Annotated in this window: 45 protein-coding genes and 3 tRNA genes (1 of these 48 only partly in view); 29 read left to right on the top strand and 19 right to left on the bottom strand. The window is 52.9% G+C overall.

The window, feature by feature from the left end:
* The 7 genes in view from QEH52_RS01825 to QEH52_RS01855 are tightly spaced (at most 33 nt apart) and all read left to right on the top strand, a layout consistent with a single transcriptional unit that may run on beyond the window.
* Positions 1-132, top strand: partial view of a hypothetical protein gene (locus QEH52_RS01825; protein WP_308948248.1) — the end only. It extends 1,299 nt beyond the left edge of the window; only the last 132 of its 1,431 coding nucleotides appear in the window; its start codon lies off the left edge, out of view; it ends in the stop codon at positions 130-132.
* Between the two features lie 33 nt (positions 133-165).
* Entirely contained in the window at positions 166-1,107 is a 942-nt protein-coding gene (locus QEH52_RS01830; protein ID WP_308948249.1) for a sialate O-acetylesterase, read from the top strand.
* A gap of 21 nt (positions 1,108-1,128) precedes the next feature.
* Complete coding sequence (locus QEH52_RS01835; RefSeq protein WP_308948250.1) at positions 1,129-1,461, top strand: hypothetical protein; 333 nt, start codon at positions 1,129-1,131, stop codon at positions 1,459-1,461.
* 11 nt (positions 1,462-1,472) lie between these two features.
* On the top strand, positions 1,473-1,910 hold the full coding sequence (locus QEH52_RS01840; protein ID WP_308948252.1) for a hypothetical protein: 438 nt from the start codon (positions 1,473-1,475) through the stop codon (positions 1,908-1,910).
* The gene (locus QEH52_RS01845; RefSeq protein WP_308948253.1) at positions 1,892-2,038 is read left to right on the top strand and encodes a hypothetical protein; all 147 of its coding nucleotides are present in this window, start codon (positions 1,892-1,894) and stop codon (positions 2,036-2,038) included. The genes QEH52_RS01840 and QEH52_RS01845 overlap by 19 nt, the downstream gene beginning before the upstream one ends.
* Before the next feature lies 1 nt (position 2,039).
* On the top strand, positions 2,040-2,441 hold the full coding sequence (locus QEH52_RS01850) for a hypothetical protein (RefSeq protein WP_308948254.1): 402 nt from the start codon (positions 2,040-2,042) through the stop codon (positions 2,439-2,441).
* Between the two features lie 3 nt (positions 2,442-2,444).
* Positions 2,445-3,038 (top strand): hypothetical protein, encoded by a 594-nt coding sequence (locus QEH52_RS01855; RefSeq protein WP_308948256.1) that lies wholly within the window; start codon positions 2,445-2,447, stop codon positions 3,036-3,038.
* On the opposite strand, the gene QEH52_RS01860 is transcribed toward QEH52_RS01855, so the two are convergent.
* The 4 genes from QEH52_RS01860 to QEH52_RS01875 all read right to left on the bottom strand — a co-directional run bounded on the left by QEH52_RS01860 (position 3,031) and on the right by QEH52_RS01875 (position 6,541).
* Complete coding sequence (locus tag QEH52_RS01860) at positions 3,031-4,086, bottom strand: hypothetical protein (protein ID WP_308948257.1); 1,056 nt, start codon at positions 4,084-4,086, stop codon at positions 3,031-3,033. The genes QEH52_RS01855 and QEH52_RS01860 overlap by 8 nt on opposite strands.
* Before the next feature lie 237 nt (positions 4,087-4,323).
* Positions 4,324-4,400 (bottom strand) — tRNA-Pro (locus QEH52_RS01865).
* A gap of 54 nt (positions 4,401-4,454) precedes the next feature.
* Positions 4,455-5,744: a hypothetical protein gene (locus QEH52_RS01870; RefSeq protein ID WP_308948258.1), complete on the bottom strand. Its 1,290-nt coding sequence runs from the start codon at positions 5,742-5,744 to the stop codon at positions 4,455-4,457.
* 131 nt (positions 5,745-5,875) lie between these two features.
* The gene (locus QEH52_RS01875; protein WP_308948259.1) at positions 5,876-6,541 is read right to left on the bottom strand and encodes a zinc metallopeptidase; all 666 of its coding nucleotides are present in this window, start codon (positions 6,539-6,541) and stop codon (positions 5,876-5,878) included.
* A 179-nt stretch (positions 6,542-6,720) separates the two neighbouring features.
* Between QEH52_RS01875 and QEH52_RS01880 the strand changes: the two genes are divergently transcribed.
* The 14 genes from QEH52_RS01880 to QEH52_RS01945 all read left to right on the top strand — a co-directional run bounded on the left by QEH52_RS01880 (position 6,721) and on the right by QEH52_RS01945 (position 19,345).
* A complete protein-coding gene (locus QEH52_RS01880) occupies positions 6,721-7,167 on the top strand; it encodes a thioredoxin family protein (RefSeq protein WP_308948261.1) in 447 nt (148 codons plus the stop codon).
* Positions 7,168-7,418: 251 nt separating this feature from the next.
* Positions 7,419-8,063 (top strand): 50S ribosomal protein L25, encoded by a 645-nt coding sequence (locus QEH52_RS01885; RefSeq protein ID WP_308948262.1) that lies wholly within the window; start codon positions 7,419-7,421, stop codon positions 8,061-8,063.
* A 60-nt stretch (positions 8,064-8,123) separates the two neighbouring features.
* On the top strand, positions 8,124-8,729 hold the full coding sequence (pth, locus tag QEH52_RS01890; protein WP_308948263.1) for an aminoacyl-tRNA hydrolase: 606 nt from the start codon (positions 8,124-8,126) through the stop codon (positions 8,727-8,729).
* Entirely contained in the window at positions 8,707-9,006 is a 300-nt protein-coding gene (locus QEH52_RS01895; protein ID WP_308948265.1) for a 30S ribosomal protein S6, read from the top strand. Before pth ends, QEH52_RS01895 begins: the two co-directional genes overlap by 23 nt.
* A 21-nt stretch (positions 9,007-9,027) precedes the next feature.
* Positions 9,028-9,519, top strand: a complete 492-nt coding sequence (gene ssb, locus QEH52_RS01900) for a single-stranded DNA-binding protein (protein ID WP_308948266.1) — start codon at positions 9,028-9,030, stop codon at positions 9,517-9,519.
* A 133-nt stretch (positions 9,520-9,652) separates the two neighbouring features.
* The gene (gene rplI, locus QEH52_RS01905) at positions 9,653-10,156 is read left to right on the top strand and encodes a 50S ribosomal protein L9 (protein WP_308948267.1); all 504 of its coding nucleotides are present in this window, start codon (positions 9,653-9,655) and stop codon (positions 10,154-10,156) included.
* Between the two features lie 37 nt (positions 10,157-10,193).
* Positions 10,194-11,636: a replicative DNA helicase gene (gene dnaB / locus QEH52_RS01910; protein WP_308948268.1), complete on the top strand. Its 1,443-nt coding sequence runs from the start codon at positions 10,194-10,196 to the stop codon at positions 11,634-11,636.
* A gap of 34 nt (positions 11,637-11,670) precedes the next feature.
* A complete protein-coding gene (gene bamA, locus QEH52_RS01915; RefSeq protein WP_308948269.1) occupies positions 11,671-14,061 on the top strand; it encodes an outer membrane protein assembly factor BamA in 2,391 nt (796 codons plus the stop codon).
* Between the two features lie 42 nt (positions 14,062-14,103).
* Complete coding sequence (locus QEH52_RS01920; RefSeq protein WP_308948270.1) at positions 14,104-14,646, top strand: OmpH/Skp family outer membrane protein; 543 nt, start codon at positions 14,104-14,106, stop codon at positions 14,644-14,646.
* 70 nt (positions 14,647-14,716) lie between these two features.
* On the top strand, positions 14,717-15,766 hold the full coding sequence (gene lpxD / locus QEH52_RS01925) for a UDP-3-O-(3-hydroxymyristoyl)glucosamine N-acyltransferase (RefSeq protein WP_308948271.1): 1,050 nt from the start codon (positions 14,717-14,719) through the stop codon (positions 15,764-15,766).
* A gap of 17 nt (positions 15,767-15,783) precedes the next feature.
* Positions 15,784-16,737 carry a ribose-phosphate diphosphokinase gene (locus QEH52_RS01930; protein WP_345785436.1) on the top strand — a complete coding sequence of 318 codons (954 nt, stop codon included), beginning with the start codon at positions 15,784-15,786 and terminating at the stop codon, positions 16,735-16,737.
* Between the two features lie 24 nt (positions 16,738-16,761).
* A complete protein-coding gene (locus QEH52_RS01935) occupies positions 16,762-16,980 on the top strand; it encodes a hypothetical protein (protein ID WP_308948273.1) in 219 nt (72 codons plus the stop codon).
* 49 nt (positions 16,981-17,029) lie between these two features.
* Positions 17,030-18,577, top strand: a complete 1,548-nt coding sequence (guaA, locus tag QEH52_RS01940) for a glutamine-hydrolyzing GMP synthase (RefSeq protein WP_308948274.1) — start codon at positions 17,030-17,032, stop codon at positions 18,575-18,577.
* Between the two features lie 39 nt (positions 18,578-18,616).
* Positions 18,617-19,345, top strand: a complete 729-nt coding sequence (locus tag QEH52_RS01945; RefSeq protein WP_308948275.1) for a hypothetical protein — start codon at positions 18,617-18,619, stop codon at positions 19,343-19,345.
* Between the two features lie 51 nt (positions 19,346-19,396).
* Here QEH52_RS01945 and QEH52_RS01950 read toward each other — a convergent pair whose 3' ends face one another.
* From QEH52_RS01950 to QEH52_RS01985, 8 genes are all read right to left on the bottom strand, one after another.
* Positions 19,397-19,699 (bottom strand): DUF2470 domain-containing protein, encoded by a 303-nt coding sequence (locus QEH52_RS01950; protein WP_308948276.1) that lies wholly within the window; start codon positions 19,697-19,699, stop codon positions 19,397-19,399.
* A gap of 6 nt (positions 19,700-19,705) precedes the next feature.
* A complete protein-coding gene (locus QEH52_RS01955) occupies positions 19,706-20,257 on the bottom strand; it encodes a HugZ family pyridoxamine 5'-phosphate oxidase (protein WP_308948278.1) in 552 nt (183 codons plus the stop codon).
* A complete protein-coding gene (locus tag QEH52_RS01960) occupies positions 20,254-21,069 on the bottom strand; it encodes a heme ABC transporter ATP-binding protein (protein ID WP_308948280.1) in 816 nt (271 codons plus the stop codon). Before QEH52_RS01960 ends, QEH52_RS01955 begins: the two co-directional genes overlap by 4 nt.
* 1 nt (position 21,070) lies before the next feature.
* Entirely contained in the window at positions 21,071-22,126 is a 1,056-nt protein-coding gene (locus QEH52_RS01965) for a FecCD family ABC transporter permease (protein WP_308948281.1), read from the bottom strand.
* Positions 22,127-22,990, bottom strand: coding sequence for a heme/hemin ABC transporter substrate-binding protein (locus QEH52_RS01970; RefSeq protein WP_308948282.1), 864 nt, complete (start codon positions 22,988-22,990; stop codon positions 22,127-22,129).
* A 24-nt stretch (positions 22,991-23,014) separates the two neighbouring features.
* Complete coding sequence (locus QEH52_RS01975; RefSeq protein ID WP_308948283.1) at positions 23,015-25,228, bottom strand: TonB-dependent hemoglobin/transferrin/lactoferrin family receptor; 2,214 nt, start codon at positions 25,226-25,228, stop codon at positions 23,015-23,017.
* Positions 25,229-25,250: 22 nt separating this feature from the next.
* On the bottom strand, positions 25,251-26,084 hold the full coding sequence (locus tag QEH52_RS01980; RefSeq protein ID WP_308948284.1) for a hypothetical protein: 834 nt from the start codon (positions 26,082-26,084) through the stop codon (positions 25,251-25,253).
* 122 nt (positions 26,085-26,206) lie between these two features.
* Complete coding sequence (locus QEH52_RS01985) at positions 26,207-26,962, bottom strand: hypothetical protein (protein WP_308948286.1); 756 nt, start codon at positions 26,960-26,962, stop codon at positions 26,207-26,209.
* 252 nt (positions 26,963-27,214) lie between these two features.
* Between QEH52_RS01985 and hisD the strand changes: the two genes are divergently transcribed.
* Entirely contained in the window at positions 27,215-28,510 is a 1,296-nt protein-coding gene (hisD, locus tag QEH52_RS01990) for a histidinol dehydrogenase (RefSeq protein WP_308948287.1), read from the top strand.
* Positions 28,511-28,986: 476 nt separating this feature from the next.
* On the opposite strand, the gene QEH52_RS01995 is transcribed toward hisD, so the two are convergent.
* Positions 28,987-29,874: a nucleotidyltransferase family protein gene (locus tag QEH52_RS01995; protein WP_308948288.1), complete on the bottom strand. Its 888-nt coding sequence runs from the start codon at positions 29,872-29,874 to the stop codon at positions 28,987-28,989.
* A 142-nt stretch (positions 29,875-30,016) separates the two neighbouring features.
* Here QEH52_RS01995 and hisC point away from each other — a divergent pair, with 142 nt between their 5' ends.
* Positions 30,017-31,108, top strand: a complete 1,092-nt coding sequence (gene hisC, locus QEH52_RS02000) for a histidinol-phosphate transaminase (protein WP_308948290.1) — start codon at positions 30,017-30,019, stop codon at positions 31,106-31,108.
* Positions 31,090-31,692 carry an imidazoleglycerol-phosphate dehydratase HisB gene (gene hisB, locus QEH52_RS02005; protein WP_308948291.1) on the top strand — a complete coding sequence of 201 codons (603 nt, stop codon included), beginning with the start codon at positions 31,090-31,092 and terminating at the stop codon, positions 31,690-31,692. The genes hisC and hisB overlap by 19 nt, the downstream gene beginning before the upstream one ends.
* A gap of 256 nt (positions 31,693-31,948) precedes the next feature.
* Here the strand turns inward: hisB and QEH52_RS02010 are convergent.
* The 5 genes from QEH52_RS02010 to QEH52_RS02030 all read right to left on the bottom strand — a co-directional run bounded on the left by QEH52_RS02010 (position 31,949) and on the right by QEH52_RS02030 (position 33,827).
* Positions 31,949-32,024, bottom strand: a tRNA-Thr gene (locus QEH52_RS02010).
* Between the two features lie 20 nt (positions 32,025-32,044).
* Positions 32,045-32,117 (bottom strand) — tRNA-Lys (locus QEH52_RS02015).
* An 89-nt stretch (positions 32,118-32,206) separates the two neighbouring features.
* Positions 32,207-32,755, bottom strand: coding sequence for a DUF3106 domain-containing protein (locus QEH52_RS02020; RefSeq protein ID WP_308948293.1), 549 nt, complete (start codon positions 32,753-32,755; stop codon positions 32,207-32,209).
* Between the two features lie 3 nt (positions 32,756-32,758).
* On the bottom strand, positions 32,759-33,193 hold the full coding sequence (locus QEH52_RS02025) for a hypothetical protein (RefSeq protein WP_308948294.1): 435 nt from the start codon (positions 33,191-33,193) through the stop codon (positions 32,759-32,761).
* Positions 33,194-33,257: 64 nt separating this feature from the next.
* Complete coding sequence (locus QEH52_RS02030) at positions 33,258-33,827, bottom strand: RNA polymerase sigma factor (RefSeq protein WP_308948295.1); 570 nt, start codon at positions 33,825-33,827, stop codon at positions 33,258-33,260.
* A gap of 512 nt (positions 33,828-34,339) precedes the next feature.
* On the opposite strand from QEH52_RS02030, the gene QEH52_RS02035 reads away from it, so the two are divergent.
* The 5 genes from QEH52_RS02035 to QEH52_RS02055 all read left to right on the top strand — a co-directional run bounded on the left by QEH52_RS02035 (position 34,340) and on the right by QEH52_RS02055 (position 41,933).
* Positions 34,340-35,422 (top strand): ribonucleotide-diphosphate reductase subunit beta, encoded by a 1,083-nt coding sequence (locus QEH52_RS02035; protein WP_308948296.1) that lies wholly within the window; start codon positions 34,340-34,342, stop codon positions 35,420-35,422.
* Between the two features lie 127 nt (positions 35,423-35,549).
* Complete coding sequence (locus tag QEH52_RS02040) at positions 35,550-38,822, top strand: ribonucleoside-diphosphate reductase subunit alpha (protein WP_308948297.1); 3,273 nt, start codon at positions 35,550-35,552, stop codon at positions 38,820-38,822.
* A gap of 86 nt (positions 38,823-38,908) precedes the next feature.
* A complete protein-coding gene (locus QEH52_RS02045; RefSeq protein WP_308948298.1) occupies positions 38,909-40,105 on the top strand; it encodes an nSTAND1 domain-containing NTPase in 1,197 nt (398 codons plus the stop codon).
* A 779-nt stretch (positions 40,106-40,884) separates the two neighbouring features.
* Positions 40,885-41,715, top strand: a complete 831-nt coding sequence (locus tag QEH52_RS02050; protein WP_308948299.1) for a GAF domain-containing protein — start codon at positions 40,885-40,887, stop codon at positions 41,713-41,715.
* 14 nt (positions 41,716-41,729) lie between these two features.
* Positions 41,730-41,933, top strand: coding sequence for a hypothetical protein (locus QEH52_RS02055; protein WP_308948300.1), 204 nt, complete (start codon positions 41,730-41,732; stop codon positions 41,931-41,933).
* A 138-nt stretch (positions 41,934-42,071) separates the two neighbouring features.
* Here the strand turns inward: QEH52_RS02055 and QEH52_RS02060 are convergent, their stop codons facing one another.
* The gene (locus tag QEH52_RS02060) at positions 42,072-42,590 is read right to left on the bottom strand and encodes a transposase (RefSeq protein ID WP_308948301.1); all 519 of its coding nucleotides are present in this window, start codon (positions 42,588-42,590) and stop codon (positions 42,072-42,074) included.
* Positions 42,591-42,815: the final 225 nt, after the last annotated feature.

The following is a 42,815-nucleotide window of genomic DNA, read 5'->3' on the forward strand; positions in this document are numbered from 1 at the left end:
AAAATTGTGCAAAAAACCGGCACCTATGATCTACGGTTAGAGGGCGATGTCCTCTACGGCAATCTAGCCGCCATCGGCGACGGCACACTCGATGGCCTAGCCTATGATGGTGATGCTAATCGCACCTGGTAGCATCAATGGATAACTCAACTCTCGCACAAAAAAATGAATACTATTAAAATCCTACTAATCTCCACATTGTTTGCAGCGGCCAGCGCCGCCGGAATGACGTTTAAATTTGCTCCCGAGCCTCGTTATGCTGAGGTGTTTATCCGCCTCGGGCAGTCTAATGAGGTGGGCCGGTCGCCGGGCACTATTTACAAGGCCTCGACCTTGCTAGGTCGCAGCAATGACCCGTATATCCGCATCAACTCATCCTCTGGCGGCTGGTTGAAACCTGCGTCCGCGGACCTAGAGGAGGGTAATAGCGTGCTGACTGATGGCTGGGAGTCGCTGCTCGCCTACGAGCAACGCAGCAGCTACTACTATAGCGGGCTGCAGGGATTTGCCCGCGAGCTAGCCGTCAACCAGGGCATGCGTGATGTCCACATCATCCAATATGCGCGTAATGCATCGCGACTCAATCGCGACTGGCGGGAGGTCGATGATCTGCTCTATCCTGATTGTATCGCATTTATCAATACGGCAATCTCGGACCTCACAGCCGCCGGTTGGGTGGTGCGGGTGAATGCTATTAGTTGGGTGCAGGGCAATGGTGATGCATTTGATCCGCTCTACGGGAGCGCCGATCTCTATGGGGCTAATCTCACGCAACTACTCGCCGACCTGCGATCGGATATTACTGGCGCCAGCGCAGCTCCGGTGCTGGTCGTGCGCAGTCCTGATTTTTGGCGACTCCCATTCGAGCCTGGCGCTGTCGATGCCAACTCGGCGCGGATCGACGAGATCGAGACTGTGCAGGCGGCCCAGGCCGCAGTCGTCTCGGCCGATCTAATTGGTGCGACATTGACCACGACCACATCGTTTGAGGATTATATCGAAAATTGGGATGATGAGGTGTCCGGCGGGCCGTATCCCACTCATTACGATGAGGACTCTAAGCAGCAGATTGGTATACTACAGGCCCAATCGTATATGTCGCTCTAGCAGCAACCAACCATCACCACCATGCCAAAACTCACCGCCATCAACCTAGTATCCATCATGCTGTGGCTATTGCTCGTGATCGGCGGCCTCGGTCGCTACTACGTCGTCAACGAGATCGAGCGCGAGATCGACACTAAACTCAGCGCCAAACTCACAGCCATCAGCGCATCGCTCGATAACATCAGCGTGCGCCTGGATGATGATAACGGCACCGGCTGGCCCATCATCGACCAGCGCAACTATTGGCAGCTCGGCAAACTCGCATGGGAGGCGTCCGACCGCCTCTCCGATGTGCCATTTCCGATGCCGGACCCGCTCAAAATCCGCGAGCTACGCGTGAGCGGCAACCTCTAACCCACGCCCAAATGCAGATCACAAACACAGAGCTCACAGTCAGTCTCATGCGTCGCTATCCAAACGCCCGCCGCCAGATATTTGACGCCGAATTTGATGCATGGGAGCCCGGCGCGCTCAGCAGCATCTATAGCCAGTTCATTTGGCAAATGCGCCTACTCGGCCTCACAATCTGGCTGCGCAATAAATTAGATTGCGATAAATGGGCGTGGCTGCTCAAGGCCTATGTGATCCTGCGCAACGCCCTCAGCAGCAACACCAACATGCGGGCAATCGGGCTCATCTGCTACATGATCGATGGCGACCCAAAACGCCCGCACTGCATCATCAGCGCCGCCATCCGAGAGGGCGACAGCTATCGAATAACCGAGCTAGAGCCCCAGCCCCGGGGCGGCCTACTCACACTCACCACAGCGGAGCTCGCAACAGTATGGTTTGTCGCCTATTAGCCCCCATATTTACCGCCGCCGCGCTCACACTCTCAGGCTGTATCCATCAGGTAGATACCGCCGATGCGGGCAATCGCCCAGAGCCATTGCCCGCACTCCCGCCGATAAACATCGAACCCATAGATTAAAATGAAAACAATCCTCACAATCCTACTCGCCCTCATGCTCACCATCGCAACCGGCTGCCAAACCGTAAGCGACCTAGCCGAGGACAATCCCATGGCCTACTCAGCCCTAAAGGTCGCCAGCAAAATCATCCTACTCAACCAAGTGCACGCCATCACCAGCGATGCCACCATACAGACCGCCCTTAGCGACGCCATTGAGGCCGCATTCGCCAACGACACACCCACCGCCGTGGCCAGCGCACTCGATGCCGGCATAGCCGCTATCTACCCAGATGATTCCGCCCTGCAGATCCTCATCCGCGAGGAGTTCGCCGACATCCTCACCGCCAGCGACGGAACACCGCAGGGTGGCCCCGACCTCGAATACCGCCTAGCACTCGGCGATGCCCTCTACCAACTCTGAGCCATGCAAACCGATCCACTACAGACACTCACAGGCATCTGGCTAACAGATCCCACAGTGCCCGCCGCGCGGCCCATCTGGGCCGTGCGGCGTGGTCGTTTCGGCACCAAAGTCCTGCCAGCCTGGCGGCCAACAGAGGATACGCTCTGGTATGATCAAAAGAGCCAGACCATCTACGCCGCCACCGAGAGCGAAGTTACCGATTTCAGCAGCACCCCCGCCGGCGATGGCCATCGCGGCCCCCTCCGTGGCGCAGGGCGCCTACATGATCTCATGAGTGAGCGCACGCCAGTGTTGCGGCCCCTCACTCCCGCCGCCGTTACCTACCTCCACCAAAAACTCACCAGTCACTCCCCGGGCGAGTGGATCGACGAAATCTGGCTGCTCGATAACGGCTGGCACCGCGACATCCAGCCCCTCAGTATATGGGCTGCCGGTGGACTATTTAGCCGCATGCTCACCAGCGCAGGCTTTCCCCGCTGGCGCGCCGCCCTCATGCGATTCGGCCTCCGCGGCCTCCAGCTGCACCGCCTCTACCGATGGCTGTGGGCCGACAGTAGCCCCGAATACCTACGCGACCGCGAAGGGCTCATTTAGCCGGGCGAATCGCCGCATACTTTTTGGCCGACGATTTAATCGCATCCCCCTTATAGTGAGCAAAAAAAGTATGCGGCTCGCTCATGTGGCCCGTGTTATGGATCGTCACCTCCAGCCCGTAGCGGTGATACGAGTATGTCGCAAACGAGTGCCGCATAATGTCCCGCGGGTAGGGTCGATCAATCCCCGCCGCGTCCGCAGTCTTGCGGCGTGCCACCCGATAGTTGCGCGCATTAATCGTCACAATCGGCCCCTTGCGCTGCCGCTGAGGAGTCAGCCGCAACCAATCCCACAAGCAATCAAAGCACTTATGTATCAAGCGCGGCCGCCGCGTTTTAGAGACCGCCGCACTAATACTGATCGTCTTGGCCGCCATATCGATCGCCTCCCAGGTGAGCCCCGCTTTAACCTGAGTCTTAGGCAAAACCTCCTCCGGCCGAATGCCCGCAAACCACTGCAGCGCAAACGCCGCCCGCAGGCCCGCCGGAGCCGCCGCCATAAAGTCCGCCACCTGTTGAGGCGTCGCGATCGCAGGCGAGGGCGAGTCCACATTACCAATCCTAGTCTGGATTTTCTGGTGCCACTCAGGAGGCGCCCATTTACGCTCCGGAGCCGCACACCAGCGAAAAAAAGCGATCACCACCGCCATATAGCTCCGGATACTCTCCCGATTACTATAGCGCGATAGAGCCGCCTCCTTAAGATCCAGCGGAGATATTTGCCAGGTCAAAACCTCCACCCCCATACGAGCCACCAAAAACGAGCCAAAGCGCTCAATATTATCCACCGAAGCCTCCCGCGCGCCGTGGCTCTCCATATATCCCACATACGCCTCCAACGCCGCCGGCAGCGTAGGGCAATCCAGCCGCCGCGCCCGCGCCGCCTCGATGCCCAGATCGACCAGCGCCTCCGTCGAGATCCCTGCAGCCATAGCGGCCACCCGCGCGCGGCCGATCAAGATCCGCTCTGCGGCCGACACAGCCAGATCCGAGTCCATAGCCTCCCATCCCAGCTGAGCCGCAAAAGTCTCCGCATCGATCTTACGCAAAAAATGTTTCGTCCGTCGCTGGCCCTCCTCACGGAACGCGACCCGCCAAGGTTTTTTCCGCCCATCGATATAAGTTACAGAGACCCCATGCATTTGGTAGCAGCGGTAGCAGATTTTATCCTCAGATCAAAGAAATTTAACAAAAAAGCCTAAAAAACGCAAAAACGCACCGCAGTAATAACGCAGGTCCAAACACTAAAAAGCCCGCTCTATCAGTGATAAAGCGGGCATTTCTCATGGTCGGGCCGACAGGATTTGAACCTGCGACCCCTTCACCCCCAGCGAAGTGCGCTACCAGACTGCGCTACGGCCCGACTTATGAAAGATTGCGAACGATGCCCTTACTGAGTCCGGCGTCAAGTCTTTATCTAATTTTCGATCACTTCTATTCGTATGAAAGCTTGATCGGACTCTGTAACAGCTTGGCTGCGGCGGTAGATGAGGGTTTCGGTGCCGTCTCCGTTGTCGCCGGGCGTGGGGGAGGCGTCGACGATGCCGCTAGAGTCGCTGGGCCAGTTGTTCAGGTCGCTACTGGTTTGCGGTAGGTAGCTGATTCCTGTCAGGCCTGTGGGGCGGGTGAGGCTGATTTCGAGATATTGCTTGCCGTTTTCTTCGACCAGTGTCGAGCGGGGCAGGATGCTGATGTCGTTGACATTGGGGTCGCCGCCGAGGGCGTATTCTAATAATTGGCCGATGCCGTCGCCGTCGGTGTCGGCGTCGTTGTCGGCATCGGTGCCGTAGAGGCTGTGATCGGTCTTCCATCCGGAGAGTGTGTTGAGGTCGGGGATTGCGGCCTCGATTTCGGAAGCGTAGCTGCTGATGCGGACGAAGAAGTTGTTGTCTTGCCCTGAGGAACTGAAGGTAGAACTGCCATCCGTTGTGACTAAGGTGGCGATGCCTGCGAGGCGCCAAATGCCGTCGTTTTCGACGAAGATGCCAGACCCGGAGTCGTGCACTGCGAGTCCGGCTTCGTCGGTGCCGGCGTCGCTGTCTAAATCAATACTTAAGCCAGTATAGCTATAATCATAGTCGTCGATATCACTGATGGTTGTCGAGGAATCTATCCGGTTGGTGCCCCATCGTTTGGAGTAGGTGTTGGCCCAGGTCCACGTTTGATCGTCTCCTTCGACGAAGCCGCTGCCGTTTTCGGAGCTTCCCCGGCCCCAGCCGACCAGAGTGCCCGTGACCTCTGTGGAAATTAAGTTGAAGGGAGGGCGTCCTCCGCTGAAGCCTGAGCTTACATCGTCGCCGGCGTCACTGCTGTGTAGTTCGATTTCGGTGATGCCGGGATCTTCGATTAATTTAAAGAGTTTGAGGTCTACATCATCGAAAGTGATCGGTGTGAATGCGGTATCGCGTGCCCAGAAGGTGCTGCCATCGAAGGTGACGTGGCTGTTGGTCGAGACGTGCCTTGCTGTGAGCATGTATTTGCCGCGTATGCGAACGGCGCTGCCGTTTCGACTGCTGCCGCTTGAGTTGCAGACGGAGGCGACGGCATCGAAAATGGCTTCGCGCTCGCTGTCGGGAGCACTGAGATTTTCCGAGTTGAGACCGCTGTAGAGTATGAGTGCATGTAGGGGCGCGGTGGTGAGACAGCTGATGGCCAGTTGGGCCAGTAGGGGCAGGCCGCGGAGACCGAGTGTTGGGAGCTTTTGCATTTTTGATCGATAATATGTCTGTAGTTCTAATCGGCAACAGCTTATAAGTGAATCATTTGTAAAATAAAACAGCCCGATTCGTGGGAATCGGGCTGTGTCGAAATGGAGCGAGGCGGTGCTGGTGTCTGGGCTTATCTGCGCGAGGCAAGCAAGTAGAGTAGCCATCCGAGGCTGCTGACAAATGCGGCTACGTAGGTGTAGGCGGCCGCGTCGAGTGTCTTGTTGACCCCCACCAATTCGTCTTGGTCAACGATGCCGAGGCCGACGAGTTGCGCTTTGGCCCGCTTGCTGGCGTCGAATTCAACTGGCAGCGTAACAAGTTGAAAGACCGTCAACACTATGTAGATCGCAATGCCGAGGTTGATGAAGAGCGGGCTGTGAAATAAGAAGAAGCCGCCAAACATGGCAATCGGGAGCATTTGCGAGGCAAAGTTGGTGATCGGCACCAGCGACATGCGCAGGTTGAGCGGTGCGTATTCCTGCTTGTGTTGAATGGCGTGGCCGGCTTCGTGCGCGGCAACGCCCAGCGCAGCAAGGCTGTGGCCGTTGTAGTTGTCTTGGCTGAGCGCCAGGCGCTTGTTGCTCGGGTCGTAGTGATCCGTGAGCGTGCCGTGGCATGCGACGATTTCGACATCGTGGATGCCTGCGCTGGCCATGACCGCTTGAGCCGCTTCGCGTCCGGTGATACGGCCGCGGGAGGGAACCTGGCTATATTTGCCGTAGGCGCTTTTAACTTTCATTTGAGCCCATAGGCCGATGGCCATGGGGATCAGTATATATATTATGAGTGGTGGCATGGTAGTTGTCTTTCTTTTTGGAACCTCAATAGCAATCTCAGTTCCATAGATTCTCAAGTATTGATGAGCGATTTTGTTGAGGCGGAGAATTAAAAAGAGAATTTATCGGGAATAGTTTTTGATTCCCTGTCATCTTACAAACCGAATCCAATATACGAACCATTATTAGAGATTACATTATGAGAAAAATACTGACCACAGCGCTTTTCGCACTCCTGGGCCTGCAAGCATCGCTAAGTGCGGGCGAGGGCTGGATGACAGACTTTAAGGCTGCAAAAGCGAAAGCAGCTGCTGAGAACAAGCCGATCTTGGTGGACTTCACTGGCTCTGATTGGTGCGGCTGGTGCATTAAACTGGATAAAGAGGTTTTCAGCCAAGCGGCCTTTCAGGAATATGCAGAGGAGGAGTTGGTGCTGGTGGAACTTGATTTTCCGCGCGCCAAAAAGCAGTCCGCAGAGTTGAAGGCCCAGAACGAGGCACTGGCCCAGCACTACGGCATTCGTGGCTTTCCGACGATTTTGGTGCTCTCGCCAGAGGGCAAGTTGATTGAAAAGACGGGCTACCGCCGCGGTGGTGCGGAGCAATATGTCGATCACATCCAAGAGATTGTGGCTTCGGTGCAGTAGTCGTCGCATAAGTTTTTTTGTGAATTTCGAATCGTGCAGCCGCTAGGCTGCGCGATTCTTTTTTTTAGTGGATGCAGAGGGGGCCGCGGGGCCTCGCATTCGCTTTTGTAGAGAGGTCGAAAAGTCAAATTTACGCTTGATATCGAAAAATCCACAAAGTTAGGGTTGCTTTTCGTTTTCTCTCTTTTACTCTGCGCGGTTTTCTCAGATTCAAGCCGTTTCCCAATACAGCATTTTCAACAGATTTAGACATGCAACAGTACACACTTAATATTACCAATCGTGAAGGCACCGGTCGCGGTGTTGCTCGCCGCCTGCGTGCGGAGGGCCGAATTCCTGCCTCTTTGTATGGTCAGGGCAATGCTCGTTCGATCTCCGTTTCTGCGGTTGATTTTCGCACGCTGAACCGTGAAATCGGCGGTGGTGCGGCTCTCGTCGAGCTGACTGATGAAAAGGGTGAGTCTGCGCTTTGCTTGGTGCAAGATGTACAATACCATGCAGTTAAGAGCACTGTTGATCATATCGACTTTCAGGAAGTTGAGCGTGGCCATGCATTCACAACTAAGATTCCTGTGCACCTGACTGGTGAAGATGACTGTGTCGGTGTTCGTAATGGTGGTGGCATTATTGACCACAAGTCGCACGAAGTTGAAATCCGTTGCCGTCCTTCCAAGCTTCCTGATCACGTCAATGCCGACGTAACGAATCTCGAAATCGGTGAAGCAATCCACATTTCCGACCTTCCTGTTCTTGAGGATGTCGAGTATCTCGGTGAGCCCGCTCAAGTGGTCGTATCCTGCCAAGCACCTACAGTCGCTGCTGAGGCCGACGACGACGCAGTTGCTGCGGACGAAGTGCCTGCCACTAAGGTTAGCGACGCAGACGCTGCGGAGTAATTCTTTTATCTTATTAACCGGGTGAGCTGTCTGGCTTGCCCGTAACTGTTCTTTTACAAAATGTCCATCGCGGTCATTGCTGGTCTGGGAAATCCGGGCACTAAATACCGCAACACTCGGCACAACATAGGTTTCGACCTTGTTGACCTGTTGGCTGCAAAGTACAGTGCTACGTGGAAACATGAAGCTCGCTTTGAGGCTGAAGTCGCAGTTGTCGTGCATCAGGGGCGCAAGCTCATGTTGCTCAAGCCGCAGACTTTCATGAATGCCAGCGGGCGCTCGCTTGGTGCAGCTTTGCGCTATCGCAAGCTGCCTGCGGAGGCGATGCTCGTTATTTACGACGATTTGACCTTGGAGCTGGCGCGCACGAAGCTCAGCGTTAACGGGAGTGCTGGCGGTCACAACGGTATTTCGGATCTGTTGACGCAGGTCGGGCCTGGCTTTGCACGTTATCGTGTCGGGATCGGTGCCAAGCCGCATAAAGCGATGGACCTCGCAGATTATGTCCTGAGTCAGTTTTCTAAGGACGAACAAACCATTTTGGCAGATCGCGCTTCAATCTATCTGGATCAGATACACCTGATCTTGAACGAGGGGCTCGCAGCTGCCATGAACATCATCAACCAACGCAAAGCAATATCGCATGAGCGCAACGACCAAAAATAACTACAAAGCCACTTTCATCCTCGACCTACGCGAATCAGAAGACGATTCCGCTAAGGTGATGGCTGATCTTAACGAAATCTTGAAGTCCATCGGGGCTGAGCCTTCTGAAAGCGAAGACCTCGGTATGCGTGAGTTTGCACGTGCTGCAGACCGTCGCTACACTCAAGGGCATTACATCGAGATTTATTTCGCAGCTTCTGGCGAAGTTCCTGCCACTCTTAACGAAAAATTGAAGCTCGATAAGCGCGTTAATCGTATCTTTACTCAGTCTGTCTAATTCTTCTTTTCGTCAATATCCATGGCCTCATTTAACAAAGTTATTTTGATGGGAAACCTGACACGCGATCCGGAAACTCGCGTGACGGTCAATGGGTTGACGATTTGTAAGCTAGGCTTAGCTGTTTCTCGGGTATTTTCGACTAAGGATGGCGAGCGACGTGAAGAGACCACATTCGTGGATATCGACGCATTTGGCAAACAGGCCGAAGTCATCACTAAGTATTTCCGTAAAGGGAAGCCTATCCTAGTCGAAGGGCGCTTAAAGCTGGATCAGTGGGAAACCAATGAGGGGCAAAAGCGTAGCAAGCTCGGTGTCGTGTTGGAAAATTTCCAATTCGTCGGCGGTCGCGATGATAACGACTCGAGCGGTGGCTCCGGAAGTGGGGGCAGCGCTGCCAGCTCTGGTGGTTATGAGCAAAGCTCTCCGCCTAAGCGCGAGTCTAAGCCTGCCGCCAGTAAGGACGACTTTTCTGCTGAAGGGGACACCCTTGACGAAGACGTTCCGTTCTAGCTTTCCTCTAGCTCTAGCTTTCCTCTAGCTCTAGTGCCTCGCATTTAGGCTTTTATTAGCACCTCAGCGATTTAGTGGCAATACGCCGCAATTTCTCTTACTCATTTAATCACACATTTAATCAAGACGTATCATGGCCAACAATCAGGTTCTCCTCCTACAACCCATCTCTGGACTCGGCGCCGAAGGCGACACAGTCACCGTAAAAGCAGGCTACGCCCGCAATTTTCTGCTTCCTCGCAAGTTAGCTTTGCCGATCACGCAAGCGAACAAGAAGCATGTTGAGTCATTGCTCAAGGCACGCGAAGCACGCGAGCAAAAGGAATTCGAAGATGCACGCACATTGAGCGAACGCGTCGAGAAGACCAGCATTGCGATCGCTGTGAAGACAGGTGAGGGCGGTAAGATGTTTGGCGCTGTCACTGCCAACGATTTGCTTGGCCGCCTAAAAGAAGAGGGTATCGAGCTCAGCAAGAAGCAACTACAACTCGCTGCGCCGATCAAGGAACTTGGTTCGCACACAGCTGCTGTTAAGTTGCACGCTGACATCGAGACAGAGCTCAAGTTTGAAGTCGTCTCTGAGAATCCGATCGAAGACGGTGCGGATGCTGAAGATGCCGCTGAAGACGACGAGTAATTAGCAGGCACTTGTCGTATAGACAAATTCCAATACGATGCCGCCTGATTCTAACTCTAAGTTTGATCGTAATCGCTCGGATCGAAACTTTAAGGGGAAGCGCAAGTCATTGTCTAAGGACGATGCCGTGCGCGTGCCACCTCACAGTATCGAAGCCGAGGAGGGGCTGATCGCTGCCTGTCTGCTGGACGGTGGCCGCGAGATCTTGACCGAATGTATCGAGTCCAAGATTGCTCCTGAGTTTTTTTACAAGACAGCGCACGAAGAGCTCTTTCGTGCGCTGCTTGCGCTTTATGCGACCGGGGACCCGATCGATGAGATCCTCCTGCTCGACTATTTGCGCAAAAATGGCCTCGAAGAAGAGGTCGGTGGTATCGCCACCATTTATGCGATCCAAGATCGTATCGAAACGGCAGCTCACGCGCGCTATTTCGCGAAGATCGTGCATGAGAAATATCTCTTGCGCCGCTTGATTCGAACCTCACGCGAGGCGATCGAGGCCTGCTATGAGCAGCAGGATGACATGACGACCTTCGTGGAGAAGATCGAGCAAGACATTTTTGAAATCAGTCGCGACCGCATTACAGACGCGGCAATCCCCATCCGTCAGTCGCTCGACGAGGCCGTGGCCGATATTCACGCGCTGTTAAATGGGCGCGATGATGCCGATGGCGTACTTTCCGGCTTCCGTGATCTCGATGGGATGACCTATGGTTTCCACCCCGGGCAGATGATCGTGCTCGCTGCGCGTCCTTCTGTCGGTAAGACCAGTTTGGCCATGAACTTTGCCGAGCACGCGATGATTCCTGATGGAGGTCGCAAACCCGCTGGCGTTATTGTATTTAGTTTGGAAATGACGGCTGCGCAGCTTGCGATGCGTTTGATTTGCAGCCGTGCGCGCGTGGATATGAAGCGCATTCGTGACCGGGTGATTTCCAAGCAAGACTCTGCCGATATCGCTACTACCGTGAAGGAGCTGAAAGAGGCTCCACTCTGGATCGACGACGGCTCGACCTCCACCATTCTTGATATTCGCGCCAAGGCGCGTCGTTTGCATACAAAGAATCCGCTGGGCCTAGTCGTGGTTGATTACCTGCAGCTAATTAAAGGCACTGATAGTCGTATGCAGCGTGAGCAGCAGATTGCTGATATTTCGCGCGGAATGAAGGGCATGGCCAAAGAGCTGAATGTGCCCGTAGTTGTTTTGAGTCAGCTGAATCGTGAGTCGGAAAAAGAAAATCGTGACCCACGTCTGTCTGACTTGCGTGAGTCTGGTTCGATCGAGCAAGACGCCGACGTTGTGATGCTGCTCCATCGCCCGAAAAAGAGTGACGATGATGAGACTGTCGAAGGGGGCGGACTCTATAATGAGCACGAGCATATTAAATTAATCGTTGCCAAACAGCGTAATGGCCCCGTAGGTGAAATAGACCTGACATTTGTCCGTCGTTATACACGCTACGAGAACTTTCACCAATAAAGGCGTTTAGCCATCAAGCCGTCACTCTTTACAGATGCGAATTATCCAGACTCTTCTCTTTGCTGTCACCAGCTTGCTCGTGCTCGGTATGCCGATTCAATCCATTGTGGCGCAGGAGGCTGAAAGCTATCCCGTCATTAACAAGGTTATGACCGAGTTTAATGGTTTTCGTGCTGCCAGCGATCAGTTCATCTTTAGTAACGTGCAACTGCGCCCCGGGATGAATTACAACCCGGCTCTACTGGACCAGTCGATTCGCACTCTGTATGGCACTGGGCGCTTTGAGTTCGTGGAGGCACGTGTGGACAAGGCTGAGAATGAGACGATTAACTTAGTCTTCCAGTTGGTCTCAAAATATACCATCGAGCGCATCCGTTTCGTGGGCAATGAGGCTTATTCGGATTCACGTTTGGCCTCCAAGGCTGAGATTGAGAGCGGCTCGCCGCTCGATGAGTATACGGTGAGTGTTGGTGCTGATGCGATTGCCACCTATTATGTCGAAAAAGGCTTTCCTGATGTAGAGGTGGATTACCGTATCGAACGTGACGAGCAGACAGGTTACGCAGTGGTGTTTTACGACATCGACGAGGGCGGTAAAGTCCGCATTGAAGAGATTAATTTCGTGGGCAACGAAGCGATCAGTTCTAAAACGCTGCGTAAACAACTCGAAACTGCCCAGCATAACTGGCTCTCCTGGCTGCTTGGCTCTGGTAAGTTCGATGAGAAGAAATTTAAAGAAGACCTAAAGACACTACGCGAATTTTATCGCGATGCCGGCTATCTTGACTGTGAGATCAATGAAGATCAGGTTGAAATCGACTTTATCAAGGACGACGAAATTGTGATCACGATCCCTGTGGTTGAGGGCCAGCTTTATTATCTTGGTGAGTTTACTGTTGAAGGTGCCACCATTTACACGCCCACAGAACTCTTGAGCGCGGTGCGTTTAGAGACTAGCAGCCCATTCTCGCCGAAAGAGGTGGATGAGGCGGCCACTGCGATTCGCGAGTATTATACCTCCAACGGCTACCTCGACACTCGCGTGCGCGCTGAGCGTGTGCCTAACATGCAGACACGTCAGATTGATGTGGTCTTCCGTATTAGTGAGAGCGAGAAGTTTTACGTCGAGTCGATTAAGATCGAAGGTAATACCAAGACGAAGGCGCGCGTCATCGTGCGTGAGTTAGCGCTCAGCCCCGGCGATGTATTTGACCGCAGACGAATGGAAGTGAGCCAGCGCCGTTTGGAGAACACCAGTTACTTCGAAGATGTTCGCTTGAATCCTGAACCGACGAATGTTCCAGGACGAAAGGATCTTGGCATCACACTGCGCGAAGGTCGTACGGGGAATTTTACCTTTGGTGCGGGCTTTGGCTCTGTCGAAAGTGCAGTGGTTTACTTTGAAATGTCGCAGGGTAATTTTGATCTGTTCAATTGGCGCGATGGCTTTCAGGGCGATGGCCAAAAGTTCCGTTTCCGTGCCTCCTTGGGCACGAGTAGTAATCAGATCCTGATCGCATTTGAGGAGCCATGGCTCTTCGAGCAGCGTCTCGCTTTTGGTGTGGAGCTTTACCGTACTGAATCCGATTATAATAGTGCGGATTACAATGAGTTGCGCACTGGCTTCGAACTATACCTGCGTCGCCGTCTCTTCGAGTTGGTGGAAGCACGACTGTCCTATCGTCTTGAACTGGTGGAGATCTTTGATGTCGACCGCAACCCTGACTCAACATTGGGAGGCTCTGATATTAACGATGATGGTAGCGTAGAGAATGATGGCATCGCCGATGTCTTTCAGAGTGCGGAGGGTGAAGACCTGGTCTCCAAGGTCGGTTTGACCTTCCTGCGTGATAATCGCGAGACGCTGGTGTTCACGCGTAAGGGCAACCGCTCCAGCCTGAGCTTTGAATATGCAGGAATCGGTGGTGATGTGAACTATTACAAGATGGAAGGGCGCACTGCGCACTTTATCCCGACCTTCGACACCTTCAAGCAGTCTTTGTCAATTCTCGCTCGTGCCGGTAGTGTCACGCCTTTGGGGGATAATGATATCGTTCCTTTCTACGATCGTTTCTATTTGGGAGGGCCCGATACCTTGCGTGGCTTCGACTACCGTGAGGTGGGCCCACGTGACCCCGACGATGATGATGAATCTGTCGGGGGGAACTCCTATTCAATGGTTTCTTTTGAATATGCTTTCAGAATTGCGGAACCTTTAGGGCTGGTTGTTTTCTATGACTGGGGATTTGTTAATGAAAATGACCTTGATTTTAGTATGTCAGACTACGCCGATAACTGGGGCGTGGGTGCGCGCATTATGCTCATGGGCTCGCCGCTCAAGTTGGATCTCGGTATTCCCATTACATCCCCCGAAGGTGCCGGTGGTGGCACACAGTTTAATTTTTCCTTTGGCACACGCTTCTAGTGCTGCTTCACTCTAACGTCTCAAACCCATAATACATATTATATGAAAAAAATCACTACTCTTATTCTTGCTTCGCTTGTAGTTGCTACAGGTCTATTCGCGCAAAAGACTCCCGTAGTCGGCGTCGTCGATGTGCAACGCGTGCTTGCTGATTACTCTGCGTTCCAAGCAGCTGTTGAAAAAGTAAAGGGCTCCGTCGCTCCTGTTGAAGAAGAAATGAAGAAGATGCAGGCTAATATCGAAGCGATTGTTTCTGAAGGCCGCACCATCGAAACTAAAGCCAAGAACCCAGCTGCTAGCGCCGAAGCGCGCGCTGAAGCGCAAGGCCAAGTCAATGAGCTGCAACAGAAGCTGCAACAAGCTCAAGGCGAACTGCAACAGTTCCGCCAGCAGGCACAGCAACTTGCTCAAAAGGGCCAGCAAGAAGAGCTCGCTCCTTTGCAAGCTAAGGCGGTGGAAGCAGTGAAGACTGTTTCTGAAGATAAGGGCATCGATTTGGTCGTTCCTAAGAACACCGTGATCTATTCCTCTGATGCGCTCGAAATTTCCGATGCAGTGATCGCCGTGCTCAACGCTGGCAACTAATCGTATAAATTTTTAAATTTTCAAAAACCCTGTTCTCGCTTAGGACAGGGTTTTTTGTTTTCTACGCATCATGGCATTAGCTTATACCACAACACGTATCCTTGAAATCCTCGGTGACGACTGCGCAGCGGTTGGTGCCTATGAGGGCACTATTCAAGGCATTGCATCTCTTTCCGAAGCACAGGCAGGCGACCTTTCATTTCTCGGTAATCCGAAATATCGCGCTTCGGTGGCGGATTCCCAGGCCTCTGTGCTACTGGTGCCGCAGGATTACGATGCGGCGCCCAAGAGTGGTCAGTTGTTTCTTAAATTGGAAAATCCCTCCTTTGCACTGGCCTTGATCTGCCGTGATATTGAGCTCAGTTTATTACCTAAGCCTGCTGCAGGCATACACCCGACGGCCGTGATTGAGCCGGATGCAGAAGTTTCGTCCGAGGCGAGCATTGGTGCATTTTGTTACATCGGCCCCGGTGCGAAGATAGGCGCTGCGACCTTGAGCAGCCACGTATCAGTAGGGCGCAGTGCACAAATTAAGGACGGTGCTTTGATTGCATCGCGTGTCTCTGTGGGGGACTATTGCGTGATTGGCGAGCGCAACCGACTCTTGCCAGGCTGTGTAATCGGTTCCGATGGCTACGGTTACGAGTATTTTGACGGGGCACACCAACGCGTGCCGCAAATCGGTAACGTGGTGACCGCGGCTGATGTGGACGTGGGCGCGAATACCACGATTGATCGCGCACGTTTCGGATCCACTCAAATCGGCGCTGGCACTAAAATTGATAATCAAGTGCAGATTGCGCACAATGTGCGGGTGGGGCAACACTGCTTGATTGTCGCTCAGGTTGGCATCAGTGGCAGCACAACTCTTGGGGATGGGGTGATCGTAGGTGGCCAAGCAGGCCTGGCCGGGCATCTCAAGGTGGGCTCTGGCGCGATGATCGCGGGGGGCACCGCAGTCGTTAGCGATATCGAGGCACAAAGCAAGGTGCGCGGTTATCCTGCCATGCCTATGATGCTCTTTAATCGCATGGCGGTTCTACAACGAAAGTTGCCCGATCTTTTCAAAAGGTTTGATCAACTGGAAAAAACGGTGAAGTCTCTGCCTTCCGAGTCTTAGTAATTGAATGAATCATGATGATGAAAGATAGCTCCCTTAAAATATTCAGCGGCAATTCCAATCCCGCTCTAGCGAAAGAGATTTGCAAATCTCTTGGTGTGCCGCTTGCGGAGGCTGATGTCATCAGTTTTCCAGACGGAGAAAGTTTTGTTCGTATTAACGAAAATGTGCGTGGAGCGGATGTGTTTATCATTCAGTCCACTTGCAATCCGGCCAATCAGAACTTGATGGAGCTCTTCATCATGATCGATGCGGCGCGTCGTGCTTCGGCCAATCGTATCACTGCGGTCATTCCGTTTTATGGCTATGCGCGCCAAGATCGTAAGGATCAGCCACGTGTGCCGATCACCTCTAAGCTGGTGGCCAATTTGTTGGTATCCGCAGGCACCGACCGTGTGCTTACTGTCGATCTTCACGCACAGCAAATTCAGGGCTTCTTCGACATCCCGGTCGATCATCTTTATGCTTCGCCAGTGTTGTTTCAGTATTTGAAAGACATTGATACTAAGAATTTGACTCTCTTCTCTCCAGACGTGGGCGGCATGAAAATGGCTTCGGCCTATGCTAGCATGCTGCAAGTGCCGCTCGGTTTTATCGCCAAGCGCCGCACCAGTGCCGAAACAGTGGAAGCGACTTCTTTAGTGGGAGAGACCGAAGGTCGCGACATTCTATTGATCGACGATATGACCGAAACTGCTGGCACACTCTGCGCCGCGGCAAAATTGCTAAAGGAGCACGGTGCGAAGAGCGTGATGGCAGCTGTCAGTCACGGTGTGCTGAATGAGATGGGCTACGATCGCTTGGCTTCGGGTGTGATCGATCAGCTGATCACTACCAACACCACGCCGGTAGAAACACGCCCCGGCGTGCCTATTACCGTGCTGAGCGTGGCCGACCTGCTGGGCGAAGGTATCCGCCGCATTCATGATAATGAAAGCGTGACCGGCCTCTTTGATATCAAGGGATTCTAGTCGTCGATTGTGGTCGGGCTCAATGTGGATACCTTTTTCCTGCTCTATTTGGGGGCAGGCTTTGTGCTGCTCTTTGGTCTTTGGTTTTATTATGATTGGCGCGACGGGCATATCCACGATGCCCAGCGTTCGAAGGTCATCTACCATTGTATCAAGTGCAGCCAGATTTACACGGGTCCTTATCAAAGCGAAGAATGCGATTGCCCCCAGTGTGGCTTTACCAATGGTCGACTTAGGTTTTAAAATCACTCTCTAACTTTTTAATTCATCATTTCAATTTCCTAATTTTTTTATGCCAGACCATATCGCAGTCCTCGACTTCGGCTCACAATACACTCAGGTCATTGCCCGACGTATTCGCGAAGCCAATGTGCTATCACGCATCTATCCATACAACACCCAGGCGAGCGTGCTCAAAGAAGCGGGTGCCCAAGGCGTCATCTTGTCGGGCGGGCCTTCTTCAGTTTTGCTGGATGGCTCCCCGCGCCCCGATGCCAAGGTGTTTGAATTGGGCCTGCCTGTGCTCGGCATTTGTTATGGTGAGCAATTGATGGCGCACATGTTAGGTGGACGTGTCGGTAAAAGTGAAGAGCGCGAGTTCGGCCATGGCACTTTAAATATTGCAATTAAGGGCAAACTTTTCGACGGACTGCCGGATACGCTGCGTGTCTGGAACTCGCATGGAGATCGCTTGGAAGCGCTACCAGAAGGCTTTGAAGCAGTGGCCTCAACCGAAAATTCTCCTTTCGCGACGATTCAAGATGCCGAGCGTAATTTCTACGGTATGCAATTTCACCCGGAAGTGGCGCACTCTGAGATGGGCACGGAGGTGATTGCCAACTTCCTGTTTAAGATTTGTAACTGCGCTGCAGATTGGTCGATGGCCAATTATATCGAAGAAAGCGTGCAGAAAATTAAAGACACGGTCGGGGACGAACGCGTGATTTTGGGGCTCTCCGGTGGGGTCGACTCTTCGGTGGCCGCCGCGCTGATTCATAAGGCGATCGGTAAACAGCTCACTTGCGTCTTCGTGGACAATGGTCTCTTGCGCTTACATGAACGTGAGCAAGTCGAGAAACTATACGGCGACCACTTCGACCTCGATGTGCGGGTGGCTGACAAAGCGGATTTCTTCCTGGATCGCTTGGCTGGAATTTCGGATCCCGAAACGAAGCGGAAGATTATCGGTAATTCCTTTGTGGAGGTGTTCGATGAGGCCGTGACCGAACTCAAAGAGCGCGGTAATTACACTTTCTTAGCTCAAGGCACACTCTATCCAGATGTCATTGAGTCGGTCGCCATCGACGGTAATCCAGCGGCGCTGATTAAGAGCCACCACAATGTGGGTGGCTTGCCTGAGAAGATGAACCTCAAACTGCTCGAGCCTCTGCGCGAGCTATTTAAGGATGAGGTGCGCGAGCTCGGCACTCAGTTGGGCCTGCCTAAGGAAGTGGTCTGGCGCCAGCCGTTCCCCGGACCGGGTTTGGGCGTCCGTGTGATGGGGCCGATCAAACGCGAAGATTTGGTCGTGCTGCGCAAGGCCGATGCGATCCTACAAGAGGAAATGATGGCCTCTGATCTTTACTACAAAGTTTGGCAATCTTTCTGCGTCTTCTTGCCGGTTAAAACCGTCGGCGTGATGGGCGACGAGCGCACCTACGAAAACGTGGTCGCACTGCGCATCGTTGAGAGTGTGGATGCGATGACTGCTGACTGGGCACGCGTGCCTTATGAAGTGCTGCGCACGATTTCCAGCCGTATCATTAACGAGGTGTCTGGTTGTAATCGTGTCGTACTCGACATCAGTTCGAAGCCTCCTAGCACCATTGAGTGGGAGTAGTGGCGAACTTTTTGCCGTGAGCACGGTCCATACATTGCTATGAAGATATTGCTGCGTACTTGTTTCTTATGTCTCGCCGCTGCCTCGCTCTGTGCGCAGGATATCAGCGAAAAGGAGATCATTGATCGCGCGCGTGCCACTGTCGGTAGCGAAGCGGCACTGGATGGTTTGGTTACTCTGGAGCTTATTGGCAGCTTAGAGCCAGCCGACACAAACATTCCTTCAGCGACGATTTTGATTGTGGCGCGTAAGCCGCTCTCGCAGCGCTTGGAAATTAAGGTCGATGACATCGTCGAAACCACCATCTTAGATTGTAAACGTGGCTGTATCATTCGCTCCAACCTCAATGCCGGTGCCTCTCAAATGCGTGATTTGGTGGGCACCGAGTTGGAACGTGTCAGCTATAGCACCCGGCAGTTTTTTAATTACTTTCGTCCGGATTTTAAGAACGGGGAGACGGTACGCTTGCTCGGTAGTGAGACCTACCGCGGGGTGCGTTGCTACAAACTACAATACGAGTATCCAGGCGGTTTTAAGACGGTGCGCTATTTCTCGCTGGCCGATGATACGCTGGTTTCGACGGTCTCTGAAAATGGGGTCGAAAGCGTAGGTGTGGGCTCGCAAGTCGTCGGCGGCATAAAGTTTCCTACGAAAATTGAGCACTACGAGGGCGATCGGAAGCTGCACACCATCGTCATTCACGAGTTAAAAGTGAATCAACCACTCACAGCTGGTATTTTTGAAATCCCCGAAGGGGACACGCAATAGCGGAGCTCTATCCGGCGGATAGAGCCCCGTGCGCCTCGCTGTCACTGCTTATTAGGCCTTGTCCGCCAATGCGCGTTTGGCAGCTTTTGACATTTGCACCATCGTCATGTGTGCGTCGTGGGCGGACTCTAGACTGTGTCCAAAGGGAACCTTGATCGTTCTGGAATCGTTACCGATTTGAGCGTCCATTGTCAGAGAGTCGGCGTCGAGTGTGACGATTTGCGCCGCGCTTGCTTCGGGTAAGCGTCCAAAGTGCTGGGCGTAGGCGAGCACCGAGTCGGCATGATCTTCGTTCATGTGACCGATGATGCGGGCAATGTCTTGACTGCTAAGTGGGCTTTCAGGTGTGCTCATGATCTTTTATTTTGCGTGGGCGGTGGCGGGTTCGTTGCGGTGGCCTTTGCCATTGAAGCCGCGCACGTGGCTGAGTGTTTCCATTTGCTCGCCACTGATGTCGTAGGCTTGCCCAAAACCGACGACCAATCGACCAGACTTGGGGCTCAAGCGGATCAGGTGAAAATCTTGCATGCCTTTTAAGTGGTTCATAATGCCACCAAATTTTTCGCTAAAGCGCTCCATCGCGTCCTTCCATTCGGCGGAATCGCGCTCGACTTCTGTGGTGGTGCAAGCGTAGGTGACACGCTTGCGGGCGAAGATTTGCTCGCAGGTTTCTTCGTCTTCGATCAGTAGCACGGAGGCTTTTTGTGTGTCGCGCAAGTTAGCGGTGTGTGCTGAGAGCTCGCTCACATGCACGTAAAAGTCGCGTGACTCGGTGAGCACGGCGGGCGCGTAGCTGGCTTCGGGGGTGCCGCTAGTCGACACGGTGCCAAGTTGAATGGACTGAAATCCGGAAAGGAGCGAAGCGTAGCCTGTGTGGGCGCTTTGTGGGATGGTATCTTTGTTTTCGGTCATGTTGTTGTATTGGTAGTGTTTGAGTTAGGATTTTTGATTTTTAAAAGCGCATCACCATCGTGCTGTACCCATTCTACTGGAATGTCGAATACGCGTTCAATTCGTTTGGCGGAGAGCACTGAGACTGCTTTGCCGAAGGCAACAGAACGGCCGGCTTTGAGCATGAGCACACGGTCGGCATAAGCACGTGCTTGTTGCAGGTCGTGCAATACCAGAAAGACAGCTGCGCCGCGATCGGCACATTGGCGAGCCAGGTGGAGAATTTGTATTTGATGCTTCAGGTCGAGATTGGCAGTGGGTTCGTCCAGAAAGAGTAGTGCGGGGCCGCCTGAGTTGAGGCCTTCGTGCAGCTGAGCCAACACGCGGGCTAAGTGCACACGCTGCCGTTCACCTCCTGAGAGGTGTTGATAGCGGCGGTCTTTTAAGGCCAGGCAGTCGACTTGCTCGAGTGCGGCTTCGCAGATTTCCAAATTGCGCGCCTGTTCCACCTGAGCGAGATGCGGGCTGCGTCCCATCATCACGACATCGATCACGGGGAAGTTGAACGCGAGCTCGCTTTGCTGGGGGAGCACCGCGCGCCAGCGTGCGATGTCTTGTGGGCGTTGCATCTGCGTGGCCAAGGACTGGCCATTCAGCTCGACCGTGCCACGGGCGAGGGCGAGTTCGCCTGTCAGGGCTTTGAGCAGTGTGGATTTGCCCGAACCATTGGGGCCGATCACAGCGATGAGCTCCGCAGCTTGTAGATCGAAGTGTAGTTGGCGTAGCACGGCACGGCTGCCGCGTTTGACGGTGATGTTGTCGCAGCGTAACATGTTAGAAGCTGGCCCGGCGCTTGGCTCGAACGATTAAGTATAGGAAAAAAGGTGCTCCGACTGTGGCGGTGAGCACGCCCACGGGAAGCTCGGAGTATTGTATGCTGATGCGGGCCAGTAGGTCGGCAATGACTAAAGTCGTCGCTCCCATCAAGGCCGAAGCGGGCAGTAGCCAGCGATGATCCGGCCCCAGCATGAGCCGACACAGGTGCGGTGTGATGAGGCCGACAAAGCCGATCATGCCGCACAGGGCGACAGTCAATCCCACCCCGCCCGCGGTGAACAATATGAGGCGCCGACGCAGCTTTTCTACATTGAGCCCGAGGTGAACGGCTTCGTATTCACCGAGCAGTAGTAAGTTCAGTTGACGGCGATAGCGGAGTAGGGCGCTGATCAGTAGCACAATGATGGGGGCTAACCAACTCAATACGTTCCAGTTGGCGCGGGCTAGGCTGCCTAAGGACCAGAAGGTGTAGTCGCGCAGTTGATCGTCGTTGGAGAAAAAAACGGCGTATCCGATCAAGGCGCCGACCAGTGCATTCATCGCCAGCCCGATTAGCAGCATGGTTGTTACGTGGATGCGGCCTTCATGCAGTGCGAGTCGATAAACCAGTAAGGTCACTCCGATGCCCCCCGCCATGGGGAAGCAACTGATGCCTATTTCGTGTAGGAGGGGCCAGCTAGCCGGAATCAGCCAACTGCCGAATACGATAAAGCTGATCGCACCTGCGGCTCCGCCGGCAGAGACACCGATGAGTCCCGGGTCGGCCAGCGGATTGCGGAAGATGGCCTGCAGCACTGCACCTGCGATCGCCAGCGTCGCCCCCACCAATACCGCAGTCAGTATGCGCGGGACACGTATGTCCCGCACGATGATGCCATTGATGGCATCATCGGGTGCTTCCATATTCAGGAGAGCGTGCACGACTGTTGTGGGCGGAATGGATTTATCGCCCAAGGCGGCGCTCACAAACATCGCCAGCAGCAGGCCCAGGGCAATCAAGCCGAGCACCACTCCGGGCTGTTGCCAGATTCGCTTGGTGGGGCTGGGCTGCATCTAGTTCGAAACTGTCTCGGCAAACAGTTGGTTAAGTTCGAGGGCGGCCTCTCCTACACGCACACCAAAACTCAGGGTGCGTCCGAGTGGCACTGTGTGCACCTGTTTTTCGCGCACCGCGGGCACGTTTTGCCAGGCCGCGTTGTGGAGCACGCCATCGAGGATGCGTGTTTCGTTGTGCGGCATGCCTTCAGCGAGTCCGATGAGAATGATGTCGGGCTGTAGGGCGACCAGTGCTTCATGCGAGATACTCTTGTAGCCGGGGTGACTGCGAATGACATTTTCGCCGCCTGCCAGCTCAATCATGGCGGTGGCTTTGGTTCCGCGCCCTGCGGCATTTAGATGGCCGAGTCCGGGGCTGCTCATGAAAAATACCACTTTGGGTTTTGTCTCCAGTTTTTGAATACTAGCGAGTTGCGATTCTATTTTAGATTTTAATTGAGTGGCAGCTTCTGTTTGTTCCAGTTCCTCTCCGAGCACTTGGATGGCTTGGTATAAGTCTTCGGGAGAGCCGGGGGAGGGGATCACGCTGGTGGGCACTCCGCTGGCTTTGATTTGATTGAGGGCATTGGCCGGACCGATATCGCTAGTGCCGACGATGTGAGTGGGCTCCAGTGCGAGCACGCCTTCTGCGGATATGCTACGCACATAGCCAACCTGTGGTAACTTTGTCGCGGCTTGGGGGTAAGTGCTGGAGAGGTCGACTCCGACGACGTCGTCACCTCGGTTGAGTGCAAATACGATTTCGGTGGCTGCGCCGCCGACTGTGACGATACGGGCAGTGGACTCCGCAGATAGCGCTGCTGCGGTGAGTGTGAGTGCGATCAGCTGACAGCTGATCTTTTTAAATGTGGATGCTTTCATTGGTCGTTGTATTGTATCTGTTGTTTACAGTTTGATATTGAGGGAGAGGAAGCCGTTTAGGCCTGGCTGCACGCTGTATTCGGAAGTCAGAGATTCGTGGTCCGTGCTGCTGGAACTGCTCCAGATCCAGTAGCGCTCATCGGTCAGGTTGCGTAGGCCGAAGTTGAGGCTGATGTTTTCGGAGAGGCTCCAATAGCCAGTGAGGTCGAGCACGAAGGAGGCGGGCGGCACGTAGTATGCGTAGTCACGTGTGGTGTCTTTTTTTTCGGCGCGATAGGTGCCGTAGAGTCGGAGCCCCCAGGGAGTTTCGGAGTCGATTGAGTCGTAGCCGAAATGCAGCACGGCTTCGAAGGGATCGACGGTATTTACATTGTCGTCGGTGGTTTTATTGTGTCCGTCGGCCCAGCTTAAGTTCAATCCTGTGCTATAGCCGCTAAAGGCATCGCTGATCGCGCCTAACTGATAGTCGGCACGTAGGTCGATGCCGTAGATTTCCACTTCCCCGATGTTGCGTGCTTGCTGGATTTCAGTCACGGGTGGCCCCGCTTCTTGTCCGATGGTCTCCAGCGAGATAAAGCCATCATAGAGCGTGTAGTAGGTGGTGAGCTCCAATTCCAGTGATTCACTGGCGTATTTGATGCCTAGATCGAAGGAATCGCTGGTTTCTTCTTCTAAGTTGGGATTTGGGATTTGGCTGAAATAGGCGCCAGTGGCAGAGTGATTGAAGAAGCCCACATAATCTTCTGCACTGGGGTTGCGGATGCCTTTGGCATAGCGGGCCCAGAGCGCGGTTGCATCGTTGAGTTCGTATTGGATGGAGGCACTTGGTGAGATGGAAAACTTACTATAGTCGGAGGATGCTTCGGGGGCATTCGTTTGGTTCAGAAAGTCGTCGCTATTGGCCGGTAGGATTTCGTAGTAGCCCAGCCGCAGGCCTGCTTGAAAGAGCCAGCGGTCCTTCGTCGTCAAGTTCTGGAAAAACAGGTCGTAGCGACGTAGGTCGGCTTCGTCGAAGGCGGGACGCTCGACCGGGTCGCTACCGCCCAGGGCTCGGTCTGTGCGGGTGAAGCTGTTTTGGGCATTTTCGGTCGAGCTCTCGATGCCATAGATGAAACTGTGCTCCATGCCGAAGCTTTGGTACTCTTTGGTAAACTGAGTCGCCAGGCCGAGAGCGCTTTGCGCAAATTGGATGTCGTCGGTCCGGTCGCGGGAGAGGATGTTGGCAAAGCGAGTTTGGGTATTGGTCTCGGTGTTGGTTTCGGAATACTGGTAGTAGAGCTTGACTGAGAGTTGGTCCCAAAGCGCATGCGCATTGCTGTCCTGGTATTCGATGCTGTAGCGCGTGCGGCTGTCGTCGGCGATGGTTTCTGCCAATACGGTTTGGAGTGAACTCACGCCATCGCCGTTGGATTTGAGACTGTCTAAATCGGTATCTTGCTCACGGTTGAAATGCTCTGCGGTGAAGGTCAGTTGTTGTGCCTCGTCCATGTGATAGCTAATCTTGCCCAGCAGGTGGTTACTCCATGAGTCGAGGGGGTTGGCTGCGATTTCACCTTTTTCGTTTTCTGTTTCCTCTCCGCTGCGCAGAGCGTTGCTGAGTGTCACATACCAGGGGCCTTCGCGCAGGCCGGCGTTGAGCACGTGGCTGAATTCGTTGTTGGCACTTTGGTAACCTAAGCGGTTATTGAGTAGCCAGGGCCGTTCGGAGGCTGCCAGCTCCTCTTCGAGCGAGCGTGTTTCAAAACTAACCACGCCGCCCATTGCGTCGCTGCCATAGAGGCTGGAGCCTGAGCCGCGAAGGATTTCAACCCGTTCAAAGATTCCGGGATCGAAGTAGTCTCGCCCGTTGCCGCCGGCACCATCGATTTGAGCGGGTTGTCGAATGCCGTCGATCATCAACAGCACGCGATTGCCTTCGACTCCACGCATACGATAGTTGGTGAATCCGCTGCCACGGTAAGGCACCAGTGAATCGCCCCCGCTGAATTCAAAGGGAATCGAAATCCCGGTTTGATAGCGTGCCACGTCGCCCGCATTGTTGACGCCTTCACGCGCAAAGCTGTCATAATTGATGGAAGTGATACTGCCCGGAGTTTTCATTAACTCGCGCTCACTGCGAGTGGCCAGTAGCGTGGTTTCTCTGAGTTGCTGTAAGGGCAGTTCTGGCTCCGTGGGCTCGCTGGCTGCCAAGAGTGACAGCGTGCCGAAGAGTAGGGCGAAGGTCGTGCGATGCATCATATGTTTGCCTGCTTGATTGCGCTTAGTTGGTGATGATGATCGAATAGAAGCGTTGTTCGTCTTCGCTGCTGTCTGGGTCGATGATCTGCTGGAGGGCACCGTTGCCTGCGATGAGTGTGCCGAGGTCGTTCCAGTTGTTAACGGTTCCAGCGCTAGTCAGGTCGTTGGTCCATTTGATTTGGTAGTAATTGCCCGAATAGGTCGGGAAATTGAGTGCGATGTCGTCGTCCACGATGGACGTGGTGACCTCGATTGGGACGATGGGCTCCGGCTCTGTTACTAATGTGGCGGTACTGGTATCGATACGAACTTTGTCCAAGCTGGTGTGCACGGCCAAACCGAAGTCGATCTGATAATCGGTGACGATGTATTCGCTGAGATCCCAGAAAAAGCTAAAGACGGTGATCTCGATGTCACCTTGTCCTTCGATATAGATCGTGCCATCCGAGGCATGGTTGGAGCTATCGGCTGCGATTCCCGTTTCGCTACCAGTCATTTGGAGCAGCGGCTCTAGATTGAGGAAGTCTTCGCTGCCCCAGATGACGAACTGTAAATTGAGCTGTCCTAGATCATTGGTAGAACTGCCATAAATTGAAAATTTGGTATCCAGCGAATAGCTGTAAATATTAAGTGTCGAGGAGGGGAAGCCAGCTCCCGTGGTTTCACTTAGGCTGCCGTTGGTCCCGTTGGCGACATCGGGTGTGGCGTTGTTGGTGGTGATGAAATGCTCCCATTCGGAGTATTGAGTGATGCCATCGTAGTTGGGCTCATCGAAGTCTGCCCACTGGGCATGGAGTGTGTGTGTCGCTATGCTGGCAGCAGAGAGTAAGCATCGGATCTGGTAGGATATTTGCATCGTGCAACTTCGTTTAATGGTAGTCGAGTGGTGTGAATTCTGTAGCGCCATTCAAACAGCCAAGAAACACCGGACCTCTCGGTCCGATGCCTCAGTGCTGAAGAAAACTGTGTGCGCTTGAGCTACTGGATACGCCGGCGGCGTGTGACGCAGCCTGCGATTGCTGCGATTCCTGCGAGCAATGCAAAGTTGCTCGCTTCTGGAATGACTGAGCCCGCTAAGATGGCTTCGCTGCTGTCGAGTTGCAGTGCATAAGTTTGAGTGTGCGCTGCGACATCGTAGCTGATGACGTATTCACTAATGGTGTCGCCGATACTGCTGAGGTCCCATTGGAAAAGTATATTGGAGGAGTAAATCGTTTCGCCTCCGAATTCATTGGTGAAGCTTCCGTTTGTAAGTGCAGTGTAGTCGGCCGTGAGTGATTGGCTGCCGCCGTTGTAGCTGAGTGTGGCGACGTAATTTGTCCAGTCGTCTTGTAGGCCTGCATCAAATTGGAAGATGACTGTGTTCACGTCGTCCAAGCTATCGACGGAGCTGCTAATGCTGAAGCTGCCAGTATCCGAAGAATAGATACTAGTGTTGCCTACATAGCCGGCGCCCGCAGTTTTACTATAAGCTCCGTTACCTGTGGAGCCACTGGTGTTGGAGTCAATCGCATCGGGCCATGCTGCGTAGCCGGGGTAGCTGCCGCCGTAGCCAGCAATGTCAGTATTGGTGGAGTTTAGATTTTCCCAGCCTTCGTATTCACTGTCGGCGCTGTTAAACGCAGAGATGTCGGAGGGAGTTCCAGCGCTTGTCGGAATGCTATTGATTGCATGGGCGCTGCTGCTGATCGCGATCAGGGCGCTTGCTAGTTTGAGTAGGTTTGTAGTCATCATTGATTTAACTTTATGTTTTCAGGAATGCCTCGCTGAGCTGGTAGGGCCGCGGCGTTGCAAAACAATAAACTAGCATATTGATCGCTTTAAAAACTACTCCGGCACGGAGTAAAAAAGCCCCATATTTGAAATTTGGGAGATTTTTATCCCTAGTAACTGGCTTTGGGCGGGCCGGATGAATGGAAGTCGTTGGGATATTTGTTAATCTGAATTCTTGCGATCTTTGTCTCGAAGTGTTCCTCTCGCGTGATTATGCAAAAGATCGAATTTTCCGATACGCCCAAATTTCAACAAGCCCTCAGAACATTCTGCGAGCAGGCGATCGTCGCAGGAGATGTTACCGATGTGGTTTCTGCGGTGCTGGCTGAGGTGCGTCAGCGTGGGGATGCCGCAGTGCTCGATGCGACTAAGAAATTCGATGGGGCACAACTGAAGGCCAATCAGATGCGAGTCTCTGCTGAGGAGCTGAAGGCGTCGGTCAAATCTCTGAGTCTTGCCGATCGTAAGGCGATTCGCGAATCGATCGCACTGGTTAAAGAATTTCATAAGCAAACACTGCCCAAAAACTGGAAAGCCAAAAACGCACAAGGCGGGATCGTGGGGGAGCGCTTTTATCCGATCCAACGTGTCGGCCTCTATATTCCTGGCGGAAATGTGCCACTGGTGTCGACGGTCGTGATGACAGCTGTCTTGGCCAAGTTGGTCAAGTGCCCGGAGATTGCGGTCTGCACGCCGCCGGATGCGGAGGGGCAAATCGCACCTGCGATGTTGGCGGCGCTTTCCATGATCGGGATCGACGAGGTTTATAAAGTAGGGGGCATTCAAGCGATTGGTGCTATGGCGTACGGCACTCAGACGATTCCGGCTGTGGATAAAGTGTTTGGGCCGGGCAATGCCTTCGTGATGGAGGCCAAACGTCAAGTGTTGGGCACCATCGGGATCGATTTATTACCAGGGCCCAGTGAAGTGATGATTATCGCGGATTCCGGAGCCAATCCGCAGCATGTTGCGGCCGATTTGCTGGCGCAAGCGGAGCACGGGAGCGGCAAGGAGATCATTTATTTCGCCACCACCAGCAAAGCGCTGCTCAAGAAGGTAGAAAAAGCCATTGCGCAACAAATGCCGTCGCTGACGCATGCGGAGAAATGCGCCAAGGTGCTGGAGGGGCGCTGCCTGGCGGTCACTTGTAAGAAATTGTCTCAAGCTGCTGAGGTGGCCAACTATATTGCCCCCGAGCACTTGGAGCTGCAGGTTGCTGACAAATCCATCGAGCTGCTGAGTAAGCAAATTACGACTGCGGGAGCCATCTTGCAGGGCTATTTAACACCGACCGTATTGGGTGACTTTACGGCGGGTCCCAGCCACACGCTGCCGACCGGCCGTGCCGGACGCTTTTTCAGCGGCTTGCAAGCCACTGATTTTATGCGTCGTTCCAGCACCGTGCGTTATAATGCCAAGAGCCTAGCCAATGCCGCTCCGGTGGTGGAGACCTTCGCACGTCTGGAAAAACTCGACGCGCACGGTAAGTCGCTAACGATTCGTCTGTAACGGGTGGCGGGGCTCTTTAGACCCCGTTTACGTTCGGTCGGGTTTGGTGGTCGAAGACCGTTTGGAACCGAGGCTAAAGCACTCGGCTACGGTCTTCATGGTTGACGCTCCGCCTGTAACGGGTGGCGGGGCTCTTTAGACCCCGTTTACGTTCGGTTGGGTTTGGTGGTCGAAGACCGTTCGTAACCGAGGCTAAAGCACTCGGCTACAGTCTTCATGGTTGACGCTCCGTCTGTAACGGGTGGCGGGGCTCTTTAGACCCCGTTTAGGTTTGGTCGGGTTTGGTGGTCGAAGACCGTTCGGAACCGAGGCTAAAGCTCTCGGCTACGGTCTTCATGGCTGACGCTCCGTCTGTAACGGGTGGCGGGGCTCTTTAGACCCCGTTTAGGTTTGGTCGGGTTTGGTGGTCGAAAACCGTTCGGAACCGAGGCTAAAGCACTCGGCGACGGTCTTCATGGCTGACGTCCGCCTGTAAATTAATAAACACCGTCGTCGGTGAGCTTTTGAATGCTGGCAACTACGCGGGCCTTGTCGTCGGGGTAGGTGACGCCGAACCAGGGGCTCTCGGTCTGTAAGACCGGGCAGCGGATCGCGCCCTCTTGAATCAGGCTGTCGACTAGGCTGGGTAGGTAATACTCCGATTTCTCTTCGTGACCACGCGCTTGTAGAAAGGCTTCAAAGCCGGCTTCCAAGTGTTCGAAGATCGCAGGTGTGAAGCCCCAGAAATTCATCGAAACGACAGCTTCCGGTGACAGCGACACGCGTTCGTCGGCAAGGTTGATGCCGCGTAGCTCGCCGTCGGCGTCGTGGCCGATCGCTGTGTATTCTTCGACACCTTGTAAATTGTCACCGTCGAGCGAGCAGATCCCGCGGTTCACGGTGCCGTGTGGTGAGAGCGTATTGCGCAGGATGTAGCCGACCATGCTGGCGCTGAGTTGCTTGGGGTCGGTCGCTTTCAGTTGTGCGGCCATTTGCGCGTAGGCTTCGCGCCCGTAAAAGTCGTCCGCATTGATCACTGCGAAGGGCTCGTGGATGCAGTCGCGCGCTGCTCGCACCGCGTGCGCCGTGCCCCATGGCTTGCTGCGGCCTTCCGGCGCACGATAGTCGCCCGGGAGGTCGTTGAGGTCCTGAAAGGCATAGCAGACTTCGATTGTATCCGTATGCTTCTCGCCCACTTGCGTGCGAAAGGCGTCTTCAAAGTCCTTTCGAATGACAAACACCACTTTGCTAAAGCCCGCGCGGACCGCATCTTGCACCGCGTAGTCGACCATGGTTTGGCCCGACGGCCCCATGGCATCGAGTTGTTTCAGTCCGCCGTAGCGGGAGCCCATTCCGGCCGCGAGTAGTAAGAGAGTTGCTTGCATCAATGAGGGTGATAAGTGCCGTGCGTGTGTCTGACAATTCAAACCTAGTAGATTATTCTGGGCTCCTTCGGTGTATTTCGCACAGGAAGATGGATATTCCGATTGAATCTGCGCGGCGAATGGTTCTTCTATCTATTATCTAATGAAGAAGACTTTTGATGCCCTGGACCGTGCGCTGCCGCACATACAAGATTTGCACGCCTACGTGCCCGGCGAACAGCCACAAGGGGAGGGCTGGGTGAAGCTTAATACCAATGAAAACCCGTATGCGCCTTCACCGAAGGTGGCCGATGCGATTGCTGCCCAGCTTGCGGATCTACGTAAGTATCCAGAGCCGGTCAGTGCCAAATTACGTGCAGCGATTGGCCAGCGCTTTGGGCTGGAGCAGGCCAATGTCATTATTGGCAACGGCTCTGATAATATCCTGGATTTGATCACCCGCTGCTTTGCTTCGGCTCCGGGCGCAGGGCACACTGTGCCGAGTTATTCACTCTATCCTGTGGTGGCCGGCATGTCGGGGCAGGGCCTATTGGATGTCTATTTTGATCGTTCCATGCAGCTGGATGTCGACGCGATGGCAGCGACACAGGCAAAAGTCTTCTTTCTGACCAATCCCAACGCGCCGACAGGTGTCGCTTTTCCACTGTCGCAGATCGAAGCAGCCCTTCAGGCGATTGATGGCCTCTTAGTCGTGGACGAAGCCTATGTCGATTTCGGCGGCGAGTCCGCGGTCACGCTGCTCAAGGATTATGAAAATCTGGTGGTGGTGCGTACCTTTTCCAAGTCCTACGGCCTCGCCGGCATGCGTGTCGGTTTCGCCATGGCTGCGGCGCCGATCATTGGTATACTCGACCGCGTGCGCGATGCCTATAATCTCGATCGCATCGCACAAGCCGCCGCCTTGGCTGCTTTCGAGGATGTCGATTACTTCGAAGTGCAGCGCCAGAAGGTGATGGCCACCCGCGAAGCGACGCGTGCACAGTTGGATGCCTATGGTTGGTTCACCTATCCCTCCGCGACCAATTTCCTATTTACCGAGCCTAAAAACGCCGCCGGAGAGTCCAGCGCCGAAGTGGCCGCGGATCTGTTCGAGCATCTCAAATCACAGCGCGTGCTCGTGCGCTATTTCCCCTCGCATCCTTTAACTTGCGCTTTCATTCGAGTCAGCATAGGAACAGATGCAGAAATGAAGGCATTCTTAACCGCCGTCGAATCATGGCCGAACCACGCATAGCACAACTCACCCGCAACACGAAAGAGACTCAGATCCAAATGGAGCTGAATGTCGATGGCTCCGGCGTATCAGAAATTGATACCGGGATCCCGTTTTTCGATCACATGCTCACGCTCTTTGCCAAGCACGGGCTCTTCGATCTCAAGGTCAAAGCCACTGGCGATCTTGATGTGGACTACCACCACATGGTAGAAGATACGGGCATCGTGCTGGGGCAGCTCGTCAAAAAGGCACTCGGCGACAAGCGCGGCATTCGCCGCTACGGTTTCTTCCTCTTGCCGATGGACGAGTCGCTCGCGCGTGTCGTGCTGGATCTTTCCAATCGCCAGGCCTTCGTCTATAAGGTTACCTATCAATTCCCAATGGTGCGCGATTTCAATATCGTGCTCGTCAAAGAGTTTTTCCAAGCCTTTGCCAACGAGGCTGCCTGCAACCTGCATATCAACCTAGAGTATGGCGAAGAGCCGCATCACATCGCCGAGGCTATTTTTAAAGCCTTTGCACGCGCGCTCGATGTCGCGACTTCGGTCGACCCCCGCATGGCCGACGCCCTGCCCAGCACCAAAGGTACGCTCTCTATATAGGCCGTACGTATTTCGGTAATACCAGGGCAAGCGACTTCTTTTCCGTAGGATGACGGCGAAGCCGTTGTTTGCGTCGTGTTTGCTTGGATGTTTTTGAGTGCTCCGTCGTCTACACGGGCGGTTCGCCCGCGTTCTACATTTTCAGGCTGATGTAGTGTCTGGCATTCCGTAGCACGACGGCGAAGCCGTTGTTTGCGTCGTGTGTCGCGTCGTTGCACAAAAAAAGCCCTAAGTCGTTAAACTTAGGGCTTTCAAATGGAGCCACCTGTCAGAGTCGAACTGACGACCTGATGATTACAAATCAACTGCTCTACCAACTGAGCTAAGGTGGCCTGGTATAAAAAACTGTGCCTACTGGATCGGGGACTCGAACCCCGAACCAATTGATTAAGAGTCAACTGCTCTACCAATTGAGCTAATCCAGCAGGTGTGTCAGTGACGTTAATCGCTAACGAAGATGCGGAGACTGTTGCTGAAGTTCGGTCTGTCAAGCCATCGATTCATTTTTTTTAATTTATTTTTCCGAACCGGGTTCAGGGGGTCTGGGGCCCTTGGGTGGCTTGCCGGGAGTTGGCAGGAATCCTTGCTCTTTAAATAAATTGATGCGTTCTTCCTCAGGGGTGTCGTGCAGCTTTTTGCGCCAGTTGCGACGTTCTTCGGAGCTCATTTCTAGCCAGCGTTGATGCATGGCGTCACGTGTTTCGGGATCGATTGAATCGAAATGTTTCCGCATGGCTTCGAGTCGCTCGGGTCTCATCTTGTCGAGTTTGCTGATGCGTTCGCGTAAGAGTGCCTTTTCCTCTGGAGTCATGCGCTCTATGCGCTCGATGGTTTGGCGTAATGCGGTGAGTTCTTTTTGCTCCATCTTTAGTAGATGGTGCAACATGCGGGTTTCGTTTTGTCGATCTTGTGGGGGGCGTGGCCCCGCCTGTGGGCTTGGCTCCGTATTTGCTGGCGGGTTCTCTAATGCATCTGCGGCTGCGGCGGCTGCATCTGCTGGGGCCGCGTTGAGGGGGGCGAGGCAGATGAGTGTGAGTGCGAGGAGTGTGCTGACTGTTTTCATTGTTTAGATCTCCAAGTAAAGTGCATCGAGTGTGCTGAGTAGGTTCTGCGTGCCGAAGTCGGTGGTGCTGAGCGTGGCTAGATTTGCTAGGCTTTCTTCCAGCATGAAGATTTCTTGTGCTTCGGCGGCGTTGATGGCTGCTGCGCTGGTGCTTTGGCTGTTGTTGGCTGTTGTCGAGCTTGCGTGGCCATTGATGGCTTGGGCATCTGGTTTGATTTGCAGTAGGCTGAAGGTGAGCGCTACGGCAGCCGCCAGTGGGAGTGCGAATTTAATCAGTTTGCTGTAGGGCTGTTGCGGCGCTTGTTGGGTGCTCGCGTGTTCGGCATCCGCCTGCGCGAGTACGCGTGCAGCGAAATCGTCGCTGGGTTTCAGCGGGCGGCTGGCGAGTAGTGCGTCAATCTTTTGATCGAGCGGGTCGCTGTGGTGGTTCGGTTTCATGGTGTTGCGGGAGCTTGCTTAAATTTTCTGACTTTGTTTTTGAATCCTTAATCTTATATCAAAATTACACGAGACTCTTCAATTCTTGGCGTAAATGGGTGCGTGCGCGGTGGATCCAGGTTTTGACGGCGCTCACACTGGCGTCGAGTGCTTGTGCGATCTCGTCGTAGCTAAGGCCTTGTTGTTGTAGCATTAGAATGGCGTTGCGCTGATTTTCTGGCAGTGCGGCCAGTGCGCGGTGGAAGGCTTCTTCGATTTCGCGGCTTTGGTCGTTTTCTTCGGGTTGACTTTGCATGAAGTATTCGCCGGGGTCGACAAATTCAAGTGGACGACGGGCTTTTTTGCGGTAGCCGTCGATGAGGCGACGCCGGGCGAGGGTGAAGATGAAGGCGTTGAAGGTGCCCTGTGCTTGGTAACGTGTTGCTGCGCGATTGAGCTCGATGAAGGTCTCCTGTGCGAGATCTTCGGCATCGGCACGATTACCAGTGGCGCGGTAGAAAAAGTTAATGAGGCGTGTTTGCCAGCGTTCGACGATTTGGGCAAAGGCGGCGCGGTCGCCATTGGCAAGCGCGCGCAGGCATGCGCTGTCGATATCTTCTATGGGCTGGCTGGGGGCTGTTGAAGTGGTATGCATATCCCGAGAGCGTGGGGTGAATTGCTCGACCCATGCGGACGGTTTGAAATTTGTAAGAGTTGAGGCCATGTGTAGAGATTAAATCGAGCCTGCTCTTAAAAAGTTGCAGTGAATTTTGTGGCAGTTTTTTGCCTTGAATGCGCTATGCTTTTATAAATCAGTTGGATGCGGTTTTGCGAGCGAGTTTTGTCGAAATTTGTTTACTAAAAGTGCATCGTTGCTTTGCTTGCGGCCTGAGATTTGCTCTCACCACTAAATATGTTCGAAAACAACTTTCTTACTAGATATAGGGGTGCTTCTGCGCAATTTTACGATATATTGTGTCCTTTGTTGACAGGATCGATTTCAATTCCCATGCTCCGCGCTTCATTTTAGCGCCGTCCATTAGCTCGGAGGCACTATCTTGCTAGCTTTCAACACCTTCAGTTCTGGCGTCAGCTTTTTTCCGCTCTGGGCGGTTTCGCAAGCGCACATTTTTTTAATTTATTCTCTACACCTACGCATACTTATCCATGGAAAAAACCTACACAATCGGTGATAAAACCTTCGTCCTTGACCAAGCCAAAGCTGAAGAAGCTTTTGCGGCCAAAAAGATCATCAATGGTAAGGACACGATGTTCTTTAATATCCTGCCGCTCAAATACCAGTGGGCCTACGATCTGTACAAGACGATGAAGAATAATCACTGGGAGCCGGAGGACATTCCTATGCAGAAGGATGTAGAGCTCTGGCGCAGTAGTGAGCTCTCCGATGCCGAGCGCTGGATCATTAAGATGGCGATCGGCTACTTTTCTGCGGCCGAAGGCATTGTCGGGGACAATGTGCAGCACGTCACGCGCGAGTTGGTCACCGCTCCAGAGCTCAAGCTCTTGCTCGGCCGCCACGCCCATGAAGAAAATATCCACGCCGACTCCTTGGTCTATATGATCAGCTCGCTCGGAATCAACCCGCACGAGTGTGAGGCGATGTTCGAAGACATTCCCACCATCGAGAAAAAGACTAATTTCGTGGTCAGCAATTCGCGCGCGCTGCGTCGCGACATGGATTTGACCACCACCGAGGATAAGCAGGCTTTCACTAAAAACCTCTTCCTCTTTGGGCAATGCATGGAAGGCACGCAGTTCTACGGTCTTTTCGGCATGGTGCTCTCGCTCTATCGTCAGAACAAGTTCCCTGGTATCGGCCAAATGTTCCGCTACACCCTGCGCGATGAGTCCAACCACATCGAAGTATTCCGCAACTTGATCATGGACCTGATCGAAGAGAATGAGGACGTTTGGACCCCCGAGTTTAAGGAAGAGCTGCGCGACCTCATGCGTGAGGCCGTCTCGCTGGAAAAGGAATTTATTCGCGACTGCCTGCCTGTGAATTCAGTTGGCCTGAGCGCGGACGAGTTTTGCCAATATATTGATTACATCGCCGATCGCCGCCTAGAAGACGTGGGTCTTAAAGCGATTAGCTCCGGCACCGAGAACCCATTCCCGTGGTTGGCCGAAATGATGGATATTAAGAAGGAGCAAAACTTCTTCGAAGGCCGCGTCACCGAATACCAAAAGGCTTCCGCCCTCGGTTCGGTCGACGACGACGAGCTTTAGTCTTCCTTCCTGAATAGGAAATTCTACTACACAGGGCGCGCTCTGCCGTGCGCTCTGTTTCCCCTATACCACTTGGCACACTTCCGGGCCTCACCACGCCTGCTCATCTCTACACAGACACTATTTCATGATACATAAACTCTCCTTCGAAGAAGACCTGGAGCTTAAGCGCTTCGCCTCCACTCCTAAAGAAAAGAAGCCTCGTTTCGAATGGGCTACCGTGCTCGGCGAGGACCGTCTGCAACGCCCGGAAATCAAAGTGGATGCCGGCGGCTCGGAGCGTGATTTCGATCTCGCCGAGATTGCCGATACCATTGGTAACGCGCTGACCGACCTGTTGCTCTCGCGTCAGGAAGATGAAATTTTCACGGAAGTGAACCGCAAGTTTGTGGCCAACGTCGCCAAGAGCGTCGGCTCCGTGCTGGCCACTTCGATCGAGCAGGGCAGGGCGCTCAAGCTCTCCACTCACGACGTGCACTTGCTGATTGAAAAGGCGCTGATCGAAAACGACGCGCACGATGTGGCCCGCAGCCTCATGTTTGGGCGCAATACCTCCGCGCAGAATGTCGAGCGCGAGCCCGTATCCATCCGCTTGATCCGTCGTAATGGTCAAGTGGTGCCCTGGAGCGAAGCCAAGATCGAGATCGCAGTGCGCAAGTCCTTCCTAGCTTTGCACCTCGATTCCGAGCCAGCCGTCGAGATCGCCCGCGCGGTGACGGATCGCTTGGTCGCCAGTGGACAAGCTTTCATCAACATCGAAGACGTGCAAGACGCCGTGCAAGAGGAAATGATGCGTCAGGGCCACTTCAAGGTTGCCGAGTCCTACATTCTCTACCGTGCCCATCGCACGCGCGTTCGCGATGAAGAAGGCATTCCTGCCGTGCCTGAGTCGCAGCAAGAGTCCATGATCGTTGTCACCGAAGCCAACGGTGAGAGCACTTTCTGGGATGGCATCGACCTTAAGCGCCGCATTGACTACGCCACGATCGGACTCGATCTGAATATCACCTCCGACGTGATCGAAAAAGAGCTTCGCCGCTCGCTCTATCCCGAGATGAAGCGCGCCGATCTGCAAAAGACCATCATTCTCAATGCCAAGAGCATGATCGAGAAGGATGCCGACTTCGCCAAATTCGCTGGCCGCATCCTGCTCACTTACATTTACGAAGAAGTTCTCGATTGGGAAATCGTTCGCGATGGTGTCGACAGCCTCAAGGAAGCACACCGCCGCGGCTTCAAGCCCTACTTGAAGCGCGCGATCGAGATCGATCGCGTCAATCCCAAGCTGCTCGACTTCGATATCGATCAGATCGCGTCCTCACTCGATCCCTCCGCGGACTTGGATTTCGATTACCTCGGCGTGCAGACCATGTACGACCGCTACCTGATCGTCGATAAGACTGCCAAGCAGCACCGCCGCCTGGAAGTGCCACAATACTTCTGGATCCGCGTCGCCATGGGCCTCTTCCACCACGAGAAGGACGACCGCGAAGGCTACGCCCTGCGCCTCTACAATCTCTACAAGAGCCGCCGCTTCTGCTCCTCCACGCCCACACTCTTTAACTCCGGCACACTACACTCGCAGCTCTCGTCCTGCTACCTCTACAAGGTCGACGACAGCATCGAGTCCATCATGCACCGCGGCATCGCTGACAACGCCTTCCTCTCCAAGTGGGCCGGCGGTCTCGGTGGCTCCTGGACCGCAGTGCGCGGCACCGGCGGTTTCATCAAAGGCACCAACGGCGAATCACAAGGCGTCATCCCATTCCTTAAGTTGCACAACGACCAACTCGTCGCCGTCAACCAAGGTGGCAAACGTCGCGGCTCCGGTTGCGCCTACCTCGAAACATGGCACAACGACGTCGACGACTTCCTCGAGTTGCGTAAGAATACCGGAGACGACCGTCGTCGTACCCACGACATGAATACGGCCAACTGGATTCCCGACCTATTCATGAAGCGCATGGAAGCCCGTCAGCATTGGACACTCTTCCGCTCCAACGAATGCCCCGACCTGCATGACCTCTACGGCAAAGCCTTCGAAGAGCGCTACTGCGAATACGAAGCCATGGCCGAGCGCGGCGAAATTTTCGGCCAGAAGCGCCCCGCGATTGACCTCTGGAAAGTCATGCTCCGCATGCTCTTCGAGACCGGTCACCCATGGATCACATTCAAAGATCCCTGCAACATTCGCAGCCCGCAAGACCACTGCGGCGTCATCCACAGCTCCAATCTCTGCACCGAGATCACGCTCAACACCAGCGCCGAAGAAACTGCCGTCTGTAACCTCGGCTCCGTCGTGCTCGACTCTCACCTCGACGCCGATGGCAACCTCGACCACGCCAAACTACGTGAGACGATTAGCATCGCCGTGCGTGCCTTGGACAACGTCATCGACATCAACTTCTACCCAACCGAATCCGCCAAGACAGCCAACAGCCGTCACCGCCCGATCGGTCTCGGCGTCATGGGGCTGCAAAACGCACTCTATAAGAAAGACATCGCCTTCGCTTCCCCAGCCGCCGTTGAGTTCAACGACGAGTTCATGGAAGCCATCGCTTACTACGCCTACGAAGCCTCCTCCGAGCTCGCAGCCGAGCACGGCACCTACAGCACTTACAAAGGTTCCAAGTGGGACCGCGGCCTGATGCCACAAGACACCCTCGACCTGCTCGAACAAGAGCGCGGCGAAAAAGTCGAAGTGCCCCGCGCCGGCAAGATGGACTGGATGCCACTCCGTGAGAAGATCGCCAAGAACGGCATGCGCAACTCCAACGTCCTCGCCATCGCGCCCACAGCCACCATCTCGAACATCATGGGCACCACGCCCTGCATCGAGCCCACCTATAAGAACCTCTTCGTGAAGAGTAATCTCTCCGGCGACTTCATCGTGCTCAACAGCGAGCTCGTTCGCGACCTCAAGAAGCGTGGCCTCTGGACTGCGAACATGCTCGACCAAGTCAAATACTTCGACGGCGAGCTCGACTCCATCGAGGGCGTACCACAAGACCTGCGCGAAAAATACCGCACCGCCTTCGGCATCGAGTATAAATACTTCGTCGACGCCGCCGCCCGCCGCCAGAAATGGATCGACCAATCCCAATCGGTCAACCTCTTCATCGCCTCGCCCGACATCAAGACACTGTCGCACATGTATCGCGACGCCTGGCGCAAAGGTCTCAAGACCACTTACTACCTCCGCAGCCTAGGAGCTTCCAACATTGAGAAAGCCACCACCAGCGTGAAGAAAGAGGTGAGAGGACGCGCCGGCCAAGCCGCCACTTCGACAGGCTCAGGGCAGGCAGTCGCTGAGGGCAAGAAGGAGTTCACCGCAGCGGAAAAGAAAGCCTGCTCCCTCGAAGCCATGATGAACGGCGAAGAGTGCGAAGCCTGCCAATAAATTAACGACAAGGGCCGCCCAAGAGGGCGGCCCTTTTTGCCTACAATCAGCACAGACCGATTATTAATTCTAATTCACATAAAACTATGAACGCCTTAAAACGACAAAAGCTTAACGAAGCTTTTTCTCCTACTGCGCCAATACAGACGATGGACCTCTTTCTTGGCCGCTTAAATCAGCTTGGAGATATAGTTGATACTGTAATGGAGCGAGGGCAGCACTTTGTGTTGTTTGGTGAGCGTGGCGTTGGGAAGACATCTTTGGCAAATATTATGCCCTTTGTGTTGAAGGATATACTAGTAGCTAAAGTGACTTGCAGTAGGTCGGATAGCTTTCGAGTGATTTGGGAAAAAGCGCTTAATAAGGTTAGATTTACGCAAGCGAGTTATGGAATGGGCTTTCACGCTGAGAAGCAGGAAAGGGTTGTACAATTAGACCTTTTTCTTCCCGATAAGGATGACATTAGTTCTCTAGACGTTCAAAATACTTTAGAGTCAGTAAATAACAACTTGCTTTTCATTTTTGACGAGTATGACTCGATCGCCGACCCTTCAGTCAAAGGAATGTTGGCTGATACAATAAAAAGCCTGTCTGACAATTGTAGTCATGTGACAACAGGTTTAGTTGGTATTGCTCAGAATGTTAACGATTTAGTCGGAGAACACCCGTCTCTTGAGCGATGCCTAAAGCAAATTCAGATGCCTAAGATGTCCCAAACGGAGCTTGCATCAATTATAGAGAAAGGGCTCGATATTGTAGGTTTAGAAATGGAAGAAAGCGTTAAAGATCACATAATTGATTTTTCTCTGGGTTTTCCGCATTTTACACATTTGCTCGCTAAGCATTCATGTATGAACGCTCTGAATAAAGAATCGGAAAGGGTGGTGGTCGCTGATTTTAATTCTGCAGTTAAGCGCAGTCTATCTGATGTAAATCAAGTTGTTGTCGATCTGTTTAGGAGAGCCACGCATTCTAACAATAATGATACTAAATTTCTAGATGTTTTAAGCGCTTGTTCCATTGCTGATGTTGATGAGTATGGAACATTCACCAACGCAGATGTAGTAAGTTCGTATTTAAAAGTTACAGGAAAAGAAATACAGTCACAGTCTCTTAATTATAATCTAAAAACATTGTGCCGGGAAGAACGTGGCCCTGTTTTGCTTCATAATCAAAATACCAAAAGACGCTACGGCTTTATTAGTCCTTTACTTAAAGCCTACGCGAGGCTCCATCTCTATGATTCAGGCTTTGATGAACAGCAATATTTACAGCTCAAGTGAGTTGTGATTAGAATACTCAGTAAATTTAAATCTGAGATGTTTTGGCCATATCGTGAAAATCAGAAAGCTGATTTTTCGACGAATTAATCGAGGGACCTTCTCGGGGAAAATTAATTTATAGCCCGTCTCAAGCCTAGCCATCGTGTTGGCCTACTAAACGAACGTCTAGAAGTTAAAGGGGCATAATAACTAAATTTGGCTCTCATACCCCAAGTTTGTGTCTATAGATTTTGGTGCGAATAGAACACAATAGGAACGGACGATGCCGACGGTAAGCTTTCAACCCGACCTACATCTAGCATTTTTTACTGGATGGGCCGGAAGAGTATCGATAACAACTAGCCTTGTTCGTGCGTTTTGATTATTTGTTCAGTCAAAGCGGACTAAAAAGGAGGGCTTCAATTTGAGTCTAAAACTCGGGGCATGCACTACTTTTGTGGTATGGGTTGGCTTGATTCCTTTTATGAAGCCGTTCTAGGGCGAACGATTGCGCTCGTATGAGCTCGGTTCATTTTAAGGGCGATGTGAACTGTGTTGTTTGATTCTAACTATTTGTAAATATTCTATGAAATGACTTGCCGCGCTAGAGAACGAAAGCACGATTCCTTGGCTTTACCTCAGATAACTATACCCGTATGAAATGCTATAAACAAATTAAGGCCACAGTAGATGTACTTGAAGGTGATTCTCTAACAAAATGGTCACGCATCACTCTATTATTGTTTAGTTCGTACCTAGTCGCCCAAAAATTATTTGGATTCTCTGTTCACGAAATAATAATGAAACAAACAAATGGTCAAGTTGATCTCCATGGCATTGGCATTGTATACTATCCAGCATATGCACTTTATTTTTTTGTGGTATTAAGAGAGCTAATATTGATATCTTTTGAGCATAAGATTCGGCGTATAAAAGAAGTTGAATCTGAAGATGCCACACCGATCGCATGCCTATGTGCTACTAATCAAGAAATTGAACAATACATTAAAGAATTAGAGAAATCTGACGTTTTAAGGCAACAATTTCAAAACTTCCACAATTTCTCCGAAGGGATAGACCTTATTGCGAGCTCAATGGGAAACGCGATTAAAGCATTTTTGGACGAACAAAAATTAAAGTCTAGAAAAACATTCATATCAGTATATGAAACTGCAGCGTTGGAAACTTGCGATCAGGCAGATCATTCAATATTAACTTGGGTATGCCAATATCCACGAAAAGAAGATGATATTGGAACAAAAATTGTTGAAACCACGTCTACACACGCTGGGTTCGCTTGCTCTACAGTTTTTCACGAAGATAAAAAAGTTTGCATATTTGATGCGAGAGTTGACGATACCTACATTATTGATGGAGTTGAGAGAAGAAAAACAATCAGACACTATATTGGTATTCCGATCTCTATCCTTGGTAAATGTTACGGTGTTGTGAATATAGAATTCCATAAAAAAGAAGTATTTAGCGATGAGGATGAAATGGCTGATTTTTATAATCAACATTTAGCCCCATTTCGTGTACTTTTGGAATACCAATTACTTAAGAAAATATTCTTTAAAAGACTATATAGTAAATGGATTCATACTTCTCTCGATGCCACACAGGACGCTTAACTAGAAAGAATCATATGACTGCTAAAAAAGATTTAAATAAAATTATCGCAGAAAGAGAGAAACATCAGAAGGCGGTGCGGCACGCTACTGCTACTAGACTTCAGGCGATTGGCAGGCAAATATCAGAAGATAGATCACCAAGCAGCTTTCTTTACTCTCGGGATTTACAAGGTAAATCAAATAGCAATCTTGCCACATGTTGTAATTTTGCGGGTTAAAATGTAGCACGTGGATGTGTCCTGAGAAAAGTGGACATGTGATTCTCTTTAAAAGGGCTCAAAAAAGGGTCAGGGCTCAAAAAAGGGTCATGTCGTTATTTTGGGCTCAAAAAAGGGTCATGTCGGAATGGCACGGACTTAAGCAGCTTTATCGATAGTTTTTGCCTTAGGTTTTCCTTTGTCTCTACGTGATTTTGAGACCTTAAAATCGTGTCGGTGGCACATCAGTCTCTGGAAGGGTTTGGGTCTTTTTTTGAGTGCTCTAGGTTCACTACGATTTTCTCTTAATGGCACCTTTTCGTCGGCGATAATCAGGAGCATTTCATTGATGATTCGGTTGCGTGTTCGAGGAGTATCTTTTGTGGCATAGATGACGTAGGAAAACTGCCGGAGCGTATCGACGGTTGCCTTAAAACTCATGCGCGTGAGATCACATTGATAAAGGTTCGCGGCCTCCTGCATCAAGGCGCGGATCAGATTGTGAGCGATGATGAACATGCGCAGTTCCTTACGCACCATACGAGGAGTTTTGCAGCGCAGCATCTCCATGCCCATGGTGGTTTTAATGTGACGAAAAAACAGCTCAACCGACCAGCGTCTAAAGTAGAGTTCGGCTAAATCATCCACGGTGTAATCCGGCTCACAAAAAAGGGTCATGTCGTTATGTTTGCAATGAGCTGTAGGAATGTCGCCTCATTGTGATTTCCATTCTGTTTGAATAGGCCCACATAGCGACTGACCGCGTGGGGGACTCCCATGTTAAGCTGATCTGCAATCCATATGGCTCAAAAAAGGGTCATGTCGTTATGTTTGCAATGAGCTGTAGGAATGTCGCCTCATTGTGATTTCCATTCTGTTTGAATACGCCGACATAGCGACTGA

Origin of the sequence: Thalassobacterium maritimum (genome assembly GCF_031127805.1) — a bacterium.
GTDB lineage: Bacteria > Verrucomicrobiota > Verrucomicrobiia > Opitutales > Coraliomargaritaceae > Thalassobacterium > Thalassobacterium maritimum.

Excerpts from the sequence above, each read along its gene's own strand:
- dnaB (WP_308948268.1), top strand. The coding sequence starts at position 10,194 with ATGCCGCCTGATTCTAACTCTAAGTTTGATCGTAATCGCTCGGATCGA.
- QEH52_RS01835 (WP_308948250.1), top strand. The coding sequence starts at position 1,129 with ATGCCAAAACTCACCGCCATCAACCTAGTATCCATCATGCTGTGGCTA.
- QEH52_RS02045 (WP_308948298.1), top strand. The coding sequence starts at position 38,909 with ATGAACGCCTTAAAACGACAAAAGCTTAACGAAGCTTTTTCTCCTACT.
- ssb (WP_308948266.1), top strand. The coding sequence starts at position 9,028 with ATGGCCTCATTTAACAAAGTTATTTTGATGGGAAACCTGACACGCGAT.
- QEH52_RS02020 (WP_308948293.1), bottom strand. The coding sequence starts at position 32,755 with ATGAAAACAGTCAGCACACTCCTCGCACTCACACTCATCTGCCTCGCC.
- QEH52_RS01850 (WP_308948254.1), top strand. The coding sequence starts at position 2,040 with ATGAAAACAATCCTCACAATCCTACTCGCCCTCATGCTCACCATCGCA.
- QEH52_RS01845 (WP_308948253.1), top strand. The coding sequence starts at position 1,892 with ATGGTTTGTCGCCTATTAGCCCCCATATTTACCGCCGCCGCGCTCACA.
- pth (WP_308948263.1), top strand. The coding sequence starts at position 8,124 with ATGTCCATCGCGGTCATTGCTGGTCTGGGAAATCCGGGCACTAAATAC.
- QEH52_RS01855 (WP_308948256.1), top strand. The coding sequence starts at position 2,445 with ATGCAAACCGATCCACTACAGACACTCACAGGCATCTGGCTAACAGAT.
- QEH52_RS01830 (WP_308948249.1), top strand. The coding sequence starts at position 166 with ATGAATACTATTAAAATCCTACTAATCTCCACATTGTTTGCAGCGGCC.
- QEH52_RS02030 (WP_308948295.1), bottom strand. The coding sequence starts at position 33,827 with ATGCATACCACTTCAACAGCCCCCAGCCAGCCCATAGAAGATATCGAC.
- QEH52_RS01920 (WP_308948270.1), top strand. The coding sequence starts at position 14,104 with ATGAAAAAAATCACTACTCTTATTCTTGCTTCGCTTGTAGTTGCTACA.
- QEH52_RS01880 (WP_308948261.1), top strand. The coding sequence starts at position 6,721 with ATGAGAAAAATACTGACCACAGCGCTTTTCGCACTCCTGGGCCTGCAA.
- QEH52_RS02050 (WP_308948299.1), top strand. The coding sequence starts at position 40,885 with ATGAAACAAACAAATGGTCAAGTTGATCTCCATGGCATTGGCATTGTA.
- QEH52_RS01895 (WP_308948265.1), top strand. The coding sequence starts at position 8,707 with ATGAGCGCAACGACCAAAAATAACTACAAAGCCACTTTCATCCTCGAC.
- hisB (WP_308948291.1), top strand. The coding sequence starts at position 31,090 with ATGGCCGAACCACGCATAGCACAACTCACCCGCAACACGAAAGAGACT.
- QEH52_RS01960 (WP_308948280.1), bottom strand. The coding sequence starts at position 21,069 with ATGTTACGCTGCGACAACATCACCGTCAAACGCGGCAGCCGTGCCGTG.
- QEH52_RS01965 (WP_308948281.1), bottom strand. The coding sequence starts at position 22,126 with ATGCAGCCCAGCCCCACCAAGCGAATCTGGCAACAGCCCGGAGTGGTG.
- lpxD (WP_308948271.1), top strand. The coding sequence starts at position 14,717 with ATGGCATTAGCTTATACCACAACACGTATCCTTGAAATCCTCGGTGAC.
- QEH52_RS01840 (WP_308948252.1), top strand. The coding sequence starts at position 1,473 with ATGCAGATCACAAACACAGAGCTCACAGTCAGTCTCATGCGTCGCTAT.
- QEH52_RS02025 (WP_308948294.1), bottom strand. The coding sequence starts at position 33,193 with ATGAAACCGAACCACCACAGCGACCCGCTCGATCAAAAGATTGACGCA.
- QEH52_RS01980 (WP_308948284.1), bottom strand. The coding sequence starts at position 26,084 with ATGCAAATATCCTACCAGATCCGATGCTTACTCTCTGCTGCCAGCATA.
- QEH52_RS01995 (WP_308948288.1), bottom strand. The coding sequence starts at position 29,874 with ATGCAAGCAACTCTCTTACTACTCGCGGCCGGAATGGGCTCCCGCTAC.
- bamA (WP_308948269.1), top strand. The coding sequence starts at position 11,671 with ATGCGAATTATCCAGACTCTTCTCTTTGCTGTCACCAGCTTGCTCGTG.
- QEH52_RS01870 (WP_308948258.1), bottom strand. The coding sequence starts at position 5,744 with ATGCAAAAGCTCCCAACACTCGGTCTCCGCGGCCTGCCCCTACTGGCC.
- QEH52_RS01885 (WP_308948262.1), top strand. The coding sequence starts at position 7,419 with ATGCAACAGTACACACTTAATATTACCAATCGTGAAGGCACCGGTCGC.
- hisD (WP_308948287.1), top strand. The coding sequence starts at position 27,215 with ATGCAAAAGATCGAATTTTCCGATACGCCCAAATTTCAACAAGCCCTC.
- hisC (WP_308948290.1), top strand. The coding sequence starts at position 30,017 with ATGAAGAAGACTTTTGATGCCCTGGACCGTGCGCTGCCGCACATACAA.
- rplI (WP_308948267.1), top strand. The coding sequence starts at position 9,653 with ATGGCCAACAATCAGGTTCTCCTCCTACAACCCATCTCTGGACTCGGC.
- QEH52_RS01955 (WP_308948278.1), bottom strand. The coding sequence starts at position 20,257 with ATGACCGAAAACAAAGATACCATCCCACAAAGCGCCCACACAGGCTAC.
- QEH52_RS02035 (WP_308948296.1), top strand. The coding sequence starts at position 34,340 with ATGGAAAAAACCTACACAATCGGTGATAAAACCTTCGTCCTTGACCAA.
- guaA (WP_308948274.1), top strand. The coding sequence starts at position 17,030 with ATGCCAGACCATATCGCAGTCCTCGACTTCGGCTCACAATACACTCAG.
- QEH52_RS02055 (WP_308948300.1), top strand. The coding sequence starts at position 41,730 with ATGACTGCTAAAAAAGATTTAAATAAAATTATCGCAGAAAGAGAGAAA.
- QEH52_RS01975 (WP_308948283.1), bottom strand. The coding sequence starts at position 25,228 with ATGATGCATCGCACGACCTTCGCCCTACTCTTCGGCACGCTGTCACTC.
- QEH52_RS02060 (WP_308948301.1), bottom strand. The coding sequence starts at position 42,590 with ATGACCCTTTTTTGTGAGCCGGATTACACCGTGGATGATTTAGCCGAA.
- QEH52_RS01945 (WP_308948275.1), top strand. The coding sequence starts at position 18,617 with ATGAAGATATTGCTGCGTACTTGTTTCTTATGTCTCGCCGCTGCCTCG.
- QEH52_RS01970 (WP_308948282.1), bottom strand. The coding sequence starts at position 22,990 with ATGAAAGCATCCACATTTAAAAAGATCAGCTGTCAGCTGATCGCACTC.
- QEH52_RS01930 (WP_345785436.1), top strand. The coding sequence starts at position 15,784 with ATGATGAAAGATAGCTCCCTTAAAATATTCAGCGGCAATTCCAATCCC.
- QEH52_RS02040 (WP_308948297.1), top strand. The coding sequence starts at position 35,550 with ATGATACATAAACTCTCCTTCGAAGAAGACCTGGAGCTTAAGCGCTTC.
- QEH52_RS01950 (WP_308948276.1), bottom strand. The coding sequence starts at position 19,699 with ATGAGCACACCTGAAAGCCCACTTAGCAGTCAAGACATTGCCCGCATC.
- QEH52_RS01985 (WP_308948286.1), bottom strand. The coding sequence starts at position 26,962 with ATGATGACTACAAACCTACTCAAACTAGCAAGCGCCCTGATCGCGATC.
- QEH52_RS01875 (WP_308948259.1), bottom strand. The coding sequence starts at position 6,541 with ATGCCACCACTCATAATATATATACTGATCCCCATGGCCATCGGCCTA.